General features: G+C 44.2%; 46 protein-coding genes and 3 pseudogenes (1 of these 49 running past the window's edge). 27 read left to right on the top strand and 22 right to left on the bottom strand.

The features are described from left to right. Nucleotides 1–47, top strand: the 3' portion of a protein-coding gene (ctpA, locus tag AACT52_RS19535) for a carboxyl-terminal processing protease CtpA (protein ID WP_073632951.1). It extends 1,198 nt beyond the left edge of the window; only the last 47 of its 1,245 coding nucleotides appear in the window; the start codon falls outside the window, past its left edge; it ends in the stop codon at nt 45–47. Between the two features lie 73 nt (nt 48–120). Here ctpA and AACT52_RS19530 read toward each other — a convergent pair whose 3' ends face one another. After that, nucleotides 121–855, bottom strand: a complete 735-nt coding sequence (locus AACT52_RS19530) for an MBL fold metallo-hydrolase (RefSeq protein WP_073632950.1) — start codon at nt 853–855, stop codon at nt 121–123. Between the two features lie 194 nt (nt 856–1,049). Between AACT52_RS19530 and AACT52_RS19525 the strand changes: the two genes are divergently transcribed. Then, the gene (locus tag AACT52_RS19525) at nt 1,050–2,540 is read left to right on the top strand and encodes a site-2 protease family protein (protein WP_073632949.1); all 1,491 of its coding nucleotides are present in this window, start codon (nt 1,050–1,052) and stop codon (nt 2,538–2,540) included. A gap of 410 nt (nt 2,541–2,950) precedes the next feature. Then, complete coding sequence (locus AACT52_RS19520; RefSeq protein WP_073632948.1) at nt 2,951–3,553, top strand: hypothetical protein; 603 nt, start codon at nt 2,951–2,953, stop codon at nt 3,551–3,553. Nucleotides 3,554–3,635: 82 nt separating this feature from the next. Here the strand turns inward: AACT52_RS19520 and AACT52_RS19515 are convergent, their stop codons facing one another. Together AACT52_RS19515 and AACT52_RS19510 are read right to left on the bottom strand one after the other, a co-directional pair. Next, nucleotides 3,636–5,183 (bottom strand): HlyD family efflux transporter periplasmic adaptor subunit, encoded by a 1,548-nt coding sequence (locus AACT52_RS19515; protein WP_073632947.1) that lies wholly within the window; start codon nt 5,181–5,183, stop codon nt 3,636–3,638. Nucleotides 5,184–5,378: 195 nt separating this feature from the next. After that, nucleotides 5,379–8,360, bottom strand: coding sequence for a type I secretion system permease/ATPase (locus AACT52_RS19510; protein ID WP_073632946.1), 2,982 nt, complete (start codon nt 8,358–8,360; stop codon nt 5,379–5,381). A 69-nt stretch (nt 8,361–8,429) separates the two neighbouring features. Between AACT52_RS19510 and AACT52_RS19505 the strand changes: the two genes are divergently transcribed. After that, nucleotides 8,430–8,948: a hypothetical protein gene (locus AACT52_RS19505; RefSeq protein ID WP_143172827.1), complete on the top strand. Its 519-nt coding sequence runs from the start codon at nt 8,430–8,432 to the stop codon at nt 8,946–8,948. A 630-nt stretch (nt 8,949–9,578) separates the two neighbouring features. Here AACT52_RS19505 and AACT52_RS19500 read toward each other — a convergent pair. Then, on the bottom strand, nt 9,579–10,145 hold the full coding sequence (locus tag AACT52_RS19500; protein ID WP_073632944.1) for a phycobiliprotein lyase: 567 nt from the start codon (nt 10,143–10,145) through the stop codon (nt 9,579–9,581). Between the two features lie 129 nt (nt 10,146–10,274). Beyond that, complete coding sequence (locus AACT52_RS19495) at nt 10,275–10,955, bottom strand: HEAT repeat domain-containing protein (RefSeq protein ID WP_073632943.1); 681 nt, start codon at nt 10,953–10,955, stop codon at nt 10,275–10,277. A gap of 338 nt (nt 10,956–11,293) precedes the next feature. Here AACT52_RS19495 and AACT52_RS19490 point away from each other — a divergent pair, with 338 nt between their 5' ends. Further along, the gene (locus tag AACT52_RS19490; protein ID WP_073632942.1) at nt 11,294–11,863 is read left to right on the top strand and encodes a fasciclin domain-containing protein; all 570 of its coding nucleotides are present in this window, start codon (nt 11,294–11,296) and stop codon (nt 11,861–11,863) included. 58 nt (nt 11,864–11,921) lie between these two features. On the opposite strand, the gene AACT52_RS19485 is transcribed toward AACT52_RS19490, so the two are convergent. Both AACT52_RS19485 and AACT52_RS19480 read right to left on the bottom strand, forming a co-directional pair. Then, entirely contained in the window at nt 11,922–12,131 is a 210-nt protein-coding gene (locus tag AACT52_RS19485; RefSeq protein ID WP_143172826.1) for a hypothetical protein, read from the bottom strand. A gap of 165 nt (nt 12,132–12,296) precedes the next feature. Continuing rightward, nucleotides 12,297–13,736, bottom strand: a complete 1,440-nt coding sequence (locus AACT52_RS19480) for an MFS transporter (protein WP_073632941.1) — start codon at nt 13,734–13,736, stop codon at nt 12,297–12,299. A 68-nt stretch (nt 13,737–13,804) separates the two neighbouring features. On the opposite strand from AACT52_RS19480, the gene AACT52_RS19475 reads away from it, so the two are divergent. Next, nucleotides 13,805–14,323, top strand: coding sequence for a phosphoribosyltransferase (locus tag AACT52_RS19475; RefSeq protein ID WP_073632940.1), 519 nt, complete (start codon nt 13,805–13,807; stop codon nt 14,321–14,323). A gap of 120 nt (nt 14,324–14,443) precedes the next feature. Next, nucleotides 14,444–15,001 (top strand): Uma2 family endonuclease, encoded by a 558-nt coding sequence (locus AACT52_RS19470; protein ID WP_073632939.1) that lies wholly within the window; start codon nt 14,444–14,446, stop codon nt 14,999–15,001. A gap of 2 nt (nt 15,002–15,003) precedes the next feature. Here the strand turns inward: AACT52_RS19470 and AACT52_RS19465 are convergent, their stop codons facing one another. Further along, nucleotides 15,004–15,921 (bottom strand): AEC family transporter, encoded by a 918-nt coding sequence (locus AACT52_RS19465; RefSeq protein ID WP_073632938.1) that lies wholly within the window; start codon nt 15,919–15,921, stop codon nt 15,004–15,006. A 101-nt stretch (nt 15,922–16,022) separates the two neighbouring features. On the opposite strand from AACT52_RS19465, the gene AACT52_RS19460 reads away from it, so the two are divergent. Next, entirely contained in the window at nt 16,023–16,847 is an 825-nt protein-coding gene (locus tag AACT52_RS19460) for a M15 family metallopeptidase (RefSeq protein WP_073632937.1), read from the top strand. A gap of 129 nt (nt 16,848–16,976) precedes the next feature. Here the strand turns inward: AACT52_RS19460 and mrdA (AACT52_RS19455) are convergent, their stop codons facing one another. Both mrdA (AACT52_RS19455) and mrdA (AACT52_RS19450) read right to left on the bottom strand, forming a co-directional pair. Further along, nucleotides 16,977–18,839: a penicillin-binding protein 2 gene (mrdA, locus tag AACT52_RS19455; protein WP_073632936.1), complete on the bottom strand. Its 1,863-nt coding sequence runs from the start codon at nt 18,837–18,839 to the stop codon at nt 16,977–16,979. A gap of 781 nt (nt 18,840–19,620) precedes the next feature. Beyond that, nucleotides 19,621–21,474, bottom strand: a complete 1,854-nt coding sequence (gene mrdA, locus AACT52_RS19450; RefSeq protein ID WP_073632935.1) for a penicillin-binding protein 2 — start codon at nt 21,472–21,474, stop codon at nt 19,621–19,623. Nucleotides 21,475–21,692: 218 nt separating this feature from the next. Here mrdA (AACT52_RS19450) and AACT52_RS19445 point away from each other — a divergent pair, with 218 nt between their 5' ends. After that, complete coding sequence (locus tag AACT52_RS19445) at nt 21,693–22,823, top strand: ABC transporter ATP-binding protein (RefSeq protein WP_073632934.1); 1,131 nt, start codon at nt 21,693–21,695, stop codon at nt 22,821–22,823. Between the two features lie 173 nt (nt 22,824–22,996). Continuing rightward, nucleotides 22,997–24,082, top strand: a complete 1,086-nt coding sequence (locus tag AACT52_RS19440) for a polyamine ABC transporter substrate-binding protein (protein ID WP_073632933.1) — start codon at nt 22,997–22,999, stop codon at nt 24,080–24,082. A 43-nt stretch (nt 24,083–24,125) separates the two neighbouring features. Here AACT52_RS19440 and AACT52_RS19435 read toward each other — a convergent pair whose 3' ends face one another. After that, nucleotides 24,126–24,569: a hypothetical protein gene (locus AACT52_RS19435; RefSeq protein ID WP_073632932.1), complete on the bottom strand. Its 444-nt coding sequence runs from the start codon at nt 24,567–24,569 to the stop codon at nt 24,126–24,128. A 253-nt stretch (nt 24,570–24,822) separates the two neighbouring features. Beyond that, a complete protein-coding gene (locus AACT52_RS19430) occupies nt 24,823–27,864 on the bottom strand; it encodes a valine--tRNA ligase (protein ID WP_073632931.1) in 3,042 nt (1,013 codons plus the stop codon). A gap of 62 nt (nt 27,865–27,926) precedes the next feature. Between AACT52_RS19430 and AACT52_RS19425 the strand changes: the two genes are divergently transcribed. The 12 genes from AACT52_RS19425 (at nt 27,927) to srmL (ending at nt 39,538) form a co-directional block, all read left to right on the top strand. Then, nucleotides 27,927–28,349, top strand: a complete 423-nt coding sequence (locus tag AACT52_RS19425) for a GxxExxY protein (RefSeq protein WP_073632930.1) — start codon at nt 27,927–27,929, stop codon at nt 28,347–28,349. A 128-nt stretch (nt 28,350–28,477) separates the two neighbouring features. Continuing rightward, entirely contained in the window at nt 28,478–28,777 is a 300-nt protein-coding gene (locus tag AACT52_RS19420) for a hypothetical protein (protein ID WP_143172825.1), read from the top strand. Between the two features lie 12 nt (nt 28,778–28,789). Next, nucleotides 28,790–30,055 carry a glutathionylspermidine synthase family protein gene (locus tag AACT52_RS19415; RefSeq protein ID WP_233154004.1) on the top strand — a complete coding sequence of 422 codons (1,266 nt, stop codon included), beginning with the start codon at nt 28,790–28,792 and terminating at the stop codon, nt 30,053–30,055. Nucleotides 30,056–30,076: 21 nt separating this feature from the next. After that, the gene (locus tag AACT52_RS19410) at nt 30,077–31,351 is read left to right on the top strand and encodes an MFS transporter (protein WP_073632929.1); all 1,275 of its coding nucleotides are present in this window, start codon (nt 30,077–30,079) and stop codon (nt 31,349–31,351) included. Nucleotides 31,352–31,465: 114 nt separating this feature from the next. Next, nucleotides 31,466–32,476, top strand: a complete 1,011-nt coding sequence (locus AACT52_RS19405; protein ID WP_073632928.1) for an N-acetylglucosamine kinase — start codon at nt 31,466–31,468, stop codon at nt 32,474–32,476. A gap of 194 nt (nt 32,477–32,670) precedes the next feature. Continuing rightward, nucleotides 32,671–33,696: a GNAT family N-acetyltransferase gene (locus AACT52_RS19400; protein WP_233154003.1), complete on the top strand. Its 1,026-nt coding sequence runs from the start codon at nt 32,671–32,673 to the stop codon at nt 33,694–33,696. 66 nt (nt 33,697–33,762) lie between these two features. Then, nucleotides 33,763–34,677 (top strand): hypothetical protein, encoded by a 915-nt coding sequence (locus AACT52_RS19395; RefSeq protein WP_233154002.1) that lies wholly within the window; start codon nt 33,763–33,765, stop codon nt 34,675–34,677. Nucleotides 34,678–34,784: 107 nt separating this feature from the next. Further along, nucleotides 34,785–35,276, top strand: coding sequence for an ASCH domain-containing protein (locus AACT52_RS19390; RefSeq protein ID WP_233154001.1), 492 nt, complete (start codon nt 34,785–34,787; stop codon nt 35,274–35,276). Nucleotides 35,277–35,509: 233 nt separating this feature from the next. Further along, nucleotides 35,510–36,886 carry an McrB family protein gene (locus AACT52_RS19385; RefSeq protein ID WP_233154000.1) on the top strand — a complete coding sequence of 459 codons (1,377 nt, stop codon included), beginning with the start codon at nt 35,510–35,512 and terminating at the stop codon, nt 36,884–36,886. Then, nucleotides 36,883–38,076, top strand: coding sequence for an McrC family protein (locus AACT52_RS19380; RefSeq protein ID WP_073632927.1), 1,194 nt, complete (start codon nt 36,883–36,885; stop codon nt 38,074–38,076). The genes AACT52_RS19385 and AACT52_RS19380 overlap by 4 nt, the downstream gene beginning before the upstream one ends. A 420-nt stretch (nt 38,077–38,496) precedes the next feature. Then, entirely contained in the window at nt 38,497–38,727 is a 231-nt protein-coding gene (locus AACT52_RS19375) for a hypothetical protein (protein WP_233153999.1), read from the top strand. After that, entirely contained in the window at nt 38,642–39,538 is an 897-nt protein-coding gene (srmL, locus tag AACT52_RS19370; protein WP_443216660.1) for a PheS-related mystery ligase SrmL, read from the top strand. The genes AACT52_RS19375 and srmL overlap by 86 nt, the downstream gene beginning before the upstream one ends. 137 nt (nt 39,539–39,675) lie before the next feature. On the opposite strand, the pseudogene AACT52_RS19365 reads toward srmL, so the two are convergent. The 6 genes and pseudogenes from AACT52_RS19365 to AACT52_RS19340 all read right to left on the bottom strand — a co-directional run. After that, nucleotides 39,676–39,822, bottom strand: a pseudogene (locus AACT52_RS19365) (aldehyde dehydrogenase family protein); the annotation flags it as partial. Nucleotides 39,823–40,206: 384 nt separating this feature from the next. Continuing rightward, nucleotides 40,207–40,413 (bottom strand): annotated as a pseudogene (locus tag AACT52_RS19360) (aldehyde dehydrogenase family protein); the annotation flags it as partial. Continuing rightward, entirely contained in the window at nt 40,401–42,335 is a 1,935-nt protein-coding gene (gene asnB, locus AACT52_RS19355) for an asparagine synthase (glutamine-hydrolyzing) (RefSeq protein WP_073632926.1), read from the bottom strand. The gene asnB and the pseudogene AACT52_RS19360, both read right to left, overlap by 13 nt. Before the next feature lie 3 nt (nt 42,336–42,338). After that, on the bottom strand, nt 42,339–43,775 hold the full coding sequence (locus tag AACT52_RS19350) for a carotenoid oxygenase family protein (protein WP_073632925.1): 1,437 nt from the start codon (nt 43,773–43,775) through the stop codon (nt 42,339–42,341). Nucleotides 43,776–43,850: 75 nt separating this feature from the next. Continuing rightward, nucleotides 43,851–50,687 carry a type I polyketide synthase gene (locus AACT52_RS19345; protein ID WP_073632924.1) on the bottom strand — a complete coding sequence of 2,279 codons (6,837 nt, stop codon included), beginning with the start codon at nt 50,685–50,687 and terminating at the stop codon, nt 43,851–43,853. 46 nt (nt 50,688–50,733) lie between these two features. Further along, the gene (locus AACT52_RS19340; protein ID WP_073632923.1) at nt 50,734–51,072 is read right to left on the bottom strand and encodes an SAM-dependent methyltransferase; all 339 of its coding nucleotides are present in this window, start codon (nt 51,070–51,072) and stop codon (nt 50,734–50,736) included. A 488-nt stretch (nt 51,073–51,560) separates the two neighbouring features. Here AACT52_RS19340 and AACT52_RS19335 point away from each other — a divergent pair. After that, nucleotides 51,561–51,704: pseudogene (locus AACT52_RS19335) on the top strand (transposase family protein); the annotation flags it as partial. Here the strand turns inward: AACT52_RS19335 and AACT52_RS19330 are convergent. Then, the gene (locus tag AACT52_RS19330) at nt 51,645–53,015 is read right to left on the bottom strand and encodes an FGGY-family carbohydrate kinase (protein WP_083630413.1); all 1,371 of its coding nucleotides are present in this window, start codon (nt 53,013–53,015) and stop codon (nt 51,645–51,647) included. The pseudogene AACT52_RS19335 and the gene AACT52_RS19330 sit on opposite strands and share 60 nt — an antisense overlap. A 189-nt stretch (nt 53,016–53,204) precedes the next feature. On the opposite strand from AACT52_RS19330, the gene psaM reads away from it, so the two are divergent. Together psaM and AACT52_RS19320 are read left to right on the top strand one after the other, a co-directional pair. After that, the gene (psaM, locus tag AACT52_RS19325) at nt 53,205–53,297 is read left to right on the top strand and encodes a photosystem I reaction center subunit XII (RefSeq protein WP_414586289.1); all 93 of its coding nucleotides are present in this window, start codon (nt 53,205–53,207) and stop codon (nt 53,295–53,297) included. 242 nt (nt 53,298–53,539) lie between these two features. Continuing rightward, on the top strand, nt 53,540–53,935 hold the full coding sequence (locus tag AACT52_RS19320) for a slr1601 family putative cell division protein (RefSeq protein WP_073632922.1): 396 nt from the start codon (nt 53,540–53,542) through the stop codon (nt 53,933–53,935). A 200-nt stretch (nt 53,936–54,135) separates the two neighbouring features. Here AACT52_RS19320 and AACT52_RS19315 read toward each other — a convergent pair whose 3' ends face one another. After that, nucleotides 54,136–54,861, bottom strand: coding sequence for a tetratricopeptide repeat protein (locus tag AACT52_RS19315; RefSeq protein ID WP_073632921.1), 726 nt, complete (start codon nt 54,859–54,861; stop codon nt 54,136–54,138). Nucleotides 54,862–55,303: 442 nt separating this feature from the next. Here AACT52_RS19315 and AACT52_RS19310 point away from each other — a divergent pair, with 442 nt between their 5' ends. Together AACT52_RS19310 and AACT52_RS19305 are read left to right on the top strand one after the other, a co-directional pair. Next, on the top strand, nt 55,304–55,768 hold the full coding sequence (locus AACT52_RS19310) for a hypothetical protein (protein WP_073632920.1): 465 nt from the start codon (nt 55,304–55,306) through the stop codon (nt 55,766–55,768). Between the two features lie 107 nt (nt 55,769–55,875). Continuing rightward, nucleotides 55,876–56,433, top strand: coding sequence for a glutathione S-transferase family protein (locus tag AACT52_RS19305; RefSeq protein WP_073632919.1), 558 nt, complete (start codon nt 55,876–55,878; stop codon nt 56,431–56,433). Nucleotides 56,434–56,740: 307 nt separating this feature from the next. Here AACT52_RS19305 and AACT52_RS19300 read toward each other — a convergent pair whose 3' ends face one another. Together AACT52_RS19300 and AACT52_RS19295 are read right to left on the bottom strand one after the other, a co-directional pair. Then, entirely contained in the window at nt 56,741–57,010 is a 270-nt protein-coding gene (locus AACT52_RS19300) for a zinc ribbon domain-containing protein (protein ID WP_198940957.1), read from the bottom strand. 449 nt (nt 57,011–57,459) lie between these two features. After that, a partial coding sequence (locus AACT52_RS19295; protein ID WP_233153997.1) for a hypothetical protein occupies nt 57,460–57,671 on the bottom strand: 212 nt, incomplete at its 5' end.

Genomic DNA, 57,671 nt, shown 5'->3' with positions numbered 1-57,671 from the left:
CTTTGGAACTTTTGGCGAAAAACTCTGTAGTGGCGAAAGTACCGTGAAAAAAGAAGGAAGAACCAAGAAGGAAGAACCAAGCATAAAATTTTTCTTTATTCAGTTTTGTTTCTTCACTCTTTAGAAAAGTGCTTGTGCTTGTCCTAACGCCGTTAAATCGAGAGAGGCGAGGCGTTCATAAGCATTATCTATAACTCGCTTGCCCCGGAGAAAGCCTGTATTTCCACCGGGGCAAATATACTGGAGTGTTTTTGGTGTGAAGCGTTCTAGTAATAACTTGACACTGTTGATTTGTCGGAACCAGTGAAAGGTTTTGGTTGTTCGTAGGGGTACAGGTTCACCTTGTTGGTTGGGGAGAAGATGACGCCCAGAAAACAGTACACCTCCTTGGTCATGGTAGTAAAGGCAAGACGAACCAGGAGAATGACCAGGTGTCCAAATCAATTGTGCTGTTGAATTTAAGGTAAAATCTATACCAAAGGTCGTTAGGGCTAGTCCGGGTAATAAGTAAGCTTCTTGCTCTTGAATCAGAACCTCACAACTCAAGGCTTGCTGAATTTCTGCTGTTTTGCCAATAGCGCCGCGATGAGTGAGAAATAGGTAACGCACGCCTCCATGCGATCGCAAAAAATCTTGATTAATTTGATCCCAAGCAGGACAATCTATCAGGATATTGCCTTTGTTTCCTACAATAAAATAAGCAGTCCCCCCTAATGTGTCCCTATTTGGTGGAAATGCAAAAATTGGATTTCCCCCCCAGTCTGATTGGAGGTTTCCTTCGCTCGGGACTTCGTCACAGAAAACTGCCCGTGGTAGCTTGGCTGTATAACTAGACTCTTGAGGCAAGGGACACATGAGAAAAACCGCGTTCTTATGAGGAGTTGTAAAAATCGGGCCACAGTCTTGGACTTTTCCAGTGGAAACTTGAAAGACCAGTACCGTTGACCGTTGTAATAAAAATTAACTTTTGGGGGCATATGCTTGTAGAAAGTGCTACAAAGCTCTGGACTACAAGCAAGATTTAACATATCAAAACAACTCAAGATAACATGAATTTCTGGTTTCTTCTTCTACTGGGACTCCTAACTTACTTAATGGTGCAGCGCAGTGTTGCTCAAATCACCAGAACACCTGTGTGGCTGCTGTGGTTGGTACTCATGATACCAGCACTGCTATGGACGACTTGGACGATGATATACGGGGCAAAACAACCTCCGCCAAGAGCGTTGATGATTTGGCCATTAATTATTTGTCCTTTGTTATACTGGGTGTTGTTTCAGTGGGGTCGCCGATCACTCAAGCACACTGATACTGAACCACAAAAAGCACTCGAATCACAACTGAATATACATAACCTGGATATACAGAATACCGCAGAACCAGTACCAGTGCGTCCCATAGAGCCTCAAGAAGAAACCCAGCTACGAAATTGTTTTCCCTGGTCTGTATACTACCTTCAAAACATTGAGTATCGACCCCAGGCAGTAATCTGTCGAGGTCAGTTGAGAACTACAGCAACTAACGCTTACGAGCGGATTAAGGCAAATATTGAAGCCCAATTTGGCGATCGCTTTTTAATTATCTTTCAAGAAGGTTTCAATGATAAACCTTTCTTTGTGCTTGTTCCTAATACCCAAGCGGCAAAAACTAATACTCCCGATCAGAAGATAACGCGACCAGGATTAGCGCTCATACTGCTAGCAGTGACATTGGTAACAAGTACCTTTGTGGGTGTGAAAGTTGCTGGTTTAAATCCTACGATACTGGCATCCAACCCTGCGGAACTTCTGAAGGGATTACCTTATGCTTTGGCGCTGTTAACGATTTTGGGCATCCACGAAATTGGTCACTATTTAACGGCGCGGTACTACAAAATTCGCTCGACGCTGCCTTACTTTATCCCGATGCCTTTCTTTTTGGGAACCTTCGGTGCATTTATTCAAATGCGTAGCCCAATTCCCAACCGCAAAGCTTTATTTGACGTAAGTATTGCCGGACCAATAGCTGGCTTTATAGTGACCTTACCACTTCTGTTATGGGGTTTGGCTCATTCTGAGGTTATTCCCCAAACTGAAAAAACAGGAATTTTAAACCCAGATGCACTCAATCCCAAATATTCAATCCTGCTAGCGCTGCTTTCAAAGCTAGCTTTAGGAAGTCAACTAACCGCAGCATCAGCTATTGATATGCATCCAGTGGCAGTTGCTGGGTTTCTAGGGCTGATTGTAACGGCACTGAATTTAATGCCCGTAGGACAACTGGATGGAGGTCACATCATCCATGCGATATTTGGGCAAAGAACAGCAGTTGTTATTGGTCAAATTTCTCGCTTGTTGCTGCTCCTACTTTCTTTGATACAACCAGAATTTTTCCCCTGGGCGATTATCTTATTATTCCTACCATTGGTTGATGAACCTGCTTTGAATGATGTCACCGAACTTGACAATAAACGTGACATGGTGGGGTTGTTAGCAGTAGCTTTGTTAGTCATGATTGTCCTGCCACTACCGCAAACACTTGCTGGCTTGTTACAGATTTAGCTTCAAAAAATGCAAGTTCTACTTGAAAAAATTTTCAGGTAAGATCAACAAAGAAGTATTTTAACAGTTACCAGTTATCAGTTATCAGTTATCAGTTTCATCCGCAGGGTTTAAGTCCCCCACCAATTGGATCGAAAGCGTTGGTGGCGGGTTTAAATCCCCCACCAGCCCGCCTGGTTACTGTTCACTGTTCACTGTTCACTGTTTTAAGGTCTTGCTGTCTTTCTGTGAGTGATATTTTAACTACAAAGAAATACTGTTAAAAATATAACCGAATACAGCTCAGTTAGCGACCAAAAGATAAAACTGCGTAGCTTGGGGAAGCACCACCACCGAGGGGTTCCCCGGCTTGAGGCGAGTGCCCTACCTACGCAAATAATTTCAAAAATCAAAGCGAATTACTATAACCTATGGTCTATAGTGACTTTACCTTAAGAAAAGTCAAACAAACCTTCGGCATAACTACCGTTGAAGGTGAAAGATTTCTGCCAGAAATCAAACCAATTGCTGCTAGTACTACTCTTACCAATTTTTTAGAAGAAAGTTTACCATTAGCCATAGCAACAGGAAGTCAAAAAGCACGTTCTGAGTTAATCATTAGTCCGGTTTTACTAGAAGTACGCAAGATTTTACAAAGAAAAATTAGTCTATACTCTGGTGCAGATTTTACTGTAGATCCCGCTTTAGGATTGAGTGGAGTCTATGGTTTTCTTCTCAGTCGTTCAGCAGAACAGTTAGAAATTGAAGCACCAGCCGTTGTTATTATTGAGGCAAAAAAGGCAGATTTGAATCCAGGTATTGGACAGTGTATTGCTGAAATGATTGCGGCTCAAAAATTTAATGAAATGAATAATCAACCTATTTCTACAATTTATGGTAGTGTCGGTAATGGTACTGCTTGGCGATTTCTCCAATTAATAGAGCAAACTGTCACAATTGAGTTAACAGATTATCCCCTGACTCCTGTTGATTTAATACTAGGAATTTTGGTGTGGATGGTATCTTTAGCTTAATTGAACCACAGATTTTTGTAGGGGCACGGGCATTGCCTGTACCCCTAGCCGGTGCTTTCTTGACTTGAAAAGCGCTGTCACATTATCTTGCAGTCTTCAAGCTATCAATTTGTTTTGTAAACAAATCACTGAAAATGCTCATGACAGTGCGATCGCGTACTTTAATATTGACAGTGACTGACATTCCCGATTGCAGAGGTAATTGCTGATTATTCACAAGCAAAGATTGTTTATCCAAGCGAATTTTGGCAGGAAAACTGTCGTAAGGACGAATTTGTTCAGGTGGTAGAGCATCAGAACCAACCCAAACTAATTCACCTTTAAGCTCACCAAACTCAGTAAAGGGATAAGAGTCAATTCTCACATTGACTTTCATTCCCTTTTTTACAAAACCAATGTCTTTATTAGTGATAAAAACTTTAGCTGTGAGAGCTTCATCCGGTACAATTTTGACAACTGGTTGACTAGAATTAGCAACAAATCCTGGAGCCTTAGCTTGCAAATCGAAAACAATGCCATCGGCGGGAGAACGCAATTCTTGATATTGTAAAGTTACCTGAGCTTGGCTGATCTGACTGTCAATTTCAGCAATCCGCTTTTCATCTTCTATGATTGCCTTATTCAACTCGCTATCGAGGTTAGCAATTTGTTTTTCATTGTCAGCAATTTTGGTGGAGATTTCTTTTTTTGCACCAGCCATCGTATTTCGGATCTTTTCTTTTGATTGGGCGATCGCAAATTTTAAACGCGCTTGCTCCTGAACTAACTGTTCTACCTCAGCTTGCTGCTGGCTAACTTCCTGTTTTTGCTTGAGGTATTGCAGACGAGAAATTCCTCCTTGTTTGGCAAGCGTCTCTATGTTGTTGAGAATTGTCTGACTCACTGCCTTAGTTTCTTGAGCAGAGGATAGCTGAATTTGAGTCTGACTCAGTTGTCTTTGTAATTTTTCTGTTTCCAATTCAGCATCTGCAAGTCTAGAATTTAATTCCGCTTTGCTAAATTCTAGACGTGCTTCTTCTTCTGGCGCTAACTGCGTATTTTGAACTCCACTCAACTGAGTGCGATACAACTGATTTTCTGCTACCAGCGCCATTCGGTTTTTTGTCAGAGAAGCTAGCCCTGGTGGTAAATTAATTTGTGAGATGGATAGCTGTGGGTTTGATAAAGCATTTTTCGCAACAAGTTGAGAGCGGTAGAATTGAATTTCCTGCTTCAATGTATTGCGAACTTTCTGTAGAGAAAGAAGTTGAGATTTCGCTGCTGTTGGATCTAGTCTCAACAGTAAATCGCCACGCCGTACTTTTTGTCCGTCCTTGACATAAACAGCTTTAACAACCCCGTTTACAGGTGTCTGTAATTCTTTGACGGTATCTTGCGGTTCTAGCTTTCCTTGAGCTGGAATCGCTTCTTCAATTTTGGCTACATTCGCCCAAATCAAAACCAAAGTTGTCATTCCTATCAGTCCCCAAAGAATAGTTCGTGACCAAAAAGGCGACTGTCTTAAAACAACAGATGGTGTAGATTCGCTATTCTCACTAGAAGATTTTACGGGTACTTTGATTTCACTCTCTAATACTTTTTGAGAGAGTAAAGGCTTTTGCTCAAATTTGGTTCCGTTTAGTTCACTCATAGCCATAGTCACCAGTTAAGAGTCAAGAGTTGTAAAGGCGCTTTCATGAGAGCGCATCTGTACATTAGAAACGCTTTTCTTCAAGGCGTCTGTACATTAGTCAAGAATTAAGAGCCAAAAATTATTCTTCTTCCCTGCTCCCCTGTTTTCCTGCTACCCTGGTTTCCTGCTCCCCTGTTTTCCTGCTTGGCGTCTTTAGAGTTGTGATTCCTGTTGTTGATAAAGGCAGTAGTAACGTCCTTGTTGCGCCATTAGTTCATCATGGGTTCCCTGTTCTACAACTAACCCTTGATCTAATAAGAGAATGATATCAGCATTCTTCACTGTACTTAAACGATGCGTAATAAAAAATACTGTTCTACCCCGAAAGGCACGTGCCAAATTCTGGCAAGCTTGGCGTTCAGATTGGTAATCTAAAGCACTGGTTGCTTCATCGAGAATCAGCAAGCGGGGGTTTTGCAAAACTGTACGAGCGATCGCTATACGTTGGCGCTGTCCTCCAGATAAAGCTGAACCTCTCTCCCCGACTCTGGTGTTATAACCATTGGGCAGAGACATAATAAAGTCATGAGCTACAGCAACTTTGGCTGCTGCGATAATTTCTTCAGTTGTCGCATCGGGATTTGTCAGCGCAATATTTTCCTGTATAGTACCGTCAAACAAAAGTGAGTCTTGAAGCACCATACCAATCTGACGGCGCAGCGAATAGAGTTCTATTTTGGCGATGTCGTAGCCATCGACGAGAATTCTGCCAGACTCCAAGTCATATAGTCGCGGTAAAAGCTTCGTCAACGTGCTTTTACCAGAACCACTTTGTCCCACAATGCCGACAAATTTTCCTGCTGGAAAATCAACGTTAATATTATTCAACTGAAGTGGACCATTGGGTGCGAAGCGAAACGAGACGTTTTCATACTTAACAGCGCCTTTAATCGGGGGTATTGGAATATTTTTGCGGTCTTCTTCGTCAGTTTCCGACGGAGTATCCAAGATGTCAGCGAGGCGTTCCAGAGAGAGAGCCGTTTCTTGAAAGTTTTGCCACAATTGGGTTAATCGTAGTAAAGGAGCCGTGACGTAGCCAGCGATAATGCGGAAGGCAATGAGTTGTCCTAAGGTGAGTTGTCCTTTGAGTACTAGGTAGGCTCCCACCCATAACACAAACAAGGAAGAAACTTGGTTAAGAAAATTGCTAGTGACACTAGCAGCAGTGGAAGTGACAACAGTTTGAAAACCAGCAGTCACATAGTTACTGTAGTATTGTTGCCACTGCCAGCGCGATCGCAACTCAATATTTTGCGCTTTCACTGTTTGAATTCCTGACAGCGCTTCTACTAAATAAGATTGTGTTTGGGAATAACGCTCAGCTTTGGTACGCAGCTGTCGGCGCACAATCGAGGAAAAAAACATCGTCATCACAGCAAACACGGGTACAGTCGCCAAAGCAACAAGAGTCAGCAGCCAACTGTAGAACACCATCACCAGGATGTAGATTGCACCAAAAACTGCGTCCAACACCACTGTTAAAGCAGTTCCTGTCATAAAAGAGCGAATGTTTTCCAGCTCATTAGCGCGAGTCGCTAATTCCCCTACAGGACGTCGTTCAAAATAGCGCAAGGGTAAACGGAACAGACGGTCAATAATTTCTGAGCCTAAAGTCAGGTCAATTCGGTTAGTCGTATCGACAAATAAATAAGTGCGGACACTAGTTAAAAGTCCTTCAAAAACAGCCATGATTAATAGCAAAATACCCAACACATTCAGGGTTCCAAAGCCGTTTTGAATAATTACTTTGTCGATAATTATCTGGACGACTAAGGGATTAGCCAGACCAAAGACTTGGACAAAAAAGGAAGCAATCAGGACTTCGACTAGAACTTTGCGGTATTGCAGCAGCGAAGGCAGAAACCAACGTAAGCTAAACCGCTGTTTAGGGGTATGTTTGGCAACCTTGAGCAGCAATACCTGACCTTCTTCGCCCCAATTCTCAACAAAATAGTCAGGCTCTTGCTGGATAATGCCAACTTCTGGTACACCTAGCACCAGCTTCTTTTCGCTAATTTCATAAATAATTGCGAAAGTATCTTGCCAGCGAATCATCGCAGGAGCTTGCAGTTTTGTGATTGCTCTGGCTGACACAGTTATAAATTGAGTATTTAACCCGATGAGTTCAGCAACCGCACCGCAAAGCTGTAGTGAAAGGGTTTGAGTACGCTCAACCTGGTTGGTCAGGACTTGATGAATCACATCCCGGCGAAAGGGCATATTTAAATGCTGGCTCAGCATTTGGAAGCAAGCTAAAGTCGCCTTTACAGGACCTCTGCCATGAACATGAGGATATTTTGGCTGTGATTGACTACTGGACGGTTTTTCCGGCTGGCGAGGATGGTCAGGTGCATAAGGTATTTGTTCTAGCAAGGGGTTTATCCTTGAGGAATCCCCGGTTGCAGACGCAGACGCAGAAAGGGTTGCCCGAGGCAAACCTACCAAGCGAACATAACCAAAACTCTCTACTTCTAGATAGGTTACGACATTTTCTAGTTCTAAGCGACTTCCCACAGGAAAATCTTTTAGCATCCCGCCACTGACAAACCATACCAGTTCAGGGTCTAGCTGCTCCAAAGGTATCATTTCCTCTAGGAACGTGCAGACAACTGCTTCGTCTAAAACTTTCAAAGTCAATTCTTTGATATCCGTTACACCATATGAAACCAGCACAGCTTCACTATCGGCTCGCGGTCCTAATTCAGCACTCAGTAGCTCAAAAACTTCAACAGCACTACAACGATTCTCAAAGCAAATACCAACGCCAGGAGAATTTCTGAGCAACGCTAAAAACTCTGTGGCGTTTAGAGTCAGACAAACAGTTTCTGTAGAGGCTATGACTGTTTCGCATGGAATCCCCCTTAGCAAACTAGTCCAACCCAAGATTTCTCCGTTTTTAACTAATTGGAGTGTTTCGGGCATCTGAGTATTAGGGTCATAACTCAGCAAGCGAGCCTGTCCTTCATAAATGATTGATATTTGAGTAGGCATTTGGTCCCGCACCAAAATGTTTTGACCCATGCGGTAACGCAACATCTCAAACTTTGGAATTAATTTTGCCAGTTCTAATGTTGGCAGTTGATTGAAGGGGAATAATTCAGAGATGAACTCTTGTATAGAAGCGGTATAAGTCATGCAATTTTGGATTAGCTATTTGTCCTTAGTCATGAGTCATCAGCCAAAAGTCTCAGACTTTTGACTTTCATGCCACTACTTTTAATCCCTTTCGCCCTATGCCTGCGGCACGCCAAAGGCGAACGGGTATCTCCTCCACCAGACCCTACGCGTGCCTCGCAAAGCGAGGAGTTTACGCTACACACGTTCAGTGTGCCCGTCCCTGATTCGCGAGAAGCTGCGCTAACGCCGCTCTTGCGTGCCTACGGTCAGGGGCTTACGCCAGTTCCCGCTTGTTGGCAAACCGTACCAAGAGCCCTGCTTGGAAGGCGCTGGCTCCTTGATAGGAACTTGAAGTTCCCCATCTCTGCACCTGGATTAAGAAGGGGGTATGGGCTGATAAGGTCACAACAGAAGTTAATTGTTTATCCCTGCTTTTTGAGCTACATTTCCAACAGTTTTTCTCTTGAGTCGCTAGCACATTGGTTGATCCAATTGTGCAAAGATAAATTTCTTCAGGCACTGCAATACAACCCACTCTCCCATCTCAGTGGAACATCAAAGTTAATTTGGTTAGTTATGGCAGATATTTGCACCAATATTCAATAGAGTGCTTTCGGTAGTTTTCTCTGTTGTTGTGTTACTTACTCCCCTAGCCCGTCTATGGGAGATTCAAACAACCCTGGTTATTTTTTGGTAAGCACTCCTGCTTGCACTTTATTTTACTTTGTCGGGAATGAAAAATCAGCACAATATTAATTTAAGTGTGATTTTAAGGAAATTGTACCCTAAAAGCACATCTTATTTTGCAAAACTTTACACAAGCTGGGGTGCTTTTACTGTAATATTGATATATTTTTTACTCAAAAAGTATAGTGAAAGGTTTTAAGAAAAACTTTACCAATCAAATAGCCCCCGCTAACGGGGGCTATTTGATTTAAAATTTTAACTATCTTGACATTCCCACAGCTAAAAAACGATGGGATTCTTGGGCTGAGAGAGCGCTTTTAGCTTGCGCCTAGTTGCGTCTTACTTTCTCATGTCACACCGTTGCAGATGCTTCCTCAAGCGTTAATTTCCGTGTGCCCCACGGTATTTAATCAATAGTACCACAGCCGCTCTACAACAGTTGGACAAATCTACACAAAGTTGAACAATGTTAGCAAGAATCCCCCAGCTTTTTGTTAACTTACGCGATCGCGATAGTTTCATAGCTGTGGGGAGTGTCAATAACCAAAACTAACTTAATGCTGAGTTAGTTGCCTCAGAAGCTTTTGCTGTAGGCTGACTTCCACCCATACGAATCTCAGAAGTGAACGAAGCCATACTAAAGCCACCAAAACGTTTCAGCACACTCACGCGCATGCGTAAATTGGGACTGGCAAACCACAAGCGTTCCTCAGACCACATAGTTTCATACTCTGTTGTTAGAGTCAACGCCTCATCACTGCCCATTTTGTAGCGTCCGGCGACTGGGGCTTTCTCGGCATAGCCCATTTCCCGCAGCAACTTGCCTTCATTGGGATTATCTTCGTCTGGAACGGCAACCAACACTGTAGAACCTGTGTGCTTTTCTTCATCCCATTCCATCGTGCCATTCCAAGTGACTCTAGCACCACAGGAAGCGCCTTTCGGGTCAATATCGTACTGTTGACATAGTTTGACCACTTCTGGATGTGAAGCCGGCAGCGTCTCTATCATAATGTCTGATTTGCCGTCTTCTGATTGCTTAAAAGCCAGATGGTGACTGGTACGATGGGAAAACCATTTACCAACGCTCAGTTGAAAAAACTCTTCTATATTCATCAATGAAATTACCTTGCTTCAAAATCCTTTTCTCTTACTTATTCCAAGGTAGCAGGAGCGAGGTCCCAGGGATGAGGAATTAGGGAGTGATTTTGATCGTACTCCCCGCACTTTTTTCTGTACACACCTTTAAGCTTGATTTCCTGCTTCTTCCAACCGTTTAAGGGAAATCCTCGCCGCCTCAGCAACGTGTTTATGGTTATCTTTTTCCAGGTATTTTAAAGCTGAAACACTCTTGGGACTGGGCAGATGACCTAAGGCTTCTGCAAGACGCTGACGCACTAACCAATCATCTGATTGGGCAAAGCGCAAAATTTTATCTACTGACTCGATGTCTTTGATTTCTCCTAGTGCGGCGATCGCTGCTTGGTGTAAGACAACTTCCTCGCTATCCAATGCCTGAATGAGGATTTCACGGGCACGGAGGTCTTTAAGATTACCAAGAGCAACGGCTGCACTAAAGCGTACTAGCCAGTCTGTATCTTCATAAAATATCCGCATCAGCGGTTCAACAGCTCGAGCATCTTCTAAGTATCCTAAAGCACCTGCAGCGTCGGCACGGATACCATAATCTGGGTCGGTTTCCAGAATTCGCACCAAAATTGGGTAAGATTCTTCTGTTTGCTTGATTCCCAAGGCAAAAATTGCCATTGATCTGATTTGCAGTGATTCGTCATCCAACACCTTTTTAATTAAAGGCACTGCATCCTCTGCCGGAACATTCCTTAAGGAAGCTAGGGCTACCATGCGATCGCCCGAATTTGAACTTTCTAACCGAGTGGAAATTTCTTGTAAGCTTGGGGCTGCCATTTAGTCTAAAGCCTTTTTTCCATTCATCTTTATATTAAGTATCATTACAAATTCTCAGGCATATTAGCTAGATAGAGTGGTGCGCATATCCGTACCAAATTTATCCTAAGATACAACCATAAAACCTGGCGTTAAGCTTATACCAGCAATGGCAAGCAAGTTTTGCAAGTTTCAGCTCCGTTCGATAGATAAAAGTTAACTTCTGAGTGTTTGTCTAGACAACTGCCAGATAGCCTCCTAGTTCTGGGGTTTCGGATATTTTGTTAAAATTTTTGCCAGTACGGAAACAAATCTTAATAAAAAAAGTCATATATATATATCGTGTCAAGTTAACACCCATGAAAGCCCAACAATCTCAACAGTTATTTGGTAAAACAGTTGGTATTGCGATCGCTACAGCTAGTCTTCTGATCAGCGTTCCAACGTTCGCTGGTTCTCACCCAGCTTCATCGAGCAAGCCCGCTACATCGGTTTCTCAAGCAACTGCTACAGATACAATTGTCGATGTTGCCAGCGCCAATCCTTCTTTCAAAACCCTGGTAGCAGCTTTGAAGGCAGCAGATCTTGTAGACACTCTGTCTGGCGCGGGTCCATTTACTGTATTTGCACCCACAGATGCTGCATTCGCAGCTCTACCAAAGGGAACCTTGCAAAAACTGCTCAAGCCAGAAAACAAGGCAACCTTGCAAAAGATTTTGACCTACCATGTTGTGCCTGGCGCAGTTGATTCCAAAACTATCAAGTCTGGTCAAGTCAAAACAGTTGAAGGTACCGCAGTTAACGTTAAGGTTAATAACGGTAGTGTAATGGTGGATAAGGCAAAAGTCACCAAAGCAGATATCAAAGCTACTAATGGCGTGATTCATGTGATTAATAAAGTGCTTCTTCCTGCTGATGTGAAACTGTAGTATCTCCTTACAGCAATTTTCAAATCAATATAGCGGTTCGCGAGTTGAGTGCAATACATCAAGAAATAAGAACCACAGATGGACGAGCCAGCGCCTTGCGGTGAACCAGCGCCCTTTGCAGGGTTTCCCGACAGCAGGCGACTGGTGTTCGCGTAGCGTGCCGTTCGGCGATAGCCGTGGCGCAAGCCATAGGCATACCCGGAGGGGGGTTCCCCCGTTGTGGCGACTGGCGTACAGATGGACACAGATAAATCTGTACTTCATCCAAACGAGAAGCGCTATAAATTACACATAAACCTCTCTCCAAATCTCTAACGAGAGAGGCTTTTAACTTGCTTCCCAACCCTTGCAAGAGTTGGGGCTAAGGGGTTAAATCTGGTGTTTGTAATTCATCTAACTGAAAACTCGTGTAACGACATTGAGGGCAATACATTTACTTCTGACGTTCCTTCAGTTTCAGTAAAATTTGTGCATGCATCTCGCGGGTAAGTGGGTAAAAATACGTTAAAACTAAGCCAGAAATCAAAGCGATCGCTGGTATGGGACCAATAGAAAAGCGAATGACTTCTAACACCGAATCTGGTTGGATTGGTATTGGGATTTCGTTTGTGGGTTTAATATAACCAGCTGTACCCAACCTTTGTAAAACAACGTTAACTGCAATCCCCAAGCAGATTTTTTGCACAAACACTATAAAACTATAAAAAATGCCTTCTCGTCGCTGTCCTGTATTTAATTCATCCAGTTCAATCACATCAGGTAACATAGACCAGGGAACTAGATAAGCCGTAGATACTCCAAAACCTGCTAAAACTGCTAAAACGTACATCAACACAACTTGACCTGGCTGTACGAAAAACAGTCCACTCTGGGCGATCATCCACACACTCATTCCCATGAAGTACACGGCTTGTTTGCCGTAGCGCCGACTGATGGCACTCCAAACAAATAGCATAGACATAGCAGTTCCTTGCACCGCCAAAAGCACTAAGCTAATGTGCCATTGCGGAAGACGCATCCAACTGGTGACAAAGTAGGGAATAATACCAGCAGTTAGCTGCACAGCTAACCAAGAACACAGATAAATCCCCACGACAAATAAGAAAGGGCGATTGGTAAAAGCAATTTTGAGTTGCTGCAATAAGGGAATAGAAACAGTTTGCTCGGTTTGGGGGTGTAACTTTGCTACAGCTTGGGCGCGTTTTTTCGTTCCCCAAACACACCAATACACGGGCAAAACAGAGATAATGGCACAAATGGCTCCTAGTAATAAAAACTGTTGGCTGCGGTTACTAGGAATCACGAAGGAGATGACTAAACCTATAACCAGCGCAAGAATGCTACCGCCAATAGAAAAGGTAAAGCGAAAACCGTTGAGACTGGTGCGTTCGTCGTAGTCTTGGGTGAGTTCTGCTGTCAGAGCAGTGTATGGTAAATTGACAATTGTATAAAAAGTATTAAACAAAATCGAAATTGCAGTGTAATACCAAAACAAGCCCCACTGATTGGCATTTTCGTTATTACTGAAGTGGGGCACAATCCACTGCAAAAAAAAGAACACTCCAAAGGGAATTGCTCCCCAGATCATCCAGGGATAGCGCCTTCCCTGCTGAGTTTGGGTGCGATCGCTCAACACCCCCACCATCGGATCGTTCACCGCATCCCAAACTTTTCCGACGAGTTGGGTTTGTCCTGCTAATTGCGGATTTAAACCAGCTACATCTGTAAGGAAGGGCGACAAATAAGAAATACCAATCATAGCAGTGATCGCCGTACCCAAATCCCCAGCACCGAAAGCAAGTTTGGTACTCAAATCCAGTTTTTCACTTTCAGGGGTCTGTTGGGAAGAGCCATCAGAAGCAGAATTGCTCATAATATCTTGCGCTCATATTAAAATCAAAGGAATTTGTCATACATTTTTAGCAATAAATTAAGTTCCCTATGCCAGACCTTTACGTTTCTTGGTCAGATTATCACCAAAAAATTGAACAACTGGCTGCTCAAATTTATGAATCCGGCTGGAAATTCAACCAGATTGTTTGTCTTGCTAGAGGGGGGCTGCGAGTGGGAGATATCCTCTCACGTATTTATAAGCAGCCTTTGGCGATTTTGGCAACATCATCATACAGTGGCTCTGGCAAGCAAGAACGAGGCAGTTTAACATTTTCTCGTCACCTGACAATGACCACTGAAAATTTAGGTTCGCACATTCTTTTAGTGGATGACTTAGTAGACTCTGGGGTTACACTCAAGGAAACTATCCCTTGGCTAAAACAATACAGTGATTCTCCTGTTGAGGAAATTCGTACTGCTGTTATCTGGTACAAAGCTTGTTCGGTTATAGCACCTGATTACTACGTTGATTATTTGCTTGACAATCCCTGGATACATCAGCCTTTTGAACCTTACGAATTAATGAGTCCTGAGGGTCTTGTGGCAAAGGTGAGTCAGTTGTGTTAATGGGAAGTGGGAAGATGGGGAGGTGAGGAGGTGTTACTAGATAGCCAAAACTCTGACTAAATCGAATATTCTTTAGGTGCCACTAGGCGCTAAGTAAATAGCAATGGGAAAATAAGGCAAATGGTTCCAGTCAAAACTCAACTGACGCTACAAGAATTCCTTGCACTGCCACAAGACGATATTAGCTATGAATTAGTCGATGGAGAAGCTCAACCAAAGATGTCTCCTAAAAGATTCCATTCTAGACTCACAGGCGCACTTTATATCCTGTTGACTCAGTGGTGCCAAAATCGCGGTGAAGTAGGCATTGAGTGGGCGGTGACTCTTAAGCGCAATGGTCGAGACTGGGTACCCGTACCAGATCTACTCTATATTTCCTATTCTCGCCTGCCAAGCGATCGCCTCTTTGATGAAGCTTGCCCAATTCCTCCAGAATTAGCCATCGAAATAATTTCTCCAGAGCAAACTTTTGGAGAAATGAGCGAAAAAGCTACAGATTACCTGAATGCAGGTGTAATGAGGGTCTGGGTAATTGATAGTAAAGCTAAAACTATCACTATTTTTTATCCTGATGCTCCACCGCAGACAAAAAGAGGAGAGGCGAGTCTAGCCGATCCGCTTTTTGAAGGGCTTCAACTCACACCTGCGTCAATTTTTCAACAAGCAGGAATTCCCTAAAATCAAAATAGCCACAACCAAATCGGCAGAGTCACCAGCAATACCATCGATCCCACAGCCAATGTAGTGACTGCAAGGTCGCGATCAAGATTGAAGGCTTCCGCAAGAACCAGTGTGGCAAAAGCTGGAGGCATCGCCATTTGCAGTACAATCGCTCGTGCTGTTGTCCCAGTTAAACCAAAAAGTGGTATAATGCTACCCATAATCAGGGGGACGAGTAGCATTTTGATGCCTATGCTAACGCTTGCCCTTGGTAAGCTCTGCCACGAAGTGAGTTTGCTCAGTCGCATCCCAATTAACACCAAAGATAAGGCTACCCCACTCCAAGCAATTTGCTCTAGCCCAAATTCAACTGGTGCAGGGATTTTTACCTGTCGAAATAGCAAGCCAAACCCAAAGCTCCATAGGGCAGGATTGATGATAATTGCTTTAAAAACTTGTAAATGACTATGAATACCACCCCCATAACGAGCCGCTAGAGCAACACCTAGTCCATAAGCCCCCAGTGTTGTTCCGAGTAAATCATAAAACAGCGCCCAGGCAAAGTATTGTGTACCAACTATTGACAGGGTAACGGGATAGCCAATATAACCTGTGTTGCCCACCATTGCCGCTAAGATAAAACTGCCCTGAGTCGATTTGTGAGGTACAGTGTTTGTCAGATGAGCCTGCGCTTTTATTCCTACCCAAGCGAAAACTGCGCCTAGTAAAATGGCTAAGTGGGCGATCGCTGCTGCAATCCAAATTTGTCCTGATAAGTCAGCTTTGCGTAAAAAAGCCACAATACTTATCGGTACTCCTACCCAGAATAAAAACTGCCCTAAACGGGTAGGAACTATAGCAGGTAGTTTGCGTCCCAAAGTGTATCCTACTAGGACGGGGAACACTAACTTGACGTAGAGTTCTAGGAGGTTTGTCAAAATGAAACCTAGGTATGTAGATGCAAAATTTTACCTATTGCGTTTCTTTTTCTCCAGTTTACAATCTGTTATGGATATTGAACAAACGCAGGAGCTGACCTTTGGATAATGCTGGGTTTTCTGAAAAACCGCAAGACACACCATCTACTTCTGGTGAAGATATTCCGGAAGCTTTACGCGATAGTCCTGATGCAGCACCCAAACTAAGCATTCGCCCGTTGATTTTGATCATTGGGGGAGTGGTGGGAGTTGCCTTGATAGCCGTCGTGAGTGGTTTTTTGTTTTTCGTAGTCACACCCAAAAAAACAAAAGATTCTCAGCCTTCCCCTGTTAGTTCAACTCCTGCAACTCCATCAAAAGCGGGTAATTCAGCCACCTCGAAGGAGAATATAGTTTTGGGGCATTTTTCCTACACAGAAGCCCCTGAGTCGGAACTGCAGCCAATTTCTAATGATAGGCGCATCAAAATGCGAAAAGCAGCAGCGCAGAAGTATTTAGAAATGGTAGCAGCAGCACGGAGTGCAGGAGTCATTTTGGTGCCTATTTCCGGTTTTCGCTCTATAAAAGACCAAGAGCAGTTATTTTTTGCCGTTGGTGCCCAGCGGAATCAGACACCAGCACAACGGGCTGCCGTCAGTGCTCCCCCCGGTCACAGTGAACATCATACAGGTTATGCTGTGGATATTGGGGATGGAGCAGCACGAGCAACCGATGTGAATCCAAACTTTGAAAAAACTAAGGCTTATCAATGGCTAGAGGCAAATGCAGCACGTTTCAGCTTTGAGATGTCTTTTCCTAAAAACAATGTTCAAGGTGTGAGTTATGAGCCTTGGCACTGGCGTTTTGTAGGCGATCGCGATAGCTTAGAAACTTTTTACAAAGCTAAAAATTTGAAACCCGCCCAAATCCAATCAACTTCTCAGTAGTTTCTTGCAAAAATAATTTTTATGTGTATAAAACCGCAGATGCACACAGATAATTTATCTGTATTTATCTGCGGTTTCAAATAGCCCTAAATCTGATTTTTCCAAGAAATCTATTCGTAGTTCATGTTATTAGTTTCGCCGCCTGCTTGTTGGACTCTGAGTTTTTGATTCTGAACCTTCAGTACTCGGTTTTTGATACTTGCCTGGATATTTCTTTTGGAAATATTCCTCCATCACTTGTAACACCATTGGGGCAGAAACACTACCGCCACCACCGCCAGAATGTTCAGCAAATCCTACAACCACAATTTCTGGCTTGTCCGCTGGAGCATATGCCCCAAACCATGCGTGGTTTGCTTTCACACGACCCTTCCACGCCTCAGCCGTACCACTTTTACCAGATGCTGGAGGAATCGTTGGCACATTTAGCGCTTTGCCGGTACCTTCAGACACTACCTTCCGCAGTCCGTCACGAAGAACTTTAATTGTGCTTGGCTTCATATTTAAAGATTCGCGCCAGCTTTTTGCTTGTTCATGGTCTTTGAGCAAGTGTGGTTGCACTCTGTAGCCACCATTTGCAGGTACAGAGAACATAACAGCAACTTGGAGTGGTGTCGTTTGCAAAGCGCCTTGACCAATGGACATATTAATGGAGTCGCCTACAGTCCAAGGCATTTTCCAGACTCTCTGCTTCCATGCTTCATCTGGAACATTACCTTTCGTTTCTTCATTTGCAAACTCAATGCCGGTTTTGTTGCCAAATCCATACTTGCGAGTCCATTCTATCAAGGTGGGACCACCGACTCTCCTGCCAACTTGGTAGAAGAAGGTATCGCTACTCCAAGCCAACGCTCCTGCAAATCCCAACGGACCAAATCCAGAGTGGTTCCACTCACCGAAAGTCACCCCGCCTACGGTGAGAGAACCGTAGGTTTGCAGCACTGTGTTAGGAGAAAATTTACCTGATTCCAGTCCAGCACTCGCAGTAACGATTTTAAAAGTACTGGCGGGTGGATAGGCGCTGCTGACAGCACGATTAAGCAAAGGATGGTTTTCACCTTGTACGCTTTGCCAATCTTTTGTGGACAGTCTTCGCTTGGAGAAGATATTCGGGTCAAAGGTGGGGTGAGACACCATTCCTAAGACACCACCGTTATTTGGGTCGAGTGCAACGATAACGCCGTTGCGTCCATTCAAAGCTTTCTCTGCTGCCTTTTGCACATTCAAATCTATTGTGAGGCGAATATCATTACCTGCTGTTGCCTGTTTTTCTCCTAACACTCGAATTGGGCGGCCCTTGCCATCCACTTCTACCTGCTGACCGCCCCATTCGCCTCGCAACAGCTTTTCATACCCTTTTTCTACCCCCATCTGACCAATGACATCTCCCAGTCGGTAGCCTTCTTGTTTCTTTTGTTTCAACTGTTTTGGGGTCAGTTCTCGGGTATAACCGAGTACATGAGCTAACTCCTTGCCGTGTGGGTAGTAACGTACAGCTTCTGTATGGATTTCTACGTCTTTAAGTTCGTTAGCGTACTCTTTCAATGCTGTGATTTCCGCTTCGTTGAGGTCGCGAGCCATCCGCACCAGAGAAGAGTTGTAACCTGCCTCCTCTAATTTCTTTTCCATCTCCTCTACAGGGATGTTGAGAATTTGCGACAGGCGCGGACCGACAACTTCCTGCCATGATGGTTTCGTGTGTGCCATTGGCCATAAGTACACAGAACGCGGATAGCGAGTTGTGGCTAACAATTTCCCATTGCGGTCAAAAATGTTACCTCTTTCTGGTTGTTTGGGAATCGTCCGAATCCGGTTTGCCTGTGCTCGTTCCCTGAGTTTATCTCCTTCCACAATTTGCAAATACACCAGACGACCGCCAATAGCAGTTGTCATTAATAGGGTAAATATGATTAAGAATAAAGGCTGGAAACCCCGCCCTACAGTGCGTGTATCTTTTTTTCTAGCTAGTTGAGGTGGTTGCAGTAAGGTCATATCACAAATAGCGATTCAGAAAATAGCATTATATGTATACAATTAGGCTAACTTTCTACCCGGATTTCAAGGAAAACAATTCGGTTAGCCTAGCTTTTTTGATGATTTTTACTATCTAGCATAAACTAAATTGTTTTCCTTAGTTGGCTTCAAAAAGCCGATTAATGTTTAGCATTATTCAAAGGAAATTACTAATTTTATTGAGAATAATGTCAATTTATCAAATCCTATCTAAGGACATGCTTAATTATGAGTAAATTAATACTATTTTTAGAATCAGTACCACTAATATGAGTTGCTAGTTCCACCTATTGTTTTCTGAGTTTTCCCTGAGAAATATTGGATAAATTTATTACTTTTTAAAGCAACAACTCTAAGGCGGCATAAAGCCTGCCTACGCAATATTATTTAGATTTACAGTTACAGATCTAACTTGTCATCCTGAGGGAAACGCAGGAAAGTGTAGACGCTACGGACACTTTCCAAGTGCGGCACGGCAGTTGCACCGACTCGGAGATAAGCCCCGCATGAAAGTGTCCCCCGCAGGGCAGTGAGACAAGGCAAAGCGTGCGGCAGGCATACGCTTAGGCTATCCGCAAGGCTTACGACATAGGGTTCCTGTGCTGCGCCGTAGGCATAGGGCTTCAAGGGAGAGTAGAAAAGCGTAGGATCATGAAAGTTCTACACTCCGTGCTCCCACAATGACAAATTTGAACAGAACTTGGTATTTACAGAGTCTATGCAGGTGGACTTTGTTCCTGTGGTTGCACAACTTTTTGTTTCAATCCCCAGTCCTAGTTCCTGAGTTTTTTGTCTTGGCTTGTGATTCCTCAGGCTCAGGTTTTTTATACTTGCCTGGATACTGCTTGTGAAAATACTCTTCTAGGACTTGTAAGACCATCGGTCCGCAAAGGCTACCACCATGCTCACCAGAGTTTTCACCAAACGCCACAACCACAATTTCCGGCTTATCGGCGGGAGCATATGCCCCAAACCAAGTGTGATTTGGACGACCAACACCAGCTTCCGCAGTGCCACTCTTACCTGCTGCTGGGGGAATTGTTGGCACGCTCAATCGCTTACCAGTACCATCTGTGACCACTTGACGCAATCCTTCACGGAGAACTTTAATGGTGCTTGGCTTCATATTTAGCGATGAGCGCCAGCTTTTTGCTTGTTCATTATCTTTAAGCAAGTGTGGTTGCACTCTGTAGCCACCGTTAGCGGGGACAGAGAACATGATAGCAGCTTGTAGTGGTGTGACTTGCAGAGCGCCTTGACCAATGGACATATTTATGGTGTCGCCAACAGTCCAAGGTATTTTCCAGACTCTCTGCTTCCATGCTTCATCTGGAACATTACCTTTTGATTCTTCATCAGCAAACTCAATGCCGGTTTTTTGACCAAATCCATACTTGCGAGTCCATTCTATCAAGGTAGGACCGCCCACTCCCCTGCCAATTTGATAGAAGAAGGTATCGCTACTCATGGCGATCGCACCCGCAAATCCCAACGGACCAAATCCAGCATGGTTCCACTCACCAAAAGTTACCCCGCCAACTGTGAGAGAACCGAAAGTTTGCAGCACTGTGCTGGGAGAAAATTTACCCGATTCCAGTCCAGCGGTTGTAGTGACTATTTTGAAAGTACTGGCGGGTGGAAAGGCGCTGAGGGCGCGATTGACTAGGGGATGGTCTTTACTTTGTAAGTCTTGCCAGTCCTTCTGGGTAAGTTTTTGCTTAGAGAAGATATTCGGCTCAAAGACAGGATGAGACACTATTGCTAAGACCGCACCGTTATTTGGATCGAGTGCAACAATAGCGCCTTTGCGAAGTGTCAAAGCTTTTTCGGCTGCCTTTTGCACATCCAAATCTATTGTTAAGTGAATATCATTACCTGCTTTTGCCTGTTTTTCTCCTAACACTCGAATCGGGCGACCCTTACTATCCACTTCTACTTGTTGACCACCCCATTCGCCGCGCAACAGCTGCTCATACGCTTTTTCCACCCCCATTTGACCGATGACATCTCCAAGGCGGTAGCCTTGCTTCTTCTTTTCTTTTAACTGTTCGGGCGTCAGTTCTCGCGTATAACCCAGTACATGTGCTAGCTCTTTTCCGTGAGGGTAGTAGCGCACTGCTTCCGTATGAATTTCCATACCAGAAAGTTCACTTTCATACTCCTTTAATCCTGTGACTTGCGCTTCGTTGAGGTCGCGGGCAATCCGTACGAGTGAAGTGGAGTTGGGACCTGCTTGTTCAAGTTTCTTTTCAATTTCCTGTTGAGGTATATCTAGAATTTGCGACAGGCGTGGACCGACAACTGACCACGAGCGCTTGGTATGTGCCATCGGCCACAAGTACACAGAACGCGGATAGCGAGTTGTGGCTAACAGTTTGCCCTTGCGGTCAAAAATGTTGCCTCTTTCTGGCTGTTTAAGAATCGTCCGAATCCGGTTTGCCTGTGCTCGTTCCTTGAATTTATGTCCTTCAAGAATTTGCAAATATGCTAGACGAGCGTTAATGCCAACCATCATCAACAAGGTAAATACAATAAAAAATACACACTGGTAGCTACATCCGACTGTACGTATATCTTTCTTTTTACCAAGCTGAGGTGGTTTCAATGTAGCCATAAACAATATCCAATTTCAAGATAGTGATTTATTCGTATAAAATAAATTTATTTTTCTGCCTAGATTGAGCGTTGAGTTCATCTATGCAGTATATTTTCTGCTGTAAATTGTTGAATTCTTTTTGTGGATAGAATAAACAAAAGTGTAACTTGTCGTTCGCCTAATCGACTACATTAAATAACACAAACACTGAAGATAACAGGATCTAATAAAGGATTATGCCTCAAATTTTGACCCAGAATCAGGGGGAGAGGGTGGCTTTTGAGTCGCTGGATGTTGAACTGCATAATGTTTTCAAGTTTTTTAACCAATACCCTGCTGTACATGGAGTAGATTTAGATGTCAAGCACGGGGAATTCTTCAGTATCCTAGGTCCGTCGGGCTGTGGCAAGACAACCATGCTACGTTTAATTGCAGGGTTTGAAACAGCTGACGCTGGTAAGGTGGTGATTCAAGGTGAGTCTATGACAAATGTTCCTCCTTATCGCCGACCTGTCAATACAGTATTTCAAAGCTATGCTTTGTTTAATCACTTGAATGTTTGGGATAACGTTGCGTTTGGACTGCAGCTAAAAAAATTACGTAAAGCAGAAATTCAAAGCAGAGTTAAAGAAGCGCTCGAACTGGTAAAAATGGAAGGGTTGCGATCGCGCGTTCCTAGTCAACTTTCTGGCGGTCAACAACAAAGGGTAGCATTGGCACGGGCGTTAGTCAACCGCCCCGCAGTGTTGCTACTAGATGAACCTCTTGGGGCGCTAGATTTAAAACTGCGTAAAGAAATGCAGGTTGAACTCGCGAATTTACATACAGAAGTCGGGTTAACTTTTATCATGGTGACTCATGACCAAGAAGAAGCATTGTCCTTGTCAGATCGCATTGCAGTGATGAATCAAGGCAAAATTGAGCAAATAGGCAGCCCGAGCCAAATTTACGAACAACCCCGGACAGTATTTGTAGCCGATTTTATTGGTGATACCAATTTATTTGAAGGTGAAATAGCAGGTGTAGACGCTTCCAGTGTCAGAATTTTGACAAAAGCACGACTCTCAATTGTCGTCACCCGCCAGCAAGACACACCAACGGAAATATCGCAACCAGTAGTCGTTAGTGTGCGCCCAGAAAAAATTCAGCTTTCGCTTTATAAACCCAGTTTGCAAACGAACTGTTTTGAAGGACGGCTAATCAACATCATGTATCTAGGCACTCACGTTAATTATATTGTGCAATTGACAAACGGCTTACGCATCACTGTTTTGCAGCCCAATACTTTTGGTAATCTACCAAGCCGTGAAACGCCTATATATGCATGGTGGGCGGAAACTGATTGTCTGGCTTTAGTTAAAATTTAAAAGTGACTTCTTTACCACCTAAAGATTTCTTATGAAAAAACTACATATATAGTAATTTACCGCAGATTTGTGAGAATTGAAAGCCACAGATCTCCGACTTCGTAAAAGTTGTCAGGGATCTTGTTTCTCACAAATAATTACACATTTAGTAAGGTTATTTAATTGGGCATGATATGACTCACAGACGGCAATTTTTAAAAGGTGTAGCTGCGCTTTCTAGCTTGTCTTTAGCAAGTTGTGGCTGGAGACTTGGGGATGTGCGAGGTTATTCTGCAACTAAAGGTCCTCGTGACCAACTTTATATTTATACTTGGGAGCAATATACAGATAAAGAATTATTTAAAACTTTTAACGCCCAAACAGGGATTAAAGCGCTTGCGGATGTGTTTGACTCTAATGAAACCATGTTGAGTAAGTTCCAAGCTGGGGGTGGAGGTGCTTATAGTGTTATTTACCCAAGCGACTATATGGTGCGGAAGATGGTGAACTTGGGGTTGTTAACAGAATTGAATCATGAGCGTTTAATTGGTTTAAATAATCTATTTCCACGGTTTCAAAATCCTATCTATGATCCTAATAATCGCCACAGTTTACCTTTTAGTTGGGGAACAACGGGTTTTATTTATAATTGTGAAAAGCTAGAAACTCCGCCAGAAGATTGGAACTATCTTTGGCAGAATCAAGAACAACTTTCCAAGCGGATGACGTTGATGAATGATGTCCGAGAAGTGATGGGCGCAGTGTTGCGGATGCTTGGTTACTCTTACAATTCAAAAGACGAAAACCAAATCAAACAAGCTTATGAAAAATTGAAGGTTTTGAAACCTGAATTAGCAGCTTTTACGACAGATGCTTGGCGCAATCAAATTTTGGCAGGAGATTTATTGTTAGCAATGTGTTACTCATCAGATGCTGTAAAAATCTCTAAAGAAAACCCTAAATTAAAATATGTGATTCCCAAAAGTGGTTCCTCATTATGGACTGATGCAATAGTCATTCCTAAAACAGCGCCAAATATTGAGGGAGCTTACGCTTTGATGAATTTAATTTTACGACCAGAAGTGGCAGCCGAAACAAGTCAGCGCCTCAGTCTTTCTACACCCAACCGTGCTGCGTTTGAGCAATTGCCAAAGAAAGTGCAAAATAATTCCAGCTTATTCCCCCCAGAGTCGATTCTCAGTAAGTGTGAACGTATCGCTCCTTTGGGGCAAATAGAAGAAGTTTACGAACGTTATTGGACTGAATTAACAAGTGGGTAGAATAGAGAATATTTCAGGAATTCTAAGGCTTAAAATTCAAAATCTAAGATCCACCGCTCCCCTCTTTTTGAACACCGTTTTTCTCGCGTTTTAGACTTTCTTCGAGGGCTTGAATTTGTTCTCTACGTGCTTCCAATTCTAATGAACGACGTGCTAAATCTTGGTTTTGCAATGTTAAGTTTTGTCGCCACTGTTCTGCTCGCTCTGCTTCCTGCTGTAAGAATTCCGGACTAATACCAGTCGTCAGGTAAGCTTTCACCAAATTCAGCACCCAATTAGTGGCGTCTTCCAGTCTTTCTATATCGCCTGTTGGAGAAAGTTTTACTAAAACGAGCAAGTTCTCAGTTAAAGTGTTGCCTTTTCCCAGAAGAATAAAAGCTTCTTCTGGAATGATTGCCCATATATTTTCAGCTTCTTCACGTGCTAATAATCTCAACTGTAGCTGATCTAAAAAATCGTTTTTGTGCACTTGAGCTAGATATAGCATAGAAATTTTAATGGTTAAAAATAGACATTTAATTTATAAAGATATAGCGGTTCGGGAGTTGAGTGTAATACATCAAGAAATAAGGACCACAGATGGACACAGATGGACACAGATAAATAATTACTTCATCCAAACGAGAAGCGCTATAGTGGGGATCAGTTAGTTGTTAGTTGTTAATGGTACTTTTTTAATAACTGAATGTATAGACGCGCCAGAGCGCGTCTTTACAACCAACAACTAAAATTCCTTAAAGCTATGCTAACCTAAGCAGGCGATCGCGCAAAATTTCTGCTTGTTTCTCAGCCTCTGCTAAGGCATTCCGCGCTCCTTCTACCACATCTGGTCGTGCTTGCTGCACAAAATTAGGATTACTTAACCTAGCGCTTAGAGCTTTCATTTCGCCTTCTACCTTGCTCAGGCGTTTTTCGATTTTGGCACGCAACGCATCAATATCCACCACGCCAGCAAGGGGAAGTACCACTTGCACCGTACCAACAACGTCAGCGATCGCTTTTTCTGGTTCTTGTGGTTGTTGTGTTTCTGCTTGGAGTTGATTTTCATCAGCCGTTGGTGGAAACAACTGCTTCCAGAACTTTTGTCTAGCTTCAGCAAACACTAAATTTTGGACAACGAACCAACTTGAATAACCAAAACCGATTACTTTAAATAAAGTCCCGATTAAGGGAATATCATCAACAGCATCGGCTACCGCTAGACCCACTTTAAACAAATAAATGATGCCAATGACTAATACTATCTTTGTCCAAGTGAATCCGGATTTTTGACCAACAAAAGTTTCTTTCTTTTGCTCAGCAGCGATAGTTAAATTCTCAACCTTTGCCAAATCTTTAATATAAGGCTGTCCAGCAGTGAGAATTTGCTGTTCTTTATCGCTTCCGGTTTGCAAATTCACCGTGACTTTTACCCCAGGTTTAACATCCGCTTCTGCTCGCAAATTGCGAATTGTGCGAATTGTCCCAAACAGCAGTTCAAATTGTTCCTCCAAAATAGAGTCAATTAAGTTTTGCTGAGTCTCAGGGTAAGGTTGTAAAGATAAACTTTGCTTAGAATTCTCCCCTTGTTGAGTGAGAGTGTGCCAAATTTCCTCGGTAATATGAGGCATGAAAGGATGAAGTAATTTCAAAATTCCTTCCAGCACATAAGCGAGGGTTTGTTGGGCTACGCGACGAGACGTGGGTTCAGAATCTTTTTGCAGGCGAGATTTAACAAGTTCAATGTACCAGTCGCAGAAATCACCCCAGATAAAGTCGTAGAGCCCCTTCGCTGCTTCCCCTAGTCCGTATTTGTCGATGTCATTGTTGGTTTGTTTAACAACTTGGTGGTAGCGGGAAAGAATCCAGCGATCGCTTAACTCTAACCCCCCCTCTCTGCTTAGCGGAGAGGGGGTTGGGGGGTGAGGTTCTCCCAGTTGTTGCGGCGTTTGCCCGTCCAAATTCATCATCACAAACCGCGCCGCATTCCACAACTTATTAGCAAAGTTGCGAGATGCTTCCACCGATGGTGATTCATCCTTCTTGCGATCGTAATCCAACCGGATGTCTTGACCCGCGCCAGCCACTTCCTTAATCAGCGTGTAGCGCAGCGCATCAGTACCATATTTGGCAATTAGTAACAACGGGTCAACGCCATTACCAGCAGACTTGGACATCTTCTTACCATTCTCATCCAGCACCAAGCCGTGAATGTAAACATCTTTGAAAGGTATCTGTCCTGTAAAATGCCCCGCCATCATTGCCATTCTGGCAACCCAGAAAAAGATGATATCAAAGCCTGTTACCAGAGTGCTGGTAGGATAGTAAGTTGTCAAATCTTGGGTTTGCTCAGGCCAACCCAAAGTAGAAAAGGGCCAGAGTCCGGAAGAAAACCAGGTATCCAGCACATCTGCGTCTTGTTCTATCTTGACATTATCCCCAAATTGTGCTTTTAATTTCTCCCGTGCTTCTGCTTCCGACTTCGCCACCACAAACGGCGTATTGTCGGCGATTTCTCCCCCTGTTTCACTCACAGCGTACCAAGCAGGGATTTGGTGTCCCCACCAGAGTTGACGAGAGATACACCAATCTTTCAGCTTTACCAACCAGTCACGATAGACCTTTGTCCAGCGTTGGGGGACAAACTGTGGAGAATTTTTCTGGTCGAGGAACTCTAGCGCCCTATCTGCTAACGGACGAATTTTAACAAACCACTGAGTCGAGAGGAGAGGTTCAACGGGGACTTTACCGCGTTCACTGTATGGAACAGTATGCTTATAATCCTCCACCTTCACCAGAAACCCATCAGTCTCTAGACGAGAAACCACATTTTTTCTGGCGTCAAAACGGTCTTGTCCTTGGAAGGAACCAGCATTTTCGTTCAAGGTGCCGTCCTTATTCATAATATTGATAAACGGCAGATTGTGCCGCTGACCCATTTCAAAATCATTCAGGTCATGTGCCGGAGTCACCTTCACGCAACCCGTTCCAAAAGTGGGGTCAACCAACTCATCAGCAATAATGGGAATTTCCCGATTCATAATTGGCAGAGTCAGTGTTTTTCCGATCAGATGCTTGTAGCGCTCATCATTAGGATTCACCGCCACCGCAGTATCGCCCAGCATTGTTTCGGGTCGGGTTGTCGCCACCTCCACAAAACCAGAACCATCCGTGAGGGGATAGCGGAAGTGCCAAAGATTACCATCTACCTCTTTCGAGTCCACTTCCAAATCGGATACCGCTGATTGTGACTCTGGACACCAGTTCACCAGATACTTACCGCGATAAATCAGCCCTTCTTCGTAGAGGCGGAAAAACGCTTCCAAAACAGCTTTGGTTAAACCCTCATCTAAGGTAAAGCGTTCCCGTGTCCAGTCTACCGATACACCCAAGCGCCGCAATTGACCAACAATCGTTCCCTTAGATTTTGCCTTCCATTCCCAAGCGCGTTCTAAGAATTTCTCGCGTCCCAAATCATAGCGAGTTTTCCCCTCTGCCTTGAGTTGCTTTTCCAGAACCGTTTGTACGGCAATGCTGGCGTGGTCAGTTCCGGGTAAATAGAGGGCGTTATATCCCTTCATCCGGTGGTAGCGCACGAGAGTGTCAATCAGCGTATTGTCGAAGGCGTGTCCCATATGCAAGCTGCCGGTAACGTTGGGCGGCGGAATAACGATGCAGTAAGATTCGCCGCCTTTGTTGGCATCAGCTTTGTAAATTTGGTTTTCTTCCCAAAATGTTTGCCACTTGGCTTCAGTGGAGAAGGGTTCGTAAAGACTGGGGAGGTTGGTGTTTATTGCGGTCATGCTGGGAAAACTAAGTGTGGAAGGACTTTTATAAATTTTGCCACAGGGTTGAGGAGTGTTTTATGGAAATGAACCGCCAAGACGCCAAGAACGCCAAGAAAAGAGAGCCAAGTGAGGAGGTGGATAGATTCGCGTATGCTGTGATTGGTGCGGCGATTGAGGTGCATCGGGTTCTGGGACCTGGATTTTTGGAGTCGGTTTATCACCAGGCTTTAAAGCTGGAATTTCAGATGCGGGGAATACCTCACACGTCTAAGCATCGAGTAGCAGTAACCTACAAAGGTTATCAGGTCGGCGAGGGCGAATTAGATTTTCTCGTTGGTGATGTTTTAATCGTTGAATTGAAAGCTGTGGAAAAGTTAGCTCCTATCCACGAAGCTCAAGTCATCTCCTACCTGAAAATGACCAACCACCCCCTCGCCCTCCTCATCAACTTTAACGTTCCTGTACTTAAAGAAGGTATTAAACGTATCATCCTCTCTTAATCTTCTCTTGGCGCTCTTGGCGTCTTGGCGGTTCATTAATTAAAAAAATCTCGAAATTATTTTTTTACTCGTGTAGTCATTATTTATCAATTCCAGAGGTAGCATCCACAAGACAAGTACAAAAACTCATGAAACTAAAACCAGGTTTATTCCAACTCAGCGTCATCATAATGACGGTATCCCTACTTGCTTCTTGTACCAGATTTCCAGAAACAAGTCAGTCAAATTGTGATCATCCACAAACGGCACAACAACCCTATAACTGTGATAACTCTGGTAGTCATGGTAGTAGTCGAGTTCACCATGGAGGTTCTGGATATAGATTCGGTAGTTCCAGCCACAATGATGGTAGCTCAAGCCGTTCCCCATCTAGGGTAGGTCGCGGTGGTTTTGGCAGTTTCGGTCGCGGTGGTCATGCGGGTGGTTAGGAAAGTCAAGCAATGAATATGGATATTTTCAATAGTCCTCAACGCGATCGCCTATTTCGGTCGATGAAAATGGGGTGGTACAATGTTTGTCCCATTGAGGAAGGAACAGGCATCCCTCTGACTGACCAAGAAGTTCCATATGCACTTTATCACTGCCGTAAAGTTTCGCCACAGATGATAAAAGAAATCAAGCAAGCATCTGAATTAGTCGGTAGTGTCTTAATGCAAGCTTGGTCAGTTATCCGCACTCTTGATGAGGAAACACTACTTTACTACGGCTTTCCTAAAGATTCCATCAAAATAGTAAAGTATGACCCTCTCCCACCATTTTGTATGCGTCTTGATTGGTGCTGGAACGAAGAAACTGGAGTCAAAAAGGTTATAGAAACAAATCCACAAACTCCTAGTTTTTGGTTTGAGTGTACTGAAGGAAATGGCAAAGTTGCTCAACACTTCGGTTTCAAACAACCAGATTATAACGCTCAAACTATCTTAAGTTTAACACTTAATCAGCATATACAACGAGCAGCAGAGTGCCTAAAGAAACCAATTAACAATTGTAGAGTTGCTTTTACTGCTTTGAATAATGCTGAAGATTTAGGCACTATGCGATGGTTAAGCAGCCATTTTCATCATAAAAGTGCTGTTTTCCCTTTGGAGTTTCTTCGTGTCAAAGATGGTAAATATTTATTTGATTATAGAACGGGACAGCCAATAGATATATTATTTATGTGGTATCCAGTTGAATGGGCAATCCATGATACTGATGAAAATGGTAAAAAGTTATGGTCTGCACTAGAGCAACTTATTTTAGAGAAGAAAGTTGTCATTGTTAACTTTGGTTCTGCCTTTGCACTGCAACCAAAAAGCATATTTGCCTTAATTACAGATTTAGGGCTGGACTTTTTTAGTCCTAAAGACGCTGATATTATTTTTAATTATTTCCCAAAAACGTCATTGACTGCATCTGACTTAGGAAATTCATACTTTGCTAAACCTATTTTAGGAAGAGAAGGTGAAGGAGGATTTGCTGTCAAGTCAGGAGAAATAGTTCTTCGTAGTCATAGTAATGACTCGTGGTATACAGAACAAGATTATGTGTATCAAGAGTTATTAGAGTTTCCCCAAGTAGAAATTGCGGGATCTATGACTGCGGTTTGGGGAGCATGGCTTTATAACAATGGAAATGACCAGTTTGTCTCTGGAGGTGTAGGAACGCGTGTTTCTGAGGGGCAAATTACAGATAACATTTCATATTGGTGTCCAATTGGGTGTTAGAAAAGGAAACAAACCAAATTCATGAAAAATCAAACAGTGTCCCGTTCCCCTTGGACTTTCATCCCCACCCTGTATTTTGCCTCTGGCGTTCCTTACGTCATCATCAATAATGTTTCTACAGTTTTTTACAAAAAGCTAGGGGTAAATAATACTCAAATCGCCTTGTGGACAAGTCTTCTCTATCTTCCCTGGATAATTAAGATGTTTTGGGGACCAATTGTCGATATTTATTCAACTAAAAGAAGATGGATACTTGCTACTCAATTTGCTATATTCTGTTGTTTCGGTTTAGTAGCCTTTTCTTTACAAGTCCCAAATTTCTTTTTCATTTCCCTAGCTGCATTAACCATCGGGGCATTTATTTCCGCTACTTATGATATTGCTACTGACGGCTTTTATCTGTTGGCTTTAAATCCAGCGCAGCAAGCTTTCTTTGTTGGTATTCGTTCGCTTTTTTATAGACTTGCTGTTATCTTTGGTTCAGGAATTTTAGTAGTTGTAGCGGGGTTCCTTGAAGTATATTTTAACAACATTGCTTTAAGCTGGACTTTCGCTATTGGCTTTTCTGCTTTAATTTTAGCGATACTTTTTATTTTCCACGCTTTTATTTTACCTCTTCCTGAATCAGACACTCAACGTCAACCACAAGGAGCAACAGAGAAGATTCCTTATTGGAATGTCATTAGCTCATATTTTCAACAAGAAAAGATAGGAGCAGTTTTAGCATTTATATTGCTGTACAGATTTGGCGAAGCAATGCTTGTCAAATTAACCTCGTTATTCTTATTAGATAAACCAGAATTAGGAGGATTGGGGCTATCAACATCAGAGGTTGGTTTAGTCTACGGTACATTTGGAGTTATTTCCTTAATTGTAGGAGGAATTTTAGGAGGCTTTGTGATTTCCAAATATGGGTTGAGAAAGTGCCTTTTTCCTATGGCTTTGGCATTAAATTTACCTGATATTTTTTATGTATACATGGCTTCTGCTAAACCTTCGCTTACATTAGTTTATCCTCTGGTTTCCTTAGAGCAATTTGGATATGGTTTTGGGTTCACAGCTTTTAGTGTTTATTTAATGTACATTTCCCAAGGAGAATACAAAACTTCTCATTTTGCTATTTCCACTGGCATTATGGCATTAGGCATGATGCTGCCTGGATTAATTAGCGGTTATATTCAAGAAAAACTAGGATATCCAGTATTCTTCATCTTAGTATGTTTACTAACTATCCCTGGTATGATAACTTTATTTTTTCTTCCTTTCAAAGAAGAGAATAAGCGTCAAACAAGTTAAGCTATAAATTGCAACCGCAGATAAACACAAATGTACACTGATAGAAAAGAAAATTATCTGCGTCCATCTACTTCGGCGTCCATCTGCGGTTCAAAATCCAAAATCCAAAATAGTATGAGCTACGTTTTAGGAATTGATGGCGGTGGAAGCAAGACAGTTTGTATCTTGATGAATGATACAGGTAAAGTGCTAGGTCGTGCTGAAGCAGGGGCATCTAATTATCAGAGTATAGCCACACAAGCAGCGCTAAAGTCAATTGAATCTGCAATTTATGCTGCTGCAGTTGAGGCGCTAAAGTTTACAGATAATATTAATATTGAAGCGATTTGCTTGGGGTTAGCAGGTGTAGGTCGTCCCGAAGATATCGAAGTCGTAAAAGGTATAGTGCAAAATTTACAAAATAGCAGTTTGCTTCCTATAACTTGGCAATTACCAGCATCTCATATCGTCATTTGTAATGATGCTTTGATTGCTTTGGTTGGCGGAGTTGGTTATCCTGTTGGAATTGTGGTTGCAGCAGGTACTGGTTCTATAGTTTTTGGGCGAAATCAGAATGGAGATACCAAGCGAGTTGGCGGTTGGGGCTATATTTTAGGAGATGAAGGAAGCGCCTATAAAATTGCTGTAGCTGGTATGCAAGCAGCATTAAAAGCTTATGATGGACGCGAGATGTCAACAAATCTTGTAGAGGAATTCAAACAGCATCTCGGTCTTACAACTATAGAAAATTTAATAGAAGTTATATATCGGCGAGGATGGGGTGTTAAAGAAATAGCTGCTTTGGCACCTATAGTTGATAACGCCGCTACTTATGGAGATAAAGTAGCTCATATAATTATTGATGATGCTGTAAAAGAGTTGATAAAAGCAACTGCTACAGTTATTGATGCAATTTTTAGTAATAGCGAACGTTTTGAGGTCGTTACAACGGGAAGTGTGTGGCAAGGAAAATCGAGGATTCGTGAGACGTTTGCTGCATCTATTTTCACCTTGTTTCCTTCAGCAAAAGTGATTTTCCCTCGACATGAACCTGCTTATGGTGCTGGTTTGTTGGCGTTGCAGAGGTTGGCGGGGAAGGGGAGTTTAACGAACCGCAGAGGCACAGAGGACGCAGAGGGGAGTTAAGAGAGTAAACATCTTGCAAAATTCGATAAACGCCCTCAGACTGGAAGTCTGAAGCTACACAAATAAAGCCTGCCTACGCAGGCTAAATACACGCTCAGTCCTTGTCTTGTGAACTTAGTTTTTATAGCAGCGACTTCTATTCGTCAAGTACTTTTGCAAGAATCTTAATCATTTAGTTAAGGAGGTATGAAAAATTGACAGAACAAATATATCTGAAAAAAGAAGTAATTAACAATAAATCCCCACATTTGCCAACCGTAATAGAACTAGGGCGTCGTAATCGTGCAACGCTTGGTTTTTTACCTAAAGGCGCTTTTGAGGAACGTGCTGCAAAAGACGAGATACTTGGAGCTATTGATCCTGAAAAGGGGTGCATTGGCTATTTGTTGTATCGGCGTTCCTATGATTGGATTACCATTGTTCATCTTTGCGTCGATTCATCATATCGAGGTAAGGGGGTGGCGAAACTACTGGTTGATTACCTTAAACAAAGAACCCAAGAAAAATATAGTGGGATTGGCTTAAGGTGTCGTCGTGATTATGGGTTAGAAAAAATGTGGTCTAGTTTAGGTTTTGTTCCCCAATATGAGAAAGCGGGAAGGAGCAAGGATGGAAAGCTGCTTACGTTTTGGTGGTTTGATCATGGTCATCCAAATCTATTTTCTGCTGCTCATGTGCAGAAACTTGAGTCAAAACTTTGTGTAGTTATTGATGTCAATATCTTTTTTGATTTATCTGCAGATGAAGGTATTGATAGTGAAGAATCAAAATTCCTGTTGGCTGATTGGCTAGCTCCGGAATTAGAGTTATGCATAACTGATGAAATATTTAACCACATAAATATTATTAGTGATGACTCTGAAAGAAAACGTCAACGCGAATTTGCAAATACTTTTACCTGTTTGCGCCCCCCAAGTCAAACGTTAGATAAGCTATTGGAATCTTTAAGAGAATTTTTACAGAAAAAAAGTATATTGATGCCGGAACTAGAGTTGCATCATTTAGCTAGAGGTATTGCCTCAGATTCTCACGTCTTCGTAACTAGAGAACAGGAATTATTAGATATCGCAGATGAAATTTATGAAATTTTTAGAATGTTAATTATTCGTTCTAGTGACCTGCTTATTCAACTAGACGAACTTCGTCGAAAACCTGACTATCAGCCTGTAAGATTGGCTGGTACTCGACTGGAGCAAGTACCAGTTCAAAGCGCACAATAATATTTATTAAAAAATGATTTTCCTTGTGTCAAACAGGGTGAAACTAAAGCTGAATTTCAGCAGAAGTTGCGGCGGTTTCTTGCTGAACCAGAAAAATTTGAGTGTTCTGTCATTCTTGAAAAAGAAAATCTACCTCTTGCTTTAGTGGTGTATGGTAAACATAAAAGCTATGAACTAGAAATTCCGATACTAAGGATTGGAGACAATCCTCTATCAGCCACACTTGCACGCCACCTGATTTTTAAATCAGTATTACATTCTGCTCGTGAACGTCGGCAATTTACAAGAATCACTGACTCTTACTTAGAAGAAACCGTTATTAAGGCTATTCAAGAAGATGCTTTTGTCCGAGTAAATAATGGATGGCTCAAAGTGAACTTAGCAATTGCTGAAACTGCATCTCAGCTATCAACACGTCTCACTAGCCTAGCCTCTATGGGATCAGAATACAAATTTTGCCAGCAAGTCGCCGCTAGTCTTAATACAGAAACTTTAATCACAGATGTTCAAGCATCAGCAGATATTGAACACTTTCTTTTCCCAGCCAAAATTATTGATGCTGAAATTCCTACGTTTATCATTCCCATTCAAGCTAGATGGGCAAAGGATTTATTCGATGAAGAATTAGCTAACCAAACGCTATTTGGAGCCAAACCTGAACTTGCTTTCAACCGTGAAGCTGTCTATTATAGATCAGTTAAAAACTCTAGAGGATTAAAAGCCCCATGCCGAATTTTATGGTATGTCAGTGGAACACAAACGGAAGGTAAAGGTAAAGGATTCAGCGGAGTAGAAGCAATTCGAGCCTGTTCTCGTCTTGATGAAGTCATAATTGCTAAACCTAAGGAGCTTTATCAACGTTTCCAACGATTAGGGGTGTATACATTAAGTGATATTTTAAAGATAAATACAGATAAAGATGGAAATATTATGGCTCTTCGTTTTAGCGATATAGAGTTATTCAGTTCACCTGTCACCTGAAAGAAAGTTCAAGAACTATCATCTTTAAATTTCTTACTGGCATCACCTAATAAAATTCCTAAAAATCTATTTAATAAAGTGTATAATTTAGGTGTATTTAATGAAATATGAACGGTATAAAAATGCCTAGTAATATCCTGCTACTATCAATACGTCCTAAATATGCAAAAAAAATATTTGAGGGTAATAAGAAAGTAGAACTGCGGCGGGTTCGTACTCGATTAGATAAGGGTGACTTAGTGCTAGTCTATGCTTCGTCTCCTCAAAAGGCTTTAATAGGCTCCTTTGAAGTAGATCGTATTTTGGAAATTCCTATTCAAAAATTCCCGGAAGATCTTAATAAAATCTGGAATAAAGTCAGTAAAAAAGCGGAAATAAGCCGCCAAGAATTTGATATTTATTATGCAGGTGCTTCTTTATGTGTATGTATATTTTTAAAAAATGTTCAGCTTTTACCTACCCCTATAAATTTAACACGTTTAAGAGAGGAATTTTCTGACTTTAGACCACCACAAAGTTATCATTACCTAACAGAAAATGAATTTAAAATGATTAAGTATATAGCACAAAATAATACTTGTAGTGTTTCTGATTATTAAATAGATTACTTATAAATAACAAATAATTTACAGTATACGATTACATAATGTTAGCGGAAAAGAAAGCTGAATTTGCGAGGCTGTTTCAGGAATTTTTAAACTAATATCCCTACACACCAGTTGGGCTACGTCATACAGCAGCCTATGAAGAGCAGCGTCAGCAGGGGAAGAGGAACTTTGAAGCGATCGCAGCAGCAGCAGACTCTGGAGAAGACGTAATAGAGTTAATACTGTTGCAACTACTACCTTACCCAGAGACCACCAAAAATCGTCAAAGGGGCGCTTGGATTCATATTAGTTCATCTGTCACCAAAGACATAAAAGAATGTTTTGAGACAATGTGGATAAAGCCGGAAGAGTGGCAGTACATTGCTTTGGCGATTTTGAATTTTGTCCGTCGCTGCAATGATGATCCAAAGCAGTTGTCAGCAGCTTGTGTGAACTTTTTACAACTGCCTTATGCCCAATATTTACAAATAGGAACAATCACGCCTATCCTCAACGCACTGCAACCAGAGGAATTTCTATTGAGTAATAACCAATTTATACAAGTTATTAACTATTTTGCAAATACAGCTTATACGGAAAAACTAACTGATTATCCTATATTGAATCTTACTGGAAAAAAGCTAATTGCACAATTTTCCCAGCAGATGCACCAATCAGGTGTGCCAGCTTTGAGAGACGATGACTTGTTCGATATGTTCTCTAACTGGCTAGTAGGTGTTAAAAAGTATGATTTTACTTGCAAGGATAACCCACGATTTAAAGAAGTGGAATCGCAACTAGAATATACCTTAGCTGAATGCGCTGAAAAAATCGGCTTCAATGAAGCAGAACTAGAACGCTGGATACGCGCAATTAATCGCAAAAAACAAGCAATATTATACGGCTCGCCTGGCACAGGAAAAACATTCATTGCAGAAAAACTTGCTCAACACTTAATCGGCGGCGGTAATGGCTTTTCTGAACTGGTGCAATTTCACCCAGCATACTCTTATGAAGACTTCATTCAAGGCATCCGTCCCCAAAGTGAACATGGAAAATTAACATATCCGCTGGTTCCAGGTCGTTTTGTACAATTCTGTAAAGAGGCAGAAAATCGTCAAGGTATTTGCGTTTTAATAATTGACGAAATCAACCGTGCAAATTTAGCTCAAGTTTTTGGTGAATTAATGTATTTGTTGGAGTACCGCGACAAAGAAATTCCCCTCGCTGGCGGTAACAGGTTTCACATTCCCGCCAACGTTCGTATCATTGGCACGATGAACACAGCAGATAGATCAATTGCTTTAGTAGATTATGCACTACGCCGCCGCTTCGCATTTATTGAACTCCGCCCAAACTACGATGTGTTACGACGGTATCACCAGAAAACAGGTTTGGTGGTAGAGGGGTTGATTCAGACTTTACAGCGCTTGAATCAGACAATCAATGACAAAAACTATGAAATTGGTATTTCATTTTTCTTAACTGATAAACTAACTGAAGATATTGAAGATATCTGGTGTATGGAAATTGAGCCTTATTTAGAAGAATACTTCTTTAACCAGCTAGAAAAAGTAAATGAGTTTCGCTGGGAGAAAGTCAAGCAACAGTTATCACTATGAAGTCAGGACAACCAAGAATTCTTGAACTGACTGAATATGCAACACAGTCATTTCATTCTGACGAGATACCCGAAGCCGTAGGAATAGAGTTATTTAAAAAATATAAAAACCAACTAAATATAGATTTTCCTACCTATAAAACAGGTAATAAATGGCAACTTAAATCTAATGGATGGGTAGGTTACATTCCTTTAAGCACTCAATTTGCTTTAAAACTCAATCCCAAAGTGCCTATCAAAAACCTTTTTGGAATGCTGGAATATGCATACACTCTAAAGAGTTTCCGCTTTCTGGAAGGGTTGATGGATTGCGAATCTCTAGAGGAATTTTACAGCCATTTGGCTTATGTCTTAGCCCAGCGAATTCTAGAGCGTTGTCGAAAAGGATTATATCGTACATACTTACCTAAAACAGAGCAACTAAGCTATGTACGGGGAAAGTTAGATGTACGACAGGCTATTCAAAACCCCTGGAATATTAAACTTAAATGCCACTATGAAGAACATACGGCTGATATTAAAGAAAACCAAATTCTAGCCTGGACACTTTTTATTATTGGTCGCAGTGGTTTGTGTTCAGAAAGAGTATCTCCAACGGTACGAAAAGCTTATCACGCTTTACAAGGATTAGTAACCCTGCAACCGTGTAGTTCACAATATTGTATCGGGCGACAGTACAACCGCTTGAATGAAGATTATCGATTATTACATAATATCTGCCGATTCTTTTTAGACAACACTGCACCAACTCATGAAAGGGGCGATCGCACAATGCTACCCTTTCTCGTCGATATGGCAAAGCTGTATGAAAGTTTCGTTGCAGAATGGCTGAAGGAAAATGCGCCAAAAGGCTATTTTTTCAAGCAGCAACATCAGGTAGAAATAGGTCAGAATCGACGGTTTTCTATCGACCTACTACTGTGCGATGCTGCTACTGGCGAAACATTAGCAGTGTTAGATACCAAGTATAAAGCTCCTGATAAAGCGGCAGATGCTGACATTCATCAAATGGTAAGCTACGCCACAACTACAAAGTGTAACCAAGCCATTTTGATATACCCAAAACAGCTTACACAGCCTTTGGATGTTAAAAGTGACGACATCCAAATCCGTAGCCTCATCTTTTCCCTAGATGATAACCTTGATAGCGCAGGTCAGACTTTCTTAAAAAACCTCCTCCCCCTCTGTTAAACTTCTTTTTCCTCTGTGTCAACGGACACTTTCCAAGGGCGGGGGGAACCCCCCTCCGGGTTCACCAGTCGCCTGCGGAGGGAAACCCTCCTGCAGCGCTGGTTCACCGCACGGAAGTGTCCTCCTCTGCGCCTCTGCGGTTCATTAAACGCCGAAAATCACCCAAACAGGTGAATCAACAACGTGAAGTGCACACTCAATAACAAATCGTACCCTGCATACTCGCCGTGATATTTTTTAGGCAAAGACACCAAGTTAATCTTTACGTCTTTGCGCGAAATTATCCGAAATCGTAGTCAAGGAACTGTAGTTAATACTAAAGAGATTGCGCTATCATCTCTATGTATTACAATAGTAATATAAAATCACCACAAACAAAGAGAGGCAAAAAATGAACCATCGGGACTTCTAAAACCGGACTTGACGAACCCGGCTAATGGCATTCATGCTATAAATCTTATCGTCTACAAAATAGCCGAGTCACTTCAAGCTTCCGGATATCCAGAACCAACAATTTGGCGTTCTTCGCCTATCACCACAGTCGCAAACAACTTCGACAAACTTTATTTCCCTTCAGACAGTTTGTCGCGATCTGCCGAAGGCAGCAGCGAAGCTATCGCCAAAATACACCCGCTACCTCAGCGACGGTAAACTACTCAGAACTCACACCACCGCCATCATGCCAGATTTACTCCCTAAGTTGCAGGGAGAACAACTTATCGTCCACCCTGGTATCTGCTATCGCCGGGATGTAGTGGATAAACGCCATGTAGGTGAACCCCACCAAATGGACATATGGCTGATGAGCGAGCATCAGCATCTCGGTAGAGAAGCTTTGGTTAAATTCATCAAAACCATCATCCATGCAATTCTTCCTGGTGTATCCTATCACCTGAATGAAACCTCACACCCATACACCTGTAATGGTTTAGAAATTGAGGTTTTAGTAGATAACAAATGGATTGAAGTCGGAGAATGTGGCGAAGCTCATCCTGGTTTATTAAAACCAGGTTACAGCGGTTTGGCATCTGGTTGGGGGTTAGACCGTTTGGTGATGCTGATTAAGGGAATGGATGATATTCGCTTACTGCGAAGCACAAATCCCAAAATTGCGGCGCAGATGACTCACCTAGAAACTTATCACCCAGTCTCAAATCAACCCAGCATCAGCCGGGATATGTCCATTGTCACCGGAATAGATACCGAGTTGGAGGATATCTGTGAACAAATAGTAGAAGTGTTAGGAGATGAGGCTGAACTACTGGAGTCAGTAGATATCTTAGGCGAAACCCAATATCACCAACTTCCCCAACAGGCGATTGAACGCTTGGGTATGCAACCGTATCAGAAGAATCTGCTGGTGCGAATGACTCTCCAGAGTCTACACATATCCATCACAAATCAAAAAGCCAATATCTTAAGGGAATCAGTTTACCAGAAAATCCATCAGGGCAACGGATAATTTAACAAATCTAACGGATAAGTTATCTGTGGATCTCACAAATAAACTATCCGTTATATAGCAGTCCCTTGAGGATTCGTGAACAAACAAGATCCCCGACTTCTTTAAGAAGTCGGGGATTTGAAAGAGGTCAATTTTCACAAATGAAATAGGATTGCTATAGTTTTATCTACTAAAAGATAGTCAGGGGCGATGCAAGTTTGACCAGCATTAATAAACTTGCCCCAAGTAATCCTTCTGGCGGTGTGTTCGACGTTGATGTCACAATCTACAATACAAGGACTCTTCCCGCCGCTTCTAAAAACCTACGCATATCTGGGGATTAGTCCGTAAATATGGGCAAGCTCAACTCCACGGTATAAGTTCGCTCGATTAGAAGCGCTTTTCAGCTTGGTTCCCTTGCTTCGTAGCTCAGGTTCTTTGACCACTAATCCCCAGTTAGAGATACTGAAACGAATTTCAATACGAGACTTAAAAAATATTCAATTTTTAATAATTAGTTTGTGCCAAGTGTTTCTAGGGTTTCACGCCAAGTAAGCTTTTGCATCCCGTACTAATCAAACGTTGATTGATTATACAACAACAAACGTACAGTTTCCGCATTCCGATGGGCAATAATTCAGACATCTGCCTAGATATGCACAAAATTAACCGAGCAGCATCCAAGCCAATTCAAGAGTAACTGGTGTCAGATGTTTTGCCGCTGCCTCCATGACAATTTTGCCAATCGCTGTTCCGCCAGTAAAAAAGATGTGGTCAAACTTTTCTGCCAACAGTTTTTGGCTGGTTTCCACACCTCCTTCTACCACAGCAATATAAGCTGGGTCGAAATGGCTTGTAGCGAAAAACCGCAACTGGTCAGTTAAATTGTTGGTGCTGTAAGTCCGAACCGTTCTTGAAGAATACAAGCGCTCAACAACCTCATCAAGATAAAGTCAATTGAAGTGCGTGTAGTATCATCCATCTCAGGCAGCTCGTCTAGCAGTGCGATAACTGCTGCTTGGTTGTAAAAGGGCAATGATGCCATAGTTGAGCCGCGCAGCGTGTCTTGGATCAGTTCGTGCAATCGCTCATTCGGTTTAAAGGTAGAAGGCGGAGCAAGGAACGGGTGCTTTTGACGGTGGTAAACCGTGTCCGTCAGGAAGGGACGTGCCGCTTCTCGCAACACATATTTCTCGGTCATGCCGCGAATTTTCAGCGAAACCGGCATTTTACACACTAGCTCAACGACATGGTGATCGAGAAATGGCAAACGCCCTTCCACAGAGTGCGCCATTTCCACGCTGTCGCTCAGCATTCTGAGAATGTAGTGCAGAAAAATTGATTTAGACCACAAATAGAGGGATTGATGCACTGGTGAGCGCCCAGCAAGTTGCCCCTGCACATCGAATTGATTTAAAAAGATGCGATAGGCGTCCCGGTGTGCAAACTTCGCGGCAAATTCAGGCGCGTAGAGAGGGCAGACCTTAATACTGGTCGCTGAATTGGCTTCTATCCATGTGGGCACAAAACCTAACGTCCGTTTTATACTTGCCAACGACATCGCTGCGCCGTCAGGTAGCATGAAGCCGGAAGAGACTGCATTGTTGCGCTGTAATGACAATAACTGCTGTACAGTATCTTCGTCTTGCCGTTGTGTGTTGTAGAGCAACATATCCCGGCGTAAATGGGGATAGCCTCCAAATATTTCGTCGGCACCTTCACCAGTCAGCACAACTTTGTAGCCAGCCTCACGCACAGCCTTACTCATTAGGTATTTGGCAGCACTAGAGGCGTTGTTGAAAAGTACCTCACCATGCCAAACTGCGTCAGCAAAATTGTCGGCAAGGTCAGATTGGCTCACCGGAATGATTTGGTGATTTGCCCCGGTTCGCGTTGCTGTCTCGCGAGCGATCGCTTCTTCGTCATAGGCTGCATCGTCAAACGAGATGGTAAACGCACGAATTGGTTCAGAAGTGTGCGTTGCCGCTATGCCCAACAAGGCAGACGAATCGAGTCCGCCACTGAGATAGCAACCAACTGGCACATCAGCCCGTAAGCGCAGTCGAACCGCCTCGTCCAATGTGTACCGAAGTTTTTCAATGTATTCGCTTTCGGTATATTCAGGAAGCGGATCGTCGGTGCGGGGGTAATTAAAATCCCAGTAGCTAATCAGTTGAGTGTGGTAGCGCGAAGCAAGCAGGAAGTAACCGGGGGGCACCTGATACACGCCTTGAAAAAACGTGCGCTGTTGGTCGAACGAGACGTTGCTGGCTTGAAAAAAGGACTCGGGATCCCATTGGGCGGGCACACCGGCTGCTAACAATGCCTTGACTTCGGATGCCACATAGAGGGTATCGTTAATTACTGTGTAGTACAGTGGCTTGATGCCAAAGCGATCGCGAGCGGCAAACAGAAGCTCGTTTCGTTCGTCCCAGAGTACAAAGGCGAATTCCCCACGCAGATGATGCAAGCATTGTGTACCGAATTCGTTGTACAGGTGGAGGGCTATCTCACTATCAGAATTGGTACTCAGTCGGTAACCCCATCGTTTCAAGTCACGCTGCGTTTGTTCAAAGTCATAAAACTCGCCGTTAACAACAATATGCAGATTTTCGTCTTCGTTAGCAATCGGCTGATCCCCAGTTCTCAGGTCGATAATGCCGAGTCTGGCGTGACCTAATCCTACTCGTCGATGGGGGGCAACCCAAGACTTCTGTCCGTCTGGTCCTCGATGGTGTAAGCTAGCAGTCGCTCGCTTCAACGAGTCCTCTGAAATGGTTTCGTGTTTTGAGAACAATGCCACAATTCCACACATAAATTAGGCCTCCGTTTTCCAAGTGCCATGAAAACCAAAGGGAACGGTACTGGGTAATGCCAGCCTGCAAATAGGTTCGGCGTCAAGATGAGCGGCGTCAAATATCCAAACCTCACTTTTGTCGCGATCGCCATCAAACACCACGGTCAAAACCCAACCCTGTTCCGGATTGGACGCGTCTCTTACATAAATGGGTTCTACCGGATAACAGTTTTCACCCAAGTTTGCTTCCATGAGCCTTCCGGTTTCATGGTCGAAACGACCGATCGTACCCCATAAATCGTGCTTAAAATTAGCCCCTGACCGATATAACAATAAATAGGTAAAGCGCGAAGCTTGTCCCACCTGCTCGGAAGCGACAGTAGGGAACTCGCAGCCGCGATCGAGGACTTCATACATCTCGGTTATCTTGCCTGTTTGCGGGTTAAGGCGCAGCTGCCACAGGGTGCCTTTGGCTGCTGTCTGGGTCTGACCTGTTGGTATTTCCCTAAAATACTGATGGCTGCGAAAATCCTCGTAGCGCACAACGTCCACTACCACAGTTCCACTAGCATCTAGGTAACCATTGCTAAAATGCCACTGGAACCACGGCTGGGCTTCTCCACGACTGACCACCTCCAGAGTGGCTCGATCAATGACCAAAATCTGCGTGCCCTTGTTTGGCACCCAGGAAAACGAGTCACTAAAGCTTTTCTGCTTTGCCATGAAAGGCAATGGATTCATCCGCAGGGGAGGAATGAAAAACACCAAATACCTGCCCGCCAGGACAAAATCATGAAAAAACGGCAGACCATCGAGGGCGATCGCGGCTTGTTGCAGAATCTGTCCGGTGCGATCACTCTTGAAGAGATTCAACACCCCTTCTTTGCCGTAGGTAATTCCATAGTTATAAATTTCTCCCGTTTCCGGGTCGCGCTTGGGATGGGCGGAATAGGCGGAGCTAGCCTTTAGCTTTCCTAATGTATCGAGTCCAAAAGTATTTAAAGTCTGTAAATCAAGCGCATGAGGTGGTCCCCCTTCCCACATAGCTAAGAGCTTATCTGGCAATGCTATCACAGAAGTGTTCGCAGCATTCTTCAACTCCATACCGAACCGTTTCCACATGTCTCCTGGTGCCGTCATGCCATAGCCCCCGAAGATCAGCTTTCCAGCTTTTTCTTCCGCTTGGTATCCTACCGTTTGCACGTAGCGATAGACCCCAGTGGCTTCTTGATCTCTCAAATGCACTGCTAGAACTGCCCCATCCCCATCAATCCAATGGTTCATTCGCTGTCCCCCGCGCTCGAATCGTGCTGGTCCATTGCGATAGAGAGTACCACGCAATCCTGTGGGTATGGCACCGGAAAGAATGCGTAGTGGCGTCGGTCCAAACTCAGTTGGAGGATGGGCGAATGCCTTTGCCCAAGCTTTAGCTTGAGTTGGTTGAGTCGAGAAAACCATCAAAGACGCTCCTTTTTGTGTAATAGACTTTTTACAAAAGTCCGTGCGGAAGTGGGTATGAACCCACTCTCCCCCTCACTTTTGTACGACGCAGGCGACCATTCGTTCTGGTCCTCGGGACAGTTGCAGTGGAAAGGTCAGGACTTGCAGCCGCTGGTTATCAACTATACCGCTGAATAAGACGGTGTCAGCTTTGCATAAGCTAATTTCGAGGCTAATTTCAGAGCCGTTGATTGCTTTACGCAATGCCTCCACGGCTGTCCAGATCCGAGTTCCGGCTCTGGCTAGGGTATCTGTATTGTCCAGGAGTTGCTTCAAAATTGGCTCGTGTACATTGCTCAACAAGCCAGTCCATTGCAACAGCGTTCGTTGTACAACCCGTTCAATATCACAGCCTTGTGGTCCTGGTCCAACAACACAAACACAGACTTGATTGTCGTGGGAGAGGGAAACATCCAAATCCAGTCCCTCCACCGACTCAAGTACTGGTTTTCCAGACTCGCTCCACCTGAATTGAACCATTACGCTAACATCATCGCTACTGTTTAGAGCTAGGCTGGCTGCCTTATATAAAAGAGGCAGTTCACGCTGGTGCCGTTCCTCTTTGGGCAGCAAATGTAAACCTGGAAGATGAGCCAACGATATTTTCGGAGCGTTCAAGTTGAATTGCTCAGCTTGCTCGTTCAGTTTACGGCGCAGAATTGTTTCATCCCGCGGGCTGGGAGCGACGATTTCTTCAGCGGTCGGATTATCCTCACGATGTTCCAAAAGCCGTGTCACATAACCGTTAAGCCTTTCGGTGATGTACCCGTCATCATCAATCGCAAATACAGTGCTGCTGTACTCACTCTCGTTACGCGTTTGAGGAGTCATGACTCCGACACGCATTCCAGAGAAACCGCTGTGGCGTTGATAGATTTCAATGCTATCAATCCGCACAGGTAAACACAAATCTTTCGGAATCACAACTTGAGCAGATTGGAGCAGCGCGTCCCTAAAATAGGGGTCTCCAAGTAGTAAGGGCATTGCTTTTTCATCGGAAAAGCCGTTCTTACCTGCGGAGGATTCGGCACGTATTTGGGCACCGAATACAAATTTATTAGACTCAAGGCTGTAAATATGTTGTAGACGCTGGAACAGCGGACCTTGAAACAGTAGCCAGGTGTAGAGATCCTCCTGTGGCTGAATATCGAGAGGAGCTTCTGGGAGCTTGATATCCTCCTTTGGAGGGTTGTTTTCGATTCCTAGGACAAAGGTGGCTGAGAAATGATCGATAGCGAACCCTGTTTGCTCTGTTCTGATTGATGCACATACCCGCCGCACTGAGTCTTCAGACTCTCGCTCGATGACTTCCGCATGAATTTCAATGTCCACTCCTTTGTCTTTTGAGACGACGATGGGACGTTCAAGGCGGATGTCTTCAATGCGAAGGGCTTCTAAGGTATGCTCACCCGTTGCATAGGCAACTGCTTGAGCCATAGCTTCTAAGCCGAACACGGTTGGGAACAGGTATGACCCCTTGTAGACGTGATCCCGCAGGTATAAATCCCGCTCAAGGCTGAGGTGCGATCGCGCCACAACCTCTACGCCTGATTCGTTGACAAGAATCTGCTCAAGAAACCTTGACGCGGCTGGAAGTGCATACGGGGGTGGGTTCCAGGTATCGAAGCCTTGCATATCTAGCGCGGCTTTTGTGTACATCGCAGCTACGACCACAACTTGAACATCGCCTGGATCGTTTTTGGTTAGCCGCAAAAATCGACGTACACCCTCATCTTTAGGAATTGCGCCTATACCCATCTTCTCGAGACTCCGCACACTTCCCATCCGCGCACCCATTCCGACCTCATCCCAAACACTGTATGCGACGGAAACAACAGCGGTTTGCGGGTGTTGAGCTTTAAAGCCGCGTAGAATCAAATCCATAGCTTCATTAGAGAAGGCATACCAAGCATTGCGTTGCATTCCTGTAACGCCGATGACTGACGAAAGAGCAGCAAAAAGCTTCAGTGGTGTACCTTGAAGCGCATGATACAAGTTCATGACGCCTTTGAGCTTAGGGCTGACTTCATCAAACGCCGATGCTGTAGATACCTGCTCCGCACGTCTTGGCCAGTTGAGGGCGGCTCCATGAACTACGCCTGTGATTTCGCCTAGCTCTTGTCGTATTCGTTGAATCACAGTCATTACTGAGTCGAAGTCGGAAACGTCGCATGTGTAGTACTCACAAGTCAACCCAAGAGACCTGAAGCGTTCAAGAGTACGCGCTGTTTCTGTAGTCCCGCGTCCTTCTTCTTTTGGGTGCGGTGAACGACCGACAAGCGCCAGGCGAGCGCCTGTATCCTGAGCTATGGCGATCGCACACTCTGCGGTGATACCCTTGGCTCCACCTGTTACAATAATTACATCGCTAGACGACCATCTAATATTGCGGCTGTGATAAAGAGCGGGTTCTTGCAGGCATGGTCTGGGAACACGACGGAGCAGTTGTGTATCATAGCCTACAGCAGTGTAGCCATCCTGAGTGGAGACTTCAGTGAGTACGCGTTCCGCCAGCAAGGCTGGATTTACCTCCGGCGAGAAATCGATGACGCGAACTTTCAGATCAGGTCGCTCGAGATGGATGGTGGCTGCAAAAGAAACGGCGCAGCATTGCTGCATATCGGCTATCTGTGGCTGTGTTCCGAAATATCCCCCGCCAAATTGGACATAAGCCACCGTCGTACGCTTACCTGCTTTTCGCTCTGCTGATGGTATGGCTGCCAAACTGTTTAACCGCCCAATCGCATCGAGCAGACGAGCCTCTGGCGACAACTCGCTACTTGGTATACGGGGTAGCACAGCAATGAAGTGGGTAAAATCAGTGCTTTCCGTCAGTGCGCTAAGACGTGCTTCGGCAAAGGAGACGGCTTCAACTTTAGCCCCTTGATCGTGGAGTTGGTCGTACAACGCCTGTGCGATGTTTAGGTTGCTTTCTTCACAGAGGATGAGTACGTTCGCAGTTTGCCAATTTTCCTGAACATATCCTTCTTTTGGAACTGATGGCAATTCCTCGACCATAGCCCGGACGATAAAGTCACGCACCAGGGTCTTTCGTTTTACCTCTTTTATCACTCCTGGCACGATACCGTTTCTATTTCCGGCTGGCTCGCTCTTGACAGTTGACCCATTCACTGTGGTCTGTGTCGGTGCAGCAGCGACTTCACTGATGGTGCCGCTACTATCTGCCATGACTGCACGAATCGCCTCGGCAATCTCCTGGATTTTGGCGTTGGCTAAAGACGCTGGGTCGATCTTCGCTGCTACACCAAATTCGGAGGCGCTGGCTGCTATCACTTCACCCGCTTTGATTGAATCCAGGTTGAGATCGTCAAGTAGTCGGGTTTCTGGCGTGATGCTCTGTGGTGTGAATCCTGTTTGTTGAGCAATCAGGTTCACGAGGAAGTCCTCGATACTACCTGTTTTGTCCCGGCTAATAACATTGTGCGTTGCCGCAACTTCACTGATAGTGCCGCTACTATCTGCCATGACTGCACGAATCGCCTCGGCAATCTCTTGGATTTTGGCGTTGGCTAGAGACGCTGGGTCGATCTTCGCTGCTACACCAAATTCGGAGGCGGTGGTTGCTATCACTTCACCTGCTTTGATTGAATCCAGGTTGAGATCGTCAAGTAGTCGGGTTTCTGGTGTGATGCTCTGTGGTGTGAATCCTGTTTGTTGAGCAATCAGGTTCACGAGGATGTCCTCAATACTATCGGTTTTGTCCTGGCTGGCAATAACACCCTGTGTTGCCGCAGGCTTAGGCACTTCAGGAGTAGAAGTAGGGGACACAAAAACTGGTGCCTTCCCTGTGCCATTGCTACCAATGGGAGAAGTGGAAAGCAGCGGCAAAGTTTGCAAGTCCGCTCGAATTATCTCTGTCAGAAACCCCGCACGCCGAGAAATGTAATCAGACAGTACCGCCCACGGAACCTGAGTCTGTTCGGTGAGCATTGAATGAAGCGAGGTTTCGGACGCTCCAAGGGCAGGAGATACGCTCGTCTTAGACACCTGGAACGGCCTTTCCAAGGGGTTTTCGATGAACATACGTTTTGATGCTGGGACAAAGGGACGCACAAGACGACCCTCGTACAGGGCTTCCCACTTGATTTCACAGCCGTGGACAAACAGGGCGGCTAGCATCGTGTTCAAATCCCGGTCAAGTCCGGCTTTCGATTCAACAGGAAAACACTTTGGCTGTTCTGAACCAACAATATCGCGCACCAAACCGGAAAGCACTTTGCCAGGACCTACCTCTACTAGCAAATCGCTCTTCTGCACCAGCGTTTTCACTAGAGAGATGAAATCTACTTGTGCGACTACTTGATTTGCAAAGTGTTCACGCAGTCGAAGTCCCTGTGCTGGTTGCCGCCCGTCCAAACTTGAAAATAGGGCAAAAGGTGTCTCTAAGAGCGTTTCTGGTACCAGTTCGTACTGGCTCAGATGCTTGGCGGCTGCAGAGACTAGTTGAGAATGAAAGCCATTGGAAACCGGAAGCCGACGCGTTTGGATTCCGGAAGCTGTGGCAAGTTCAATCACCTGCTCAATACTCGCCTGCTCTCCAGAAATCACCATCTGCTTTGGGCTATTGATGTTTGCTAGGACGGCGTAGCCACTGACTTGCTTTAACAGTGTTTCGGCTGTTTGTTGCGAGCAACCGAGACTTGCCATAGCGCCTTGGCTATTGCCGTTTACGGATGCGGACATAGCCTGTCCTCGAACCGCTGCTAGACGTAGGAGAGCCTCCTCGTCAAAGGCACCTGCTGCGTGAAAAGCAGTTAGCTCTCCCAGGCTATGACCACCCACAGCAGTTGGCTTGACCCCGAGACGATTGAGGTAACGCATCCAAAGAAGCGAAGCAAGGCAGATGGCTGGCTGAGCAACTTCGGTTTGTGCCAGTGTCCTCGACCACCCTTCAACTTGCTCTCTATTAATAGCGCGGTCTACTGGACGGTAAATGAATTCACTCACTCCTTGGCAACCAACAGAGCGCAGCCAGCCATCCGCCTGCTCCACCAGTTCCCGTGCCCAGCTAAAGCGCTCTACAAGAAATCGCGCCATATTTAACTGCTGGGAACCCTGTCCAGGAAACAGAAAGCCGACTTGGTTCTGCCGAACAGCATTCCCAACCCAGACTTCTTTCTCTTGAGAGATGACTACCTCTCCTTTAGCAGGGGGTGTTTCACGCACCAATTTTTCCAGCAGGCTGAGACGTTCAATCAGCTCCTTAGGTGTACCCGCAATCACCGTTGCTCGAACAGGCATTTGCGGTTCTAGTTCGCGGGTAAGGTGCAAAGCCAGATCGGTAAGTTCGCACACGCTCAACCCGGACGCAATACTCATCACAGCCGCAGTGCGTTGCAGCAAAGCAGAAACGGATGCGGCACTGAGCACGAATATCTCCGTTTCTTGGTTGGAAACCAGCAAAGACCGCTCCTCAATCGACGGTTTGAAGTGAGCAGCTGGAGCATCGCCAGATTCAAGAGTCACGTGGCAATTAATTCCACCGAATCCCATTGCAGAAACGCCTGCACGCAGGGTCTCCGTCGGGCTGCGAATTTGTCCTTGCAGGATCGGGTAAAGACACTGGGCGGAACTCTCAAATACTGCGTTTGGCTCCTTGCAGCCAGCTACCGGGGGCAAAACACGACGGTTGACAGCCATAACCGCTTTAATGAAAGCTCCTATACCAGCCGCCGCTTTGGTATGACCGACGAGGGATTTGAAGGAGGTGACACCGCACGAGCGAGGACTTGGCTCATCAGAACTCATTGCCAAGGCAATTGCTTCGAGTTCGGTGCGATCGCCCACAGGTGTGCCGGTGCCGTGTCCCTCAATGAAGTCGAGTTCGCACGGACTGTAAGGAGCTCGCTCATACGCACGGCGTAAAGCTTTCGCCTGCCCTTGGCGGCTCGGGGCTGTCAGTCCACCTTTTCCATCAGATGAGATTCCCCACCCATTCAACACGGCGTACACATAGTTACCGTCAGCGCGAGCATCCTCTAAACGCTTAAGAACAACAAACCCACATCCCTCTCCTGGAATAAAGCCACTCGCCTTACGGTCGTAAACTGTCATATCTCCAGCAGTTAGGGCACCGGTCTTGGCAAAACCAATCAATTCAAAAGTGTCCAGACTGATATCGACGCCCCCAGCAAGGGCAAGGTCGAGGTCGCCGTTGGTCAGAGCGTTAGCAGCAGTGGCTACGGCAATCAGTGATGAAGAACAAGCTCCATCCACTGTGTAACCGCCACCGTCAAAGTTGAAGAAGTTGCAGATTCTGCCTGCGATCGTGTTGGAAAGATTGCCTGAAAGCGTGTCCTCGGTAATTGGTGAAAATACAGACTTGTAATACTCCTCCATAGTCTCTGCTAGGGAGGTGACAACTTGCGACGGTAGACCCTTTGCCTCGGCTGCAGCAATCAATGCACGCCGGACATACGGCCAGCGCAGTCGAACGTTAGTAGAGCGCGAAAACTCTCCTGTCATAGTGTTTCCGAGCAACACGCCAGTACCTTCAGTCGCAACACTTTCACGTGTGTACCCAGCATCCTCTAAAGCCTTAGTCGCGACTTCTAAAGCCACCCAGTGGGCAATATCTGCTGTTTCAATCACCGTTTTGGGAATGCGTTTACTGGCCCAGTCGAACTCAAACCCATCAATCACCGCCATCCGAGATCCGTAGGTTTTGTCTGGCACTGTAGGATCTGGATCTTGATAGTCAGAAAGCGGCAACCGCTGATCTGGCGTTCGCCGGAACTGTTGCCGCCTCGCCAATATGTTTTCCCAGAGTTGCCGTAAATCGCTTGCCCCTGGATACAAGCAGCCCATTCCAATAATTGCAATACCTGGGGTAGATGCTTTGGTTTGCATGACAGTGTTTTTTCTGATTTAATTTACAGATAACTGGTTGAAAGGCTTATGTCACAGGTTTTTCAAACATACCGCCCATCATCAATTCAGGCGCTGTGGTTGGATTCATATAAATGGGCACTGACGTTTCCGGTAGGCGAGTGTGAAGATAGCCTTGGGTAGGAATTCCCCTCGCCAGACCGATATAGTGATTCAAGCCTGCCGCCACCAACTGCTCAACGGCGAAATAGACAAACAAACGGTTGAGGCGCATCCATCTTGGCAGTATCGCTGCAAGCTGTGTGAACTGGTCGGCAGCTATGCTGTCTATCTCAAAGTTGTGGTTGCCGCCTAAAAGGTAGTTGTTAATGCGACTGACGCTAGGCTTGGTTGTCTCGATGTCCATTTCGCTCTCCGTTAACAGAGTTGTGCTCAGAAGAGAGGTTTGGCACTACAGAAACGATTCTGTGCGCTTATAGACCAGGGACTGTTACCTTAGTATAATTACTAATAGTGTTGGCAAACTTAAAATTAATATAAATCATATACTCAGCTAAAATGCGGTTGCCATGAATAATATTTTGATAACCTTGTCATTTCTTTCGATCTTGTTTTTGTAGAGTCTGATCCACCAGCACCTTACCCACAGCGCACAATATCCATACCCACCAGCACCGACCTATCCAACGGATCTCGGCTACTACGCCAGGGCAAATACATCTAAATGTGCTTGACAAATTATTATTTATCTGGATAAAAAATGGGATAATCGTGTGTCGTAAACTATCTGACTCTCCAAACAGGGCGATCGCTTCCTTTAGAGAATCGATAATGGTGGTATTGTTCAGAAAGACTCTTTAAAGCAAGAAAAACCACCGTATAGAGCAAGTTCCTCTGAAACTGAAGCCGAAAATTACGATTCCAGACCACTTTGCTGATTTGGAAGATCCCAGAGTAGAGCGCACAAAACAGCATAAATTAATTGATATAATCACTATCGCCATCTGTCCTGTCATTTGTGGAGCAGATAGTTGGGTTCATCCTCCCTATCTCCCCACCTACTCCTCTGCGTCCTCTGCGCCTGGTGCGGTTGATTTCTCCCACCCCCCTCATCGCCAACAACGCCGTCCCATACGCCGCCTGTGTATTCACAGGACGCACCACAGGAACCTGCAAATACCGCACTCTAATCTCACTCCAAGTGTCATTCGCCGCACCACCACCAGCAGTATAAACGCGGGTTAATTGGTCTGCTCCGAATTCCTGTAACAATTCATATCCTCGTGCTTCTATCCGAGCAATGCTTTCCAGCAACCCATGCAAAAATTCCACGTCATTATTCGGACGCGGTTGCAATCGCGGCGCTAGATTTGCGTCATTAATCGGAAAGCGTTCCCCAGGCTTCAACAACGGATAATAATCCAACTCGCTGACTTTTGACCCATCAATCTCACGACTCAAGCTTTCTAACTCAGCATGAGTGAAAAATTGCCCTAGCACAGCACCCCCAGTATTGGAAGCACCCCCAGTCAACCATAAATCCCCCAGGCGATGGCTGTAAATCCCGTATTTCGCATCTTCCACACGGGTGCGACTCAACAGTTTCAGCACCAGCGTTGAACCAAGGGAAGTCACTGCTTCACCAGGGAATTGCGCACCACTGGCGAGAAAAGCTGCAATACTATCAGTTGTTCCAGCACATACATAGCAATCTCGATGCAAACCGAACTGAGACGCAATCTCAGGGCGTAATCCAGCAATAAAAGTTCCAGGGGTTACTACTTTAGGTAGATGAATTCTTACTTGCATCTTTTCTAACCACTCTGGGTATATGAATTTTTCTACGTCATAACCCAGCTTTAAAGCATTGTGGTAGTCACTAACACCTAATTGTCCATGTAGGAGAAATGCCAGCCAGTCAGCTTGATGCAGAAAATATCGGGCTTGAGCAAAAGATGGTAATTGCGACATCCACAGAAGTTTGGCAAGGCTAGAAGTTGCGCTTAATACAGTATGATTTGGAGGCGCTATGCTTCTCAAGTGCTCTATCACCGCCGCTCCTCGTGCATCGTTGTACAGCAGTGGTACATCCACAGGTTTACCAGCATCATCGCACAGCAGAACCGTGGAAGATGTGCCGTTGATTGCGATCGCCCTCATTTCGCCCCGCAATTGTTGAGGAATTTGCTCAAGCAGGCTAAACAAAGCTGTTTTCCAACAACTTGCTAAGTCCGAAACTTCTGACATTTCAAAGGGATAACGCGCTTGGGCTTGAATACAAGCTTGCTCGTCAATCACCACAGCCCTTGCACCTGACGTGCCAAAGTCTATGCCCAAATAAGAATCCATATTTTTATAAATTTTTCTAATAACTCATAACTAATGATGAGCGATTGTTGCATCTTGTAACAACCTATTCCCCAATCTTGGCAAAACAAGGAAAAGTAGTAAACGAGCTATTCAAAATCTGGTGATATTGGGAGGTTTCAAATCATGTCTATGTTAGATACTCTGTACCTCGCTCAGGTGACAACTTCGATCTCAGATACTCAAGTGTACATCGCTCTTGTTGTGGCGCTGATTCCAGGCGTTCTTGCTTGGCGGTTGGCAACAGCGCTTTACAATTCGTAACACCTCGAAGAGCTAATAAACCTGGCAGTCCGGAGTGCAGTTCAAAAGACAGTTGCGGCTTAGTGTCGTAATTTGTTGTAAACCGCACACGTAGTCATGCCAGGTTTATTTTTTTCAACAAAGAATCTCAGTGTACCAAGTCCGAAAAAATGAAGTAATATGACAGCTAAATAAAACCACAATTAGTGCAGCTACGCTTTTTGTGGTGCGTCCGCTCATTCAGCGAGGTTCTTTTTATCACTATGAACGCCTTTCAACCCTCTAGACCCCCGCTACAACCTATACAAAAGCGTCGAGCCACCCCTCGACCAAAGCGGCGTCTTCGCCAACGCTCTTATCAAGTGATGGCAGTGGAAACTACGGCAAAAATAGCGGTTAATCTTGTCATTTCAACAGCAGCAATATCCGCTCTGATACAACTTTTGCCTGAGCATTGGTCACAGCAAGATAAGTTACGAGCGATCAGCATTGATGTCAAGCAAATGCAAGAACGTGTGGATAAGTTGCAGGCAGAATTTAGCCGTAGCTTTGATCCGCGCCAAGCTAAGATAATTATGCAAGAACAGGGCTATCGATTTGACCCTAACCAGCGTCAAATCGTGTTCCCAAAGGATGCTACAGTTGAACAAGCACAATAAAACTCATTCCTTATTGCGTAGTTATTACCCCGTAAATAAATTGCGAAGATGGCAACAAAGATAATAGCTAATAGTGAATAGCTAGTAGCTCAGTTTTTAGGAGCTATATAGTTATCATCTATTAGCCATTGATGGTTATCAGGATGTTTCTGACTTTGCATTTCATGGATACGCCATGCATAGGGCAATGAGTGCAAAATCTACCAGTTAAGATGCTGTGGACGCAGCAATTCATCTAACCAATTCTCAACTTGTAAACGCAAGCGCAAACCTGGATCTTCGCTGTTTAAGCTAACAGAAGGCAGTTGAGTTAGGGCGCGACGATAATCAGCGATCGCGCAATTCCAATCGCCCCAAATATGATAAGTTCTACCTCGTTCTGCTATAATATGCCCTTCTAATTGACCAAAAAGCAGAGCCACCTCAAAATTCTCAATTGCCTCTTCGTATTGCCCCAAGTCGCGTAAGGTAATGCCTCGGTTAATCCATGCCCTAACGTGGCTGGGATTCAAATCTAATGCCCGATCATAATCAGCGATCGCTGCTAGCAATTCTCCACACGCTGCATAGTAGTTCGCTCGATTGTTATAGGCGCTGGCTAATTTCGGATTAAGTTCCAACGCTGTGTTATAATCACAAAATGCTTTTTGCGTTTCGCCACTTTGAAAATAAATTAGCCCTCGATTGTTGTAATCAATAGCATTGTGGGGATGACGATGAATTAATTGGCTCAATAATGCGATCGCCTCAATGTAGTTTCCTTGCTGAGCCTTTGTTAGAGCACGAGAGCGCAAGTAGCTGTCTCCCAAAGCAGGTTTGCTGCTACCGTTAGCCCCTTGCTGTTGTAGTACGTTTGTATTGTTAAAGGCAAATGGGTTGCGGTGATTTTGCTTGTCACCAAAGGATAAAAATGAGTGACTGTTCATATATTCCTACCTGAGCTGCTTGCTCTGTGAGATCAACTTATAGGGTTCCCCGTTCTTGTGGTTTTCTAACTGTGTCACTTGTTAAGGTGGCTATGAGTACTTGGGCATAAGCATTGTAGCTAAATGCAGCCAAAGGTAATTTGTGATCTATGCCTACAAAAGCCATATAGCACTTTGAGTCCCACCAAATGAAGACACACTATACCCAATAGATGCTTCAATCTAATAATTGATACGTCTTCCCCAAGTCGAATTCCAGAAATAGCAAATATCAATCTCATAGAGTATTTAAGTAGTGTGAGCTACAAGTTGATAAAATGCCAAAAAGCCCTTGTTGTTAAAGAACTCAGAATTCAGCTGTCAGAACACAGAAAAATAAAGATATTGTGAAGACTTTCGGAATTCTGAATTGTATTTTTTGAAGTTTTGAGAAATTTTTCTTATGGTAAGTGTCACTTCTTATCCCAATGCTCCTGATTTAGCCGCCGACGACTACATCGTCATCGGCTTAGCGACTTGCTTTGTCAAAGAAGACGGAGAAGTTCATCAAGTCGAAGTTATAGAACCTATTCCCTCTGCGTCCTTGGAAACGCTCGTTAAGGGTATTTCTACCTCCTTTAAGTTCGCTTGTGCCACGACTTTGGGTTCTGTAGTGGAGGAAGACAAACTTCAAATTCCGGCTGGTTTTCCGCAAACGGCTCAGTTTTGTGATGATTTTGTGGAACGGGCGATCGCCGCTGCTCGCACCTACAAGCGCCGTGAAGCTGCTAAATCTCTGATTCCTCTTGGCGCAACTTATACTGAGTTTAAATATTCTACTGAACGCAAGCGAGTGCTAAATGCTTCCCGAGTTGTCACAAAGGAAGACAACGTTAAACAGCATTCGCATACTCATAAAGTTCTTTAATCGGTCATCAGTTATCAGTCATGATTTATATGTCTCATAAATTCCTATAAAAATACCATATAATTACTGGTAACTGTTGACTGTTTTTTATCACCAATTGAGTCAGTATGTTGAAGCTTTACGGCGGTGTACGTAGTCGCGCATCAATTGTCCAGTGGTATTTAGAAGAACTGGGAGTTCCCTACGAATTTGTCAAACTGGATATGCAGGCGGGTGAACACCGCCAGCCTGAGTACTTGGCAATTAACCCAATAGGAAAAGTTCCGGCGATCGTTGATGGTGATTTGCAACTTTGGGAATCTGGGGCAATTTTGCTGTATCTTGCCGAGAAGTATGGCAAAGTTACGTCCTCCCCAGAGAAACGCGCGGAATTAGCTCAATGGGTGTTGTTTGCCAATGCAACCCTCGGACCAGGAATTTTTGCAGAAGCAAGCCGGGAGCGAGAATTGCCCCTCTTGATGACTGCTTTAAATGAAATTTTTGGGCGTCAATCTTTCTTGTTAGGCAATGAATTCACAGTTGCTGACGTAGCTGTAGGCTCTATTTTATCTTACATTCCCATCTTGCTCAAGCTAGACCTGAGTTCCTACCCAGCGGTATTGAACTACATGAAGCAGATGTCTGAGCGTCCGGCTTTTCAAAAGAGCATTGGCGGACGCCGTTGATCAAGTGGTAGGCAATACCCACTATTCGACTGATTGCTCTATGTGTTTGTAATAACTAGGCTAGGCAGTATGCCTGCCCTAAAGCGGGTTGCGAGAAATCTGGGCTTCGCATCTGGTACAATAAACGCCTAACACCGCGCAAATTGCGTAAGGGCTGGAGATGGTAGAAGAGAGGACGTTTCGAGTGTGATTGTACCTGTGATGCCGCTAATCGAATACACGTGAAGTACCTACACCGACAGCCGCGGTACGGTGTAGGCTTCCGGCGTCATTGACAAATGCCTTTCCACGTTGCGGTTTATTGGTCTTACTCTGCCTCGGCACGGCAATAACGGGGTTCCCTCCGCCCTAACAGTAATATCCGAATTCCTTCATTTGTGATGTTCAATGCTGCATTACCATCACGGTCATGATGAGTATTACACTTGGGACAATCCCATTGACGAATATCGAGCGTTAACTCATCAACGATATGACCGCAACATGAACAGGTTTTGGAACTGGGAAAGAATCTTCCTATTTCTACAAGTTGTCCCTCTTTGAGTTTCAACTTGTAGTCTAGAAAATTGATAAACATCCCCCAACCCACATCGGATATTGACGCGTGACAGCTTCCGGTTCCGTACCATCCCCTTCACATTGAGATTTTCTACAATGATGATTTGGCTTTGATCTACCAGCTTTCTACGCGCGTTTATGCAGAAAGTCTTGGCGGGAATTTGATACTCGTTTATGAACAAGAGCTACTAGTTTTCTGTACTTGTTTTTTGAATTACTTTCTTGTACAGACGCGCCATGGCGCGTCTCTACACGGGCAAACTTCTTCTGCTTACGCGCTAGATTTTTCTCATGACGCTTAAGATGTTTTGGATTTGAGTATTTGATAACTTCAATTAACGTTTTTGTCAAGACTAATTAAGATGCGTTTGCCCTGGCTGTAATACTGGTTGTTTTTGACATACTCCCCACCCCTTAGGCATGGGGATTCTAGGCTCAAACAGCGATTGCGGACAAGGTCGGGTTGGGTCACAACGATTGAAAAATCTGCCGAGCCTCCGGAAAAATCGCCCATGTATAAATACTCCTGCATGCCTCCAAAATCTCAGGTTTGGGCGATTTTTCCGCCCAGATCGTTGGCGCTAAACCAACGCGCTTAGTAATGAGGCACCGCAGTTTTTCCGGTTTTAACGTCTTTCGCGAAATTCCCCATCCGCCTGTGCGGTGGGGATGGATAGCGA

Origin of the sequence: Scytonema sp. HK-05, from assembly GCF_963872035.1 — a bacterium.
Taxonomy (GTDB): domain Bacteria; phylum Cyanobacteriota; class Cyanobacteriia; order Cyanobacteriales; family Nostocaceae; genus Kalymmatonema.
This window is presented reverse-complemented; position numbering and strand designations above follow the sequence as displayed.

Bases quoted from the DNA above. Each gene is read 5' to 3' on its own strand.
- AACT52_RS19530 (WP_073632950.1), bottom strand. From the start codon at position 855: ATGTGTCCCTTGCCTCAAGAGTCTAGTTATACAGCCAAGCTACCACGG.
- AACT52_RS19525 (WP_073632949.1), top strand. From the start codon at position 1,050: ATGAATTTCTGGTTTCTTCTTCTACTGGGACTCCTAACTTACTTAATG.
- AACT52_RS19520 (WP_073632948.1), top strand. From the start codon at position 2,951: ATGGTCTATAGTGACTTTACCTTAAGAAAAGTCAAACAAACCTTCGGC.
- AACT52_RS19515 (WP_073632947.1), bottom strand. From the start codon at position 5,183: ATGAGTGAACTAAACGGAACCAAATTTGAGCAAAAGCCTTTACTCTCT.
- AACT52_RS19510 (WP_073632946.1), bottom strand. From the start codon at position 8,360: ATGACTTATACCGCTTCTATACAAGAGTTCATCTCTGAATTATTCCCC.
- AACT52_RS19505 (WP_143172827.1), top strand. From the start codon at position 8,430: ATGCCACTACTTTTAATCCCTTTCGCCCTATGCCTGCGGCACGCCAAA.
- AACT52_RS19500 (WP_073632944.1), bottom strand. From the start codon at position 10,145: ATGAATATAGAAGAGTTTTTTCAACTGAGCGTTGGTAAATGGTTTTCC.
- AACT52_RS19495 (WP_073632943.1), bottom strand. From the start codon at position 10,955: ATGGCAGCCCCAAGCTTACAAGAAATTTCCACTCGGTTAGAAAGTTCA.
- AACT52_RS19490 (WP_073632942.1), top strand. From the start codon at position 11,294: ATGAAAGCCCAACAATCTCAACAGTTATTTGGTAAAACAGTTGGTATT.
- AACT52_RS19480 (WP_073632941.1), bottom strand. From the start codon at position 13,736: ATGAGCAATTCTGCTTCTGATGGCTCTTCCCAACAGACCCCTGAAAGT.
- AACT52_RS19475 (WP_073632940.1), top strand. From the start codon at position 13,805: ATGCCAGACCTTTACGTTTCTTGGTCAGATTATCACCAAAAAATTGAA.
- AACT52_RS19470 (WP_073632939.1), top strand. From the start codon at position 14,444: ATGGTTCCAGTCAAAACTCAACTGACGCTACAAGAATTCCTTGCACTG.
- mrdA (WP_073632936.1), bottom strand. From the start codon at position 18,839: ATGACCTTACTGCAACCACCTCAACTAGCTAGAAAAAAAGATACACGC.
- mrdA (WP_073632935.1), bottom strand. From the start codon at position 21,474: ATGGCTACATTGAAACCACCTCAGCTTGGTAAAAAGAAAGATATACGT.
- AACT52_RS19445 (WP_073632934.1), top strand. From the start codon at position 21,693: ATGCCTCAAATTTTGACCCAGAATCAGGGGGAGAGGGTGGCTTTTGAG.
- AACT52_RS19440 (WP_073632933.1), top strand. From the start codon at position 22,997: ATGACTCACAGACGGCAATTTTTAAAAGGTGTAGCTGCGCTTTCTAGC.
- AACT52_RS19435 (WP_073632932.1), bottom strand. From the start codon at position 24,569: ATGCTATATCTAGCTCAAGTGCACAAAAACGATTTTTTAGATCAGCTA.
- AACT52_RS19430 (WP_073632931.1), bottom strand. From the start codon at position 27,864: ATGACCGCAATAAACACCAACCTCCCCAGTCTTTACGAACCCTTCTCC.
- AACT52_RS19425 (WP_073632930.1), top strand. From the start codon at position 27,927: ATGGAAATGAACCGCCAAGACGCCAAGAACGCCAAGAAAAGAGAGCCA.
- AACT52_RS19420 (WP_143172825.1), top strand. From the start codon at position 28,478: ATGAAACTAAAACCAGGTTTATTCCAACTCAGCGTCATCATAATGACG.
- AACT52_RS19415 (WP_233154004.1), top strand. From the start codon at position 28,790: ATGAATATGGATATTTTCAATAGTCCTCAACGCGATCGCCTATTTCGG.
- AACT52_RS19410 (WP_073632929.1), top strand. From the start codon at position 30,077: ATGAAAAATCAAACAGTGTCCCGTTCCCCTTGGACTTTCATCCCCACC.
- AACT52_RS19405 (WP_073632928.1), top strand. From the start codon at position 31,466: ATGAGCTACGTTTTAGGAATTGATGGCGGTGGAAGCAAGACAGTTTGT.
- AACT52_RS19390 (WP_233154001.1), top strand. From the start codon at position 34,785: ATGAACGGTATAAAAATGCCTAGTAATATCCTGCTACTATCAATACGT.
- AACT52_RS19380 (WP_073632927.1), top strand. From the start codon at position 36,883: ATGAAGTCAGGACAACCAAGAATTCTTGAACTGACTGAATATGCAACA.
- asnB (WP_073632926.1), bottom strand. From the start codon at position 42,335: ATGTGTGGAATTGTGGCATTGTTCTCAAAACACGAAACCATTTCAGAG.
- AACT52_RS19350 (WP_073632925.1), bottom strand. From the start codon at position 43,775: ATGGTTTTCTCGACTCAACCAACTCAAGCTAAAGCTTGGGCAAAGGCA.
- AACT52_RS19345 (WP_073632924.1), bottom strand. From the start codon at position 50,687: ATGCAAACCAAAGCATCTACCCCAGGTATTGCAATTATTGGAATGGGC.
- AACT52_RS19340 (WP_073632923.1), bottom strand. From the start codon at position 51,072: ATGGACATCGAGACAACCAAGCCTAGCGTCAGTCGCATTAACAACTAC.
- AACT52_RS19330 (WP_083630413.1), bottom strand. From the start codon at position 53,015: ATGGATTCTTATTTGGGCATAGACTTTGGCACGTCAGGTGCAAGGGCT.
- AACT52_RS19320 (WP_073632922.1), top strand. From the start codon at position 53,540: ATGAACGCCTTTCAACCCTCTAGACCCCCGCTACAACCTATACAAAAG.
- AACT52_RS19315 (WP_073632921.1), bottom strand. From the start codon at position 54,861: ATGAACAGTCACTCATTTTTATCCTTTGGTGACAAGCAAAATCACCGC.
- AACT52_RS19310 (WP_073632920.1), top strand. From the start codon at position 55,304: ATGGTAAGTGTCACTTCTTATCCCAATGCTCCTGATTTAGCCGCCGAC.
- AACT52_RS19305 (WP_073632919.1), top strand. From the start codon at position 55,876: ATGTTGAAGCTTTACGGCGGTGTACGTAGTCGCGCATCAATTGTCCAG.
- AACT52_RS19300 (WP_198940957.1), bottom strand. From the start codon at position 57,010: ATGTTTATCAATTTTCTAGACTACAAGTTGAAACTCAAAGAGGGACAA.